61 protein-coding genes (1 of these 61 running past the window's edge) are annotated in these 57,671 nt (G+C 44.6%); all 61 read right to left on the bottom strand.

The window, feature by feature from the left end:
• A protein-coding gene (locus L2D08_RS14020) for a ribonuclease J (protein WP_242234475.1) crosses the window boundary here: on the bottom strand, window positions 1–731 show its 5' portion. Its footprint begins 937 nt before the window's first position; only the first 731 of its 1,668 coding nucleotides appear in the window; its start codon is at window positions 729–731; its stop codon lies off the left edge, out of view.
• Window positions 732–874: 143 nt separating this feature from the next.
• A complete protein-coding gene (gene dapA / locus L2D08_RS14015) occupies window positions 875–1,741 on the bottom strand; it encodes a 4-hydroxy-tetrahydrodipicolinate synthase (protein ID WP_242234474.1) in 867 nt (288 codons plus the stop codon).
• A 42-nt stretch (window positions 1,742–1,783) separates the two neighbouring features.
• Window positions 1,784–2,992 (bottom strand): aspartate kinase, encoded by a 1,209-nt coding sequence (gene dapG, locus L2D08_RS14010; RefSeq protein WP_242234473.1) that lies wholly within the window; start codon window positions 2,990–2,992, stop codon window positions 1,784–1,786.
• 40 nt (window positions 2,993–3,032) lie between these two features.
• Window positions 3,033–4,085, bottom strand: a complete 1,053-nt coding sequence (asd, locus tag L2D08_RS14005) for an aspartate-semialdehyde dehydrogenase (protein ID WP_242234472.1) — start codon at window positions 4,083–4,085, stop codon at window positions 3,033–3,035.
• 173 nt (window positions 4,086–4,258) lie between these two features.
• Window positions 4,259–4,864 carry a dipicolinate synthase subunit B gene (locus tag L2D08_RS14000; protein WP_242234471.1) on the bottom strand — a complete coding sequence of 202 codons (606 nt, stop codon included), beginning with the start codon at window positions 4,862–4,864 and terminating at the stop codon, window positions 4,259–4,261.
• A gap of 3 nt (window positions 4,865–4,867) precedes the next feature.
• Window positions 4,868–5,740: a dipicolinate synthase subunit DpsA gene (dpsA, locus tag L2D08_RS13995; protein WP_242234470.1), complete on the bottom strand. Its 873-nt coding sequence runs from the start codon at window positions 5,738–5,740 to the stop codon at window positions 4,868–4,870.
• Window positions 5,741–5,847: 107 nt separating this feature from the next.
• Entirely contained in the window at window positions 5,848–7,089 is a 1,242-nt protein-coding gene (locus L2D08_RS13990) for a M16 family metallopeptidase (RefSeq protein ID WP_242234533.1), read from the bottom strand.
• 132 nt (window positions 7,090–7,221) lie between these two features.
• The gene (gene pnp, locus L2D08_RS13985) at window positions 7,222–9,348 is read right to left on the bottom strand and encodes a polyribonucleotide nucleotidyltransferase (protein WP_242234469.1); all 2,127 of its coding nucleotides are present in this window, start codon (window positions 9,346–9,348) and stop codon (window positions 7,222–7,224) included.
• Between the two features lie 77 nt (window positions 9,349–9,425).
• Window positions 9,426–9,695, bottom strand: a complete 270-nt coding sequence (rpsO, locus tag L2D08_RS13980) for a 30S ribosomal protein S15 (RefSeq protein WP_242234468.1) — start codon at window positions 9,693–9,695, stop codon at window positions 9,426–9,428.
• Between the two features lie 109 nt (window positions 9,696–9,804).
• A complete protein-coding gene (ribF, locus tag L2D08_RS13975; RefSeq protein WP_242234467.1) occupies window positions 9,805–10,767 on the bottom strand; it encodes a bifunctional riboflavin kinase/FAD synthetase in 963 nt (320 codons plus the stop codon).
• Between the two features lie 22 nt (window positions 10,768–10,789).
• Entirely contained in the window at window positions 10,790–11,683 is an 894-nt protein-coding gene (gene truB / locus L2D08_RS13970) for a tRNA pseudouridine(55) synthase TruB (protein WP_242234466.1), read from the bottom strand.
• Window positions 11,684–11,768: 85 nt separating this feature from the next.
• Entirely contained in the window at window positions 11,769–12,119 is a 351-nt protein-coding gene (rbfA, locus tag L2D08_RS13965) for a 30S ribosome-binding factor RbfA (protein ID WP_046175015.1), read from the bottom strand.
• 24 nt (window positions 12,120–12,143) lie between these two features.
• Window positions 12,144–14,123 (bottom strand): translation initiation factor IF-2, encoded by a 1,980-nt coding sequence (infB, locus tag L2D08_RS13960; RefSeq protein ID WP_304653934.1) that lies wholly within the window; start codon window positions 14,121–14,123, stop codon window positions 12,144–12,146.
• Between the two features lie 37 nt (window positions 14,124–14,160).
• Window positions 14,161–14,469, bottom strand: coding sequence for a YlxQ family RNA-binding protein (locus L2D08_RS13955; RefSeq protein WP_242234465.1), 309 nt, complete (start codon window positions 14,467–14,469; stop codon window positions 14,161–14,163).
• 1 nt (window position 14,470) lies between these two features.
• Complete coding sequence (gene rnpM, locus L2D08_RS13950; protein WP_242234464.1) at window positions 14,471–14,746, bottom strand: RNase P modulator RnpM; 276 nt, start codon at window positions 14,744–14,746, stop codon at window positions 14,471–14,473.
• 14 nt (window positions 14,747–14,760) lie between these two features.
• Window positions 14,761–15,897, bottom strand: coding sequence for a transcription termination factor NusA (gene nusA, locus L2D08_RS13945; protein ID WP_242234463.1), 1,137 nt, complete (start codon window positions 15,895–15,897; stop codon window positions 14,761–14,763).
• Between the two features lie 42 nt (window positions 15,898–15,939).
• Window positions 15,940–16,413, bottom strand: a complete 474-nt coding sequence (gene rimP, locus L2D08_RS13940; RefSeq protein WP_242234462.1) for a ribosome maturation factor RimP — start codon at window positions 16,411–16,413, stop codon at window positions 15,940–15,942.
• Between the two features lie 148 nt (window positions 16,414–16,561).
• A complete protein-coding gene (locus L2D08_RS13935; protein WP_242234461.1) occupies window positions 16,562–20,872 on the bottom strand; it encodes a PolC-type DNA polymerase III in 4,311 nt (1,436 codons plus the stop codon).
• Window positions 20,873–20,931: 59 nt separating this feature from the next.
• Window positions 20,932–22,638 (bottom strand): proline--tRNA ligase, encoded by a 1,707-nt coding sequence (locus L2D08_RS13930; protein ID WP_242234460.1) that lies wholly within the window; start codon window positions 22,636–22,638, stop codon window positions 20,932–20,934.
• 28 nt (window positions 22,639–22,666) lie between these two features.
• Window positions 22,667–23,926 (bottom strand): RIP metalloprotease RseP, encoded by a 1,260-nt coding sequence (rseP, locus tag L2D08_RS13925; RefSeq protein ID WP_242234459.1) that lies wholly within the window; start codon window positions 23,924–23,926, stop codon window positions 22,667–22,669.
• A 20-nt stretch (window positions 23,927–23,946) separates the two neighbouring features.
• On the bottom strand, window positions 23,947–25,092 hold the full coding sequence (locus L2D08_RS13920; RefSeq protein WP_242234458.1) for a 1-deoxy-D-xylulose-5-phosphate reductoisomerase: 1,146 nt from the start codon (window positions 25,090–25,092) through the stop codon (window positions 23,947–23,949).
• Window positions 25,093–25,105: 13 nt separating this feature from the next.
• Window positions 25,106–25,897 (bottom strand): phosphatidate cytidylyltransferase, encoded by a 792-nt coding sequence (locus tag L2D08_RS13915; RefSeq protein WP_242234457.1) that lies wholly within the window; start codon window positions 25,895–25,897, stop codon window positions 25,106–25,108.
• A gap of 24 nt (window positions 25,898–25,921) precedes the next feature.
• Window positions 25,922–26,683, bottom strand: a complete 762-nt coding sequence (locus L2D08_RS13910; protein ID WP_242234456.1) for an undecaprenyl pyrophosphate synthase — start codon at window positions 26,681–26,683, stop codon at window positions 25,922–25,924.
• A gap of 117 nt (window positions 26,684–26,800) precedes the next feature.
• A complete protein-coding gene (gene frr, locus L2D08_RS13905) occupies window positions 26,801–27,343 on the bottom strand; it encodes a ribosome recycling factor (RefSeq protein WP_255821970.1) in 543 nt (180 codons plus the stop codon).
• 17 nt (window positions 27,344–27,360) lie between these two features.
• Window positions 27,361–28,083 (bottom strand): UMP kinase, encoded by a 723-nt coding sequence (pyrH, locus tag L2D08_RS13900; RefSeq protein ID WP_242234454.1) that lies wholly within the window; start codon window positions 28,081–28,083, stop codon window positions 27,361–27,363.
• 91 nt (window positions 28,084–28,174) lie between these two features.
• Window positions 28,175–29,056, bottom strand: a complete 882-nt coding sequence (tsf, locus tag L2D08_RS13895) for a translation elongation factor Ts (protein WP_242234453.1) — start codon at window positions 29,054–29,056, stop codon at window positions 28,175–28,177.
• A 104-nt stretch (window positions 29,057–29,160) separates the two neighbouring features.
• Complete coding sequence (rpsB, locus tag L2D08_RS13890; RefSeq protein WP_242234452.1) at window positions 29,161–29,913, bottom strand: 30S ribosomal protein S2; 753 nt, start codon at window positions 29,911–29,913, stop codon at window positions 29,161–29,163.
• Between the two features lie 145 nt (window positions 29,914–30,058).
• Window positions 30,059–30,535: a DUF6115 domain-containing protein gene (locus tag L2D08_RS13885; protein WP_242234451.1), complete on the bottom strand. Its 477-nt coding sequence runs from the start codon at window positions 30,533–30,535 to the stop codon at window positions 30,059–30,061.
• Between the two features lie 9 nt (window positions 30,536–30,544).
• Window positions 30,545–30,823 (bottom strand): hypothetical protein, encoded by a 279-nt coding sequence (locus L2D08_RS13880; RefSeq protein WP_242234450.1) that lies wholly within the window; start codon window positions 30,821–30,823, stop codon window positions 30,545–30,547.
• 40 nt (window positions 30,824–30,863) lie between these two features.
• Entirely contained in the window at window positions 30,864–31,625 is a 762-nt protein-coding gene (locus L2D08_RS13875) for a FliA/WhiG family RNA polymerase sigma factor (protein WP_242234449.1), read from the bottom strand.
• 127 nt (window positions 31,626–31,752) lie between these two features.
• On the bottom strand, window positions 31,753–32,253 hold the full coding sequence (locus tag L2D08_RS13870; RefSeq protein WP_242234448.1) for a chemotaxis protein CheD: 501 nt from the start codon (window positions 32,251–32,253) through the stop codon (window positions 31,753–31,755).
• On the bottom strand, window positions 32,243–32,884 hold the full coding sequence (locus L2D08_RS13865; RefSeq protein ID WP_242234447.1) for a chemotaxis protein CheC: 642 nt from the start codon (window positions 32,882–32,884) through the stop codon (window positions 32,243–32,245). Before L2D08_RS13865 ends, L2D08_RS13870 begins: the two co-directional genes overlap by 11 nt.
• Window positions 32,885–32,894: 10 nt before the next feature.
• Window positions 32,895–33,332, bottom strand: coding sequence for a chemotaxis protein CheW (locus L2D08_RS13860; RefSeq protein ID WP_242234446.1), 438 nt, complete (start codon window positions 33,330–33,332; stop codon window positions 32,895–32,897).
• Window positions 33,333–33,345: 13 nt separating this feature from the next.
• Entirely contained in the window at window positions 33,346–35,385 is a 2,040-nt protein-coding gene (locus L2D08_RS13855) for a chemotaxis protein CheA (protein ID WP_242234445.1), read from the bottom strand.
• 6 nt (window positions 35,386–35,391) lie between these two features.
• Window positions 35,392–36,483, bottom strand: coding sequence for a protein-glutamate methylesterase/protein-glutamine glutaminase (locus tag L2D08_RS13850; RefSeq protein ID WP_242234444.1), 1,092 nt, complete (start codon window positions 36,481–36,483; stop codon window positions 35,392–35,394).
• Window positions 36,480–37,370: a MinD/ParA family protein gene (locus L2D08_RS13845; RefSeq protein WP_304653933.1), complete on the bottom strand. Its 891-nt coding sequence runs from the start codon at window positions 37,368–37,370 to the stop codon at window positions 36,480–36,482. The genes L2D08_RS13850 and L2D08_RS13845 overlap by 4 nt, the downstream gene beginning before the upstream one ends.
• Entirely contained in the window at window positions 37,367–38,482 is a 1,116-nt protein-coding gene (flhF, locus tag L2D08_RS13840; protein ID WP_242234443.1) for a flagellar biosynthesis GTPase FlhF, read from the bottom strand. The genes L2D08_RS13845 and flhF overlap by 4 nt, the downstream gene beginning before the upstream one ends.
• Entirely contained in the window at window positions 38,479–40,515 is a 2,037-nt protein-coding gene (flhA, locus tag L2D08_RS13835) for a flagellar biosynthesis protein FlhA (RefSeq protein WP_242234442.1), read from the bottom strand. Before flhA ends, flhF begins: the two co-directional genes overlap by 4 nt.
• A 22-nt stretch (window positions 40,516–40,537) precedes the next feature.
• On the bottom strand, window positions 40,538–41,614 hold the full coding sequence (gene flhB / locus L2D08_RS13830) for a flagellar biosynthesis protein FlhB (RefSeq protein WP_242234441.1): 1,077 nt from the start codon (window positions 41,612–41,614) through the stop codon (window positions 40,538–40,540).
• A 1-nt stretch (window position 41,615) separates the two neighbouring features.
• The gene (gene fliR, locus L2D08_RS13825) at window positions 41,616–42,392 is read right to left on the bottom strand and encodes a flagellar biosynthetic protein FliR (protein WP_242234440.1); all 777 of its coding nucleotides are present in this window, start codon (window positions 42,390–42,392) and stop codon (window positions 41,616–41,618) included.
• Between the two features lie 6 nt (window positions 42,393–42,398).
• Window positions 42,399–42,668 carry a flagellar biosynthesis protein FliQ gene (gene fliQ, locus L2D08_RS13820; protein ID WP_242234439.1) on the bottom strand — a complete coding sequence of 90 codons (270 nt, stop codon included), beginning with the start codon at window positions 42,666–42,668 and terminating at the stop codon, window positions 42,399–42,401.
• A 12-nt stretch (window positions 42,669–42,680) separates the two neighbouring features.
• Window positions 42,681–43,346: a flagellar type III secretion system pore protein FliP gene (gene fliP / locus L2D08_RS13815; RefSeq protein WP_242234438.1), complete on the bottom strand. Its 666-nt coding sequence runs from the start codon at window positions 43,344–43,346 to the stop codon at window positions 42,681–42,683.
• Window positions 43,339–44,010 carry a flagellar biosynthetic protein FliO gene (locus L2D08_RS13810; protein ID WP_242234437.1) on the bottom strand — a complete coding sequence of 224 codons (672 nt, stop codon included), beginning with the start codon at window positions 44,008–44,010 and terminating at the stop codon, window positions 43,339–43,341. Before L2D08_RS13810 ends, fliP begins: the two co-directional genes overlap by 8 nt.
• A gap of 13 nt (window positions 44,011–44,023) precedes the next feature.
• A complete protein-coding gene (locus tag L2D08_RS13805; protein ID WP_242234436.1) occupies window positions 44,024–44,389 on the bottom strand; it encodes a response regulator in 366 nt (121 codons plus the stop codon).
• A gap of 23 nt (window positions 44,390–44,412) precedes the next feature.
• Window positions 44,413–45,588 (bottom strand): flagellar motor switch phosphatase FliY, encoded by a 1,176-nt coding sequence (gene fliY, locus L2D08_RS13800; RefSeq protein WP_242234531.1) that lies wholly within the window; start codon window positions 45,586–45,588, stop codon window positions 44,413–44,415.
• Window positions 45,575–46,579, bottom strand: coding sequence for a flagellar motor switch protein FliM (fliM, locus tag L2D08_RS13795; RefSeq protein ID WP_242234435.1), 1,005 nt, complete (start codon window positions 46,577–46,579; stop codon window positions 45,575–45,577). Before fliM ends, fliY begins: the two co-directional genes overlap by 14 nt.
• A 31-nt stretch (window positions 46,580–46,610) precedes the next feature.
• A complete protein-coding gene (gene fliL / locus L2D08_RS13790) occupies window positions 46,611–47,060 on the bottom strand; it encodes a flagellar basal body-associated protein FliL (RefSeq protein WP_242234434.1) in 450 nt (149 codons plus the stop codon).
• Window positions 47,050–47,271: a flagellar FlbD family protein gene (locus L2D08_RS13785; protein ID WP_242234433.1), complete on the bottom strand. Its 222-nt coding sequence runs from the start codon at window positions 47,269–47,271 to the stop codon at window positions 47,050–47,052. The genes fliL and L2D08_RS13785 overlap by 11 nt, the downstream gene beginning before the upstream one ends.
• Window positions 47,272–47,338: 67 nt before the next feature.
• The gene (gene flgG, locus L2D08_RS13780; RefSeq protein ID WP_242234432.1) at window positions 47,339–48,133 is read right to left on the bottom strand and encodes a flagellar basal body rod protein FlgG; all 795 of its coding nucleotides are present in this window, start codon (window positions 48,131–48,133) and stop codon (window positions 47,339–47,341) included.
• A gap of 75 nt (window positions 48,134–48,208) precedes the next feature.
• Entirely contained in the window at window positions 48,209–48,598 is a 390-nt protein-coding gene (locus L2D08_RS13775; protein WP_242234431.1) for a TIGR02530 family flagellar biosynthesis protein, read from the bottom strand.
• Between the two features lie 13 nt (window positions 48,599–48,611).
• A complete protein-coding gene (flgD, locus tag L2D08_RS13770) occupies window positions 48,612–49,277 on the bottom strand; it encodes a flagellar hook assembly protein FlgD (RefSeq protein ID WP_242234430.1) in 666 nt (221 codons plus the stop codon).
• Between the two features lie 3 nt (window positions 49,278–49,280).
• A complete protein-coding gene (locus L2D08_RS13765; RefSeq protein ID WP_242234429.1) occupies window positions 49,281–50,624 on the bottom strand; it encodes a flagellar hook-length control protein FliK in 1,344 nt (447 codons plus the stop codon).
• Between the two features lie 54 nt (window positions 50,625–50,678).
• Window positions 50,679–51,296, bottom strand: coding sequence for a MotE family protein (locus tag L2D08_RS13760; protein ID WP_242234428.1), 618 nt, complete (start codon window positions 51,294–51,296; stop codon window positions 50,679–50,681).
• 7 nt (window positions 51,297–51,303) lie between these two features.
• Window positions 51,304–51,750 (bottom strand): flagellar export protein FliJ, encoded by a 447-nt coding sequence (fliJ, locus tag L2D08_RS13755; RefSeq protein WP_242234427.1) that lies wholly within the window; start codon window positions 51,748–51,750, stop codon window positions 51,304–51,306.
• A gap of 3 nt (window positions 51,751–51,753) precedes the next feature.
• On the bottom strand, window positions 51,754–53,070 hold the full coding sequence (fliI, locus tag L2D08_RS13750; RefSeq protein ID WP_242234426.1) for a flagellar protein export ATPase FliI: 1,317 nt from the start codon (window positions 53,068–53,070) through the stop codon (window positions 51,754–51,756).
• A 3-nt stretch (window positions 53,071–53,073) separates the two neighbouring features.
• Window positions 53,074–53,832: a flagellar assembly protein FliH gene (gene fliH / locus L2D08_RS13745; RefSeq protein ID WP_242234425.1), complete on the bottom strand. Its 759-nt coding sequence runs from the start codon at window positions 53,830–53,832 to the stop codon at window positions 53,074–53,076.
• Window positions 53,825–54,838: a flagellar motor switch protein FliG gene (gene fliG / locus L2D08_RS13740; protein WP_242234424.1), complete on the bottom strand. Its 1,014-nt coding sequence runs from the start codon at window positions 54,836–54,838 to the stop codon at window positions 53,825–53,827. The genes fliH and fliG overlap by 8 nt, the downstream gene beginning before the upstream one ends.
• 9 nt (window positions 54,839–54,847) lie before the next feature.
• Complete coding sequence (fliF, locus tag L2D08_RS13735; RefSeq protein WP_242234423.1) at window positions 54,848–56,416, bottom strand: flagellar basal-body MS-ring/collar protein FliF; 1,569 nt, start codon at window positions 56,414–56,416, stop codon at window positions 54,848–54,850.
• Window positions 56,417–56,452: 36 nt separating this feature from the next.
• Window positions 56,453–56,758, bottom strand: a complete 306-nt coding sequence (fliE, locus tag L2D08_RS13730) for a flagellar hook-basal body complex protein FliE (RefSeq protein WP_242234422.1) — start codon at window positions 56,756–56,758, stop codon at window positions 56,453–56,455.
• Between the two features lie 21 nt (window positions 56,759–56,779).
• Window positions 56,780–57,232, bottom strand: a complete 453-nt coding sequence (flgC, locus tag L2D08_RS13725) for a flagellar basal body rod protein FlgC (RefSeq protein WP_242234530.1) — start codon at window positions 57,230–57,232, stop codon at window positions 56,780–56,782.
• Window positions 57,229–57,627, bottom strand: coding sequence for a flagellar basal body rod protein FlgB (gene flgB, locus L2D08_RS13720; RefSeq protein WP_309241356.1), 399 nt, complete (start codon window positions 57,625–57,627; stop codon window positions 57,229–57,231). The genes flgC and flgB overlap by 4 nt, the downstream gene beginning before the upstream one ends.
• Window positions 57,628–57,671: the final 44 nt, after the last annotated feature.

Genomic DNA, 57,671 nt, shown 5'->3' with positions numbered 1-57,671 from the left:
TCAAATACCTGCTGCATACGAATTAAGTTAGACGCAAAAAGTGAAACGATAATCCGGCCTTCAGCTGAATGAAACGCATCTGAAAGCTGAGAGGCAATGACTGCCTCAGAAGTTGTATGACCCGGACGTTCAGCTTCTGTAGAGTCAGAAAGCAAAGCGAAAACACCATTTTTGCCAAGCGCCGCCATTTTGCCGATATCCGGTGCGTAGTGGCCCTTTGCACTTTGGTCAAATTTAAATTCACCTGTGTGTACGATGGCGCCTTCAGATGTGTGGATGGCGACACCGACAGAATCCGGAATACTGTGTGTTGTCCGGAAAAAAGTCACATCCGCATGATCAAAACGCAATTTCGATTCGGAATGAACCGTGTAAAATTTAACGTCTTCTTTTACATTCTCTTCACGCAGGCGCATCTTGGCAAGCGCCAGAGTTAATTTGGTTCCATATACAGGTGCCTGTACTTTTTTTAGTACATAGCCGAGCGAGCCGATCGCATCTTCATGACCGTGCGTCAGGAAAATACCTTTCACTCGCTCCTTGTTTTCTTCCAGGTATGTAATGTCCGGAATGACAATATCGATTCCAAGCATTTCATTCTCAGGAAACATAAGGCCGGTGTCGATCACAAAAATATCCTGATCCACTTCTACGACTGTCATATTTTTCCCGACTTCCCCGACTCCGCCCAGCGGGATAATCTTAATTAATTCATTTGTTCTCTTGCTCACATTATTTCCTCCTAAACATTTAAAAGACCCGATCCAAACATTACGTCTATTATAAGCGATGAAGAAAATGAAAGCCAATACTATCTGCCGGGAAATAAGAAAAGCCGGTTTTTGCAGAAGTTCTGCAAAAACCGGCTTTATTTTTAAAGTAGTGTCGACAGGGTTGTTCGCTCCTCTTCTGTTAAAGGAAGAAGCGGCAGACGAACACCGCCCACATCGAGACCTTTCATTTGAAGAGCCGTTTTGACCGGCACTGGATTTGGGGCCGCAAACAATCCGCGGAAAAGCGGAAGAAGGTTTTGATGAATGGAAGCTGCTGTTTGAACATCTCCACTTAAATAAGCATTCACCATTTGCTTCATTTCTTTTCCAGCCACGTGAGATGCGACAGAAATGATCCCTGTGCCTCCTACCGAAAGAACCGGCAGTGTCAGCCCGTCATCACCGCTGTATACAAGAAAATCGTCTCCAGTGTTTGCAACGATTTCTGTGATGATATCCAGGCTGCCGCTCGCTTCTTTTGTTGACATGATGTTTGATACTTCATTGGCAAGACGGATCGTTGTTTTTGGCTCAATTAAAACAGAAGAACGGCCCGGAATGTTATAGATCATAACGGGAAGATGAGTAGATTCCGCTACTGTTTTAAAGTGCTGGAACAACCCTTCCTGGTTCGGTTTATTATAATAAGGAGCCACGAGCATAATGGCGTCAACGCCTTCTGCCTCCGCTTTTTTCGTTAATTCAATGGACGCTTTTGTATTGTTGCTTCCCGTACCGGCAACGACCGGAATACGGCCATTGACCACTTTAACGGTATGACGGAAAAGCGCCACTTTTTCCTCAGTTGTAAGTGTTGGTGATTCACCGGTTGTTCCCGCTACGACAAGCGAATCGGTTCCGGTTCCGATTAAATGTTCAATCAGCTGTGTGGTTTTTTCGAAATCAATGTTCCCTTTTGAGTCAAACGGCGTCACCATTGCCGTCGACAACCGGCCGAAAGAAATCATGTGCAATCGCCTCCTAATTCCGGCTTCCTCAATCAATTCAGCCTATTCATTTATTTGTTCAAGTAAAAATGCATCATGCAGCGCATTAACAGCAGCCGGCATCTGGTCTTCTTTCACTAACACCCAGATCGTCGTATGACTGTCCGCGGACTGCATAATAGAGATACCTTTTGAAGCAAGCGCTGAAACAATTTTCGATGTAACCCCGGGCACGCCTGTCATGCCAGCGCCAACAACTGACACTTTCGCACAATCAGGGTCGAGAAGAGGGTTATATCCGTTTTCTTCCAAACGCTGCTTTGCTTTTGGCGCATCCGCGTCTACAACCGTGTACGTGACACGATCCTCAGAGATGTTGATAAAATCAACACTGATGCCTTCTGATGCCATCAATGCAAAAATCTCCGCCTGCTCTGTCGTTTGTATCCGAATGCGCGTGATGCCTGTTACGTGGGCAACCCCCGTCACAAGCCGGTCACGTGTATCAGAGCCGCGGTTTTCATCCGGAGAAGAAGTAACAAGGGTACCCGTTTCCTCCGAATACGTAGACCGTATACGAAGCGGCACCTTCGCCTGCATGGCAATTTCCACAGCACGCGGATGAATGACTTTCGCACCTTGATAAGCCATATTGCATACTTCTGTATAAGTTACAACAGACAATGGCCGAGCATTTTTGGCAATTCTCGGATCAGCTGTCATAATTCCGTTTACATCTGTAAAAATGTCGATAAAATCGGCCTGCAAGGCTGCACCGAGCGCTGCTGCAGACGTATCGCTGCCGCCGCGTCCAAGAGTTGTAATTTCACCTGTGCTTGTCGCACCTTGAAATCCTGCTACGACAACGACGTCGCATGCTTCAAATTCTTTCAGCAGCCTTGACGGCTCGATTTTGACAATTTTCGCATCCGTATGGTTATGATCCGTTAAAAAGCCGGCTTGAGCGCCCGTGAGCGCAACAGACGACAGCCCGTTTTCTTTCAGCATCGCTGAAAAAACAAGACTGGAAATAAGTTCTCCGGTTGACATGAGCAGGTCTGTTTCCCGCTTTGTCAACACCCCTGTCCCGCTTCCTGCAAGCGAAAGAAGCGTATCCGTCGCATACGGATCGCCTTTTCGCCCCATCGCAGAAACTACGACAACTACCTTATATCCTTCACGGACCGCGCGCTGTACATGACTAAGAGCGCTCAGCCGCGACTGTTCATCACGGACAGATGTCCCGCCAAACTTTTGAATGATGATGTTCACATTTTACACCTGGCTTTCTCAATTAGGAGTGGCAGCCGGCTTATTTTTCTGTTACAAGGCCCATTTCAATTAACGTCTCAGCAATCTGAACAGAATTCCAAGCTGCTCCCTTTAACAGATTATCAGAAACAACCCACATATGGAAACCGTTATCTGTATCAAGATCTTTACGAATCCGCCCAACAAAAGTATCATTTTTGCCTACGCAATCTGCCGGCATTGGGTAAAGCTGTTCAGAAGGATTATCCTGCAGCACAACACCTGGAGCGTCTTTTAGCAAAGCCTGGATATCCGCTGCGCTCAAGCCGCCTTTTTCTGTTTCAAAATAAAGAGATTCTGAGTGGCCCGTTGCAATTGGCAGGCGGACACACGTTGCGGCAACCGGCAGGTCTTCCATATGCATAATTTTCTTTGTTTCATTAATCATTTTCATTTCTTCATATGTGAAGCCGTTATCTTGGAATTTATCAATTTGCGGAATAGCGTTGAATGCAATTTGATAATGTTTTTTGTCGCTGCCGACTGGTAAGATCTTCGGCTCAAACGATTCATTGTTTACGATCGCTTTTGTCTGGCTGTAAAGCTCTTCCACTGCTTTTGTTCCCGCACCAGAAACAGCCTGGTACGTAGAAACGATTACTTTTTTCAAGCCTGCTGCCTGGCGAATCGGCTCAAGAGCTACAAGCATTTGAATCGTTGAGCAGTTCGGGTTGGCAATGATGCCATTATGATTACGCAAATCTTCTTTGTTGACTTCCGGCACGACAAGCGGCACATCCGGATGCATACGGAAAGCACTTGTATTATCGATCACGATCGCACCGCGTTTTGCCGCTTCTGGAGCCAATGCTTCTGATACGCTGCCTCCGGCGGAAAACAGGGCGATATCGATTCCTTCAAAGCTCTCTGGCTTTGCTTCTTGAACTGTTACTTCTTCGCCTCTAAAAGAAACGGTTTTTCCCGCTGAACGGGCGGATGAAAGAAGCGTCAATGTCTTAATCGGGAAATTGCGCTCTTCCAATGTTTTTAGCATTTGCTGTCCGACCGCTCCCGTCGCTCCAACGACGGCTACGTGAAAACCTGTGTTACTCATTCAAATCTTCCCCTTCCAGTAATAAAAGTTCATCTTTTTGTATAAAGATACATTGTCGAATTATCAGGAATGTTGAAAAAAGTATCTTGATACCGATAATAGCACTATTTTAACACATTAAAGGACGTTGGAAAGAAGAAAATCAATGGGAAATAAAAAAAGCGGTGATTTCTTTAAACGGTTGAAGACGGATATTCTTTCAGCAGCGGCTGAATTTGTTTATGGGAAAGGGCTTGTGAAACCGTTGCGGGAATCAAATCCATAAACGCCACTAAAGAATTTGGTTTTTTAATAGGATCGTCCTGGCCAAAAGGAACAAAATAAATATTTTTCATATTTAGGAGCTTCACAATATTTTGGCTGTTTAACCCAAGCGCATCGTTTGTTGAGACAGCGAGCACCACGGGGCTTCCATTTCGCAGTGTAGCCTTGGCAGCCATTAAGACGGGAGAGTCTGTAGCAGCGTTGGCAAATTTACTGATGGAGTTTCCGGTCATAGGAGCGATTACCATGCAATCCACTGGATTTTTTGGTCCCAGCGGTTCAGCATCTTGAATGGTTGTAATCGCTTTTTGGCCTGCTACCTCCTCTACTTTCTTCAGCCACTCTCCTGCCGAACCGAACCGGCTTGCTTCTTTTTGCACTGTATTCGTTGCCACCGGCACTACCTCGGCTCCCAGTTCTTTTAACTTTGCCACGACCGGCACTATTTCTTCAAATGTACAATGTGATCCTGTGATCCCGAACCCAATCCGACGCCCTTTTAACGATAGGTCCACTTCTTACAATCCCCTTTCTTCTTTCCATTCTTTTACAGCATCCCATAAAACATGAGCCAGTATTTCCCCAGCTGTTTTCGGTGCTACTTTGCCTGGCAGGCCTAGAGCATGAATGGCTTCTATTCCTGCTTTTTGGGCAGCTTCAAAATCCGTTCCCCCCGGTTCAGAGGCGAGATCAATCACTAAAGAGCCCGGGTTCATTTGCTCTAATATTTCTTTTGTTAAAACCATATCCGGCACTGTATTGATCACAATGTCGGCTCGTTTAATTTCTTCTTTTATGCTTTCCATATAAAAAGGATACAGACTCATTTCTTTTGCTCTAGCAAATTTCCCTGTTTCCCGGACTGCTGCCGTTACATGAGCACCGGCCTGATGGAACAGCCTTGCCGTTGTAATACCGACGCGGCCAAGCCCGATCACCATCACATTGGCCCCGTGAATGGTATGGTCCGTTTTTTGCATGGCGATCATCAGGGTTCCTTCGGCTGTCGGAATAGAGTTAAGCACCGCTGCGTCTTCCCGGTCGAAAATATACAGAATGTCACGGTCTACTATGCTTTTTAAAGCTGGTGTTTCAATGCCGCTTACGATAATGCAATTGGGTGACAGAGACTCGGCAATTTCTTTTGTCATGAAAAGCGGTTTTGATGAAAACGGGGCATCCACTACCCCTCCTTTTTTCACGCCCGAAACCGGCAATATAAACAAGTCCATTAGCTGATAGGACACGTCTTCCGGTTTCAGAACCTTTGCGCCCGAGAGTTCCTTCTTTGCCTGATCAAATCCAGCCATGTACACATGGATGCCGCGTTCCATTAACAGGCGGCCCATCTCAATCTGTCTGGCATCTCCGCCATAAATCAATGCTTTCACCTAAATCTCCTCCAATTGCGGCGTATTCTTTTTATTGTATGAACCGCCATTTTTCCCTGTGCGTTCTGTTTTGTTCCAAAAAAAAAGAATCCACTCTTTGAGCGGATTCAAATTTGGGCTGTTTTCGGCCATTTGCCATCCGGGCTGATCAGCGCAGCTGAGAATGGTTTATTAAACAATTCTGCTGCAAGTGCGTCCACCCGGTCTTTTGTTACGTTATCAATTAGTGAGACGACTTCATCAAGCGTACGGTGGCGCTTAAGAAGCAGCTCGTTTTTTCCATTACGGCTCATGCGGCTGTTTGTGCTCTCCAGGCTAAGCATTAAGCTGCCTTTAAGCTGTTCCTTACTGTTTTGAAGCTCTTTTGATGTAATCCCTTCCTTTTTAACAAGGTCGATGGACTTCATAATGGTCGCATATAATTCTTCCAGCTGTTCGGCTCCTGTTCCACCATAAAAGGTGATCAGACCCGTATCTTTATAAGAAGAATGGTATGAGTACACGGAATACGCAAGACCCCGTTCTTCACGAACTTCCTGGAAAAGGCGGCTAGACATGCTTCCACCGATAATATTATTGAGTACGATTAAATTGTAAATGTCTTTGTCTCCGATTGGGACACCTTCATATCCAAAGCATAAATGCGCTTGCTCTGTTTCTTTAGAGCGTGCTTTTTTCTCATGGTAAAAGTGGGAAACAGCCTCCATGGCCGGCGCTTTGCCGCCTTCGTACTCTCCAAAAAGAGCTTCTGCTTTTTTCACGAGCTCTTCTGTAATATTACCTGCGATCGAAATGACTACCCGATCCGGTGTATACATGTTGTACATGTATTCTTTGAGCGTGTCACGTGTGAAAGTAGCCAATGTTTCTTCTGTCCCCAAAATCGGTAGGCCAAGCGGATGGTCACCGTAAGCGGCGCTGCTAAGCAAATCATGAACAATGTCGTCCGGCGCGTCTTCATACATTTTAATTTCCTCTAAAATAACATTGCGCTCTTTTTCAAGCTCTTCTGTATCAAATTTAGAATGGAAAAACATATCTGCCAGCACATTTAAAGCGTGCTCTGCATGATTATCAAGCACCTTTGCATAGTAGCACGTGTATTCTTTTGACGTAAAAGCATTTACTTGACCGCCGATGCTGTCAAAGCTCTCTGCTATTTCTTTTGCACTTAATGTATCTGTTCCTTTAAAGAACATATGTTCAAGAAAATGGGACACACCGTTTAGTTCTGGTGACTCGTCACGGGATCCTGTTGCAATCCATATGCCAATTGCAGCGGACCGAACCGTGGTCATTTCTTCTGTTACGATGGTCACGCCATTCTTGCATGTAAATCGTTTTATCAACGTAATCATATCCCCCTAGTTTCTGTTCATCTTGTTGACCACATCACAATATCAATGAATAACATTATCATACTTCGCTTCCAAAAGCTATAAAAAAAGCAGAGACTTCATACGAAGTCCCTGCTTTTAAGGTTACTGCTGCTGTTTAGCTGCTTCTTCTTTTTCACGCTGTTCTTTTAAAACAGCTTTTCTAGACACATTTACGCGTCCTTGATTATCAATGGCAATTACTTTTACAAGGATTTCATCGCCTATTTTCAATACATCTTCTACCTTGCCAACCCGCTCTTCAGCAAGCTCGGAAATGTGCACAAGACCGTCTTTGCCTTTGAACAGCTCAACAAAAGCGCCGAATTTTTCAATTCGCTTTACTTTCCCCATGTAAAGCTCGCCGACTTGTACTTCACGTACAATGTCTTCGATAATTTTCTTCGCCCGTTCATTGTCTTCCTGGTTTACCGATGAAATAAAGACGGTTCCGTCTTGTTCAATATCGATTTTTACACCAGTTTCTTCAATAATTTTATTGATTTGTTTGCCGCTCGGCCCAATAACATCACGGATTTTATCCGGATTGATGGTCATGGTCATAATTTTCGGCGCGTAAGCCGACAATTCTTTGCGCGGCGTATCGATTACAGACAGCATATGCTCTAAAATATGCATTCTGCCTTCTTTTGCCTGCTGAAGCGCTTCTTCTAAAATCTCACGGCTTAATCCGTCAATTTTAATATCCATTTGAAGAGCAGTCACGCCTTTTGCTGTACCTGCTACTTTAAAGTCCATATCACCAAGGTGGTCTTCCATGCCTTGAATATCAGACAACACTGTATAATGCTCACCAGACTTAACAAGACCCATTGCAATACCAGCTACAGGCGCTTTAATTGGTACACCTGCATCCATCATTGCCATTGTGCTTGCACAAATACTCGCTTGAGATGAAGACCCGTTCGATTCAAGCACCTCCGATACAAGGCGAATCGTATACGGGAAATCTTTTTCATCAGGGATAATCGGATAAAGAGCACGCTCTCCAAGAGCACCATGCCCAATTTCCCGGCGGCCCGGTGCACGAAGCGGACGTGTTTCCCCTACGCTGAACGAAGGAAAATTGTAATGGTGCATAAACCGTTTTGATTCTTCCGTTCCAAGGCCGTCCAAAATTTGCACATCACCTAAAGCACCAAGCGTAGCTACACTCAGTACCTGTGTTTGTCCACGGGTAAACATAGCGGATCCGTGTGTACGTGGAAGTAATGTGGTTTCGGAAGAAAGCGGACGAATTTCGTCGATCTTCCGGCCGTCCGGACGAATTTTTTCAACGGTAATCAAACGTCGCACTTCTTCTTTAACGAGTTTTTCAAGAATAGCGGAGGCTTCAGCCAGCACTTGTTCTTCTTCGCCTTCCGAAAGAAGCGCTTCTTTCACAGCATTTTTCACTTCTGTGATCGCTTCCTCGCGCGCATGCTTTTCAGGCGTTTGAATTGCCTGCTTCATATCCGCTTCGCACATTGCACGAATTTTGGCTTCCAGCACTTTGTCGTTTTCATAAAGAACAACTTCACGCTTTTCTTTTCCGCATGCAGCGACAATTTCTTCCTGGAAAGCGATTAAGCGCTTGATTTCTTCGTGGCCAAACATAATCGCTTCAAGCATCACTTCTTCCGGTACTTCGTCTGCTCCCGCTTCAACCATGTTGATTGCTTCTTTAGTGCCAGCGACCGACAAATCAATATCACTTTTTTCCTGTTGCTCTACTGTCGGGTTGATCACGAAAGAACCGTCTACACGGCCGACGTTTACCCCGGCAATTGGACCTTCGAATGGAATGTCTGATACTGACAGCGCCAGTGAGGAACCGAACATCGCAGCCATTTCAGGTGAGCAGTCCTGGTCTACACTCATGACCATGCTGATCACTTGAACTTCGTTACGGAATCCATCGGCAAAAAGCGGACGAATTGGACGGTCAATTAACCGGCTTGCCAGTGTCGCTTTTTCACTCGGACGGCCTTCTCTTTTAATAAATCCGCCTGGAATTTTACCTGCGGCATAAAGACGCTCTTCGTAGTTTACTGTTAACGGAAAGAAATCCACTGCTTTCGCTTCTTTAGAAGCTGTTGCAGTACTAAGTACGACCGTATCGCCGTAGCGAATTAGCGCTGAACCATTGGCCTGCTTCGCGATTTGTCCTATTTCAACCGTTAATTCGCGTCCTGCCCAGTCGATGGAAAATGTTCTTTTTCCCTGCTCCATTTGGTTGCACCTCTCTTTATTTAAAAAAACGTTTTTTTCCTAACAAAAAAGCGGGAAAAATCCCGCTTTATCGTGAATTATCGGCGCAAACCGAGCTTTTGGATCAACTCGCGGTAACGTGCTACATCCTTGTTACGAAGGTATGAAAGCAGGTTACGACGGCGGCCGACCATTTTTAGAAGACCGCGACGTGAATGGTGGTCTTTTTTATGTGTACGTAAGTGATCATTCAACGTGTTGATTTGTTCAGTTAATACAGCGATTTGAACTTCTGGAGACCCAGTGTCGCTTTCGTGTGTTCTGTACTCCTGAATTAGTTCGTTTTTGCGTTCTTGTGTTAATGCCATTTGTAATTCCTCCTTTAAATTGATTCATCCCCGTCAGCCGAGCATGCGTTGGAGATTCGCGATGCCAAGCAGCGGTTCAAAATGTCAAGCACTTCTTATTATAAGAAATTTATGCTTCTTCGTCAAGACGTTTGCTGTCGAAGAAAAGCACAGCTGCTTTTTTATCCCGTTCAATTTGTGCAGCCAGCTCTTCAATACCACTAAACTTCTGCTCCCCGCGCAGCCGAATAAACCAGTCCACTTCCACTTCTTCTCCGTAAATATCCCCCGTATACTGAAAAATATGCACTTCGATTGATAAAACCGGCTTGTCCGGACTTTTAAATGTCGGACGGAACCCAACATTGCACACCCCTTCACGCCACTCATTTTTCACACGGATTTTCACGGCGTATACACCGGTGCGTGGCAGAAAATAATCATCATCGGGTTCGATATTCGCGGTGGGAAAACCCATTTTCCGGCCGCGTTTATCACCGTGAATAACCGTCCCATGCATCCGGTAAGGGCGGCCGAGTAAATCGGACGCATCGCGTACAAGTCCTTCCGAAAGCAGCGCTCTTATTTTGGTCGAACTTACTTTTTCCTCCCCAAATTCAAGCTTATCAACAGATGTAAAAGCAAATGCCCCGCGCGAATGAAACAGTAAGGTTTCCATCGTTCCTTTTCCAAGGCGGCCGTATGTATAATCAAAACCGGCCGTCACGTGCTGAACATTTAAACCAATGATATACTGGTCTACAAACTGCTGTGGTTCGAGGGCTGCAAAATCAGACGTAAATCGGACCACGAACAAATAGTCAATACCGAGATCAGCGATCAAACGCTTTTTTTCCTCAAGAGGAGTAATATAGCGGATATGCTGATGCTTTCTGCCAAGAACAACAGACGGATGAGGATCAAACGTCATCACGGCACTTTTCCAGCCGTGCATATCCGCCGTTTTTTTAGCAGCAGAGATCACCTGTTGATGCCCTTTATGTACCCCGTCAAAAAAACCAAGCGCAAGCGCTATCGGTTCGAGTTCTTCTTTTTTATGGCTGTGCGGGTGCCGCAGCATAATAACATCCATACATTTCACACCTGTCTCTCTGTCATTGTGGCATCACTTTAACCGGCTTGATCAGCCCTGTTTTTTCCGGATGAATCTGGTAGATGGCCAATAGTTCCCCGTTTAAATAAACAGCTGCTTCGGACTCCCCAGCCGGCCACTGGGCAGGCTTCGACAAAACAGCCCCATTCTTTACCTTTACTGCTACTGTATCATTTACGATCCACTTCGGCAAATGAGAAACCGCTGTTTCAACCGGCTTTAGGACGTCCTCTGGAGCCCGTTCCGCCAGCACAGACAGCGTGACGCAGTCGTCTTCACCAAAGCCCCCTGAATGGGTGCGTACTAAGCGTGACATATGCGCCGGGTAGCCGAGCTTTTCGCCAATCATTACAGCCAAAGTTCGAATATAGGTCCCTTTCCCGCAAGAAACGCGAATGGAAAAGCGGACTTTTTCATTTTCCTGTTCGATCGGGCTGATTCGCTCAATGCTGTAAATAGAGACGATCCGTGACGGGCGCTCTACCTTTTGTCCGGCCCGTGCATATTCATATAAGCGCCTGCCGTTCACTTTTACAGCCGAGTACATAGGTGGTGTTTGCTCAATTTCACCAGTGAGGTTTTGGAGCACACTTTCAAGCTCGGCATCCGTAATAGACCGGTCAACCGCCTTTGACTCCACCACTGCTCCAGACGCATCCTCTGTTTCTGTTGAAAAGCCAATGGTTACTTCTGCCTCATAGGTTTTTCCACTGTCGGTAATATATTCAGCGAGTCTCGTTGCTGTCCCGATACAAAGAGGAAGCACGCCTTCTACATCGGGATCGAGTGTACCCGTGTGGCCTACTTTTTTCGTACGAAGAATTTTACGGGCTTTAAATACACAGTCATGTGATGTCATTCCTTTTTCTTTCCATAGCGGCAAAATGCCATTCATACTCCAAGCCTCCTTTTGCTGTCAAAAAAAAGCGCCTGATCAAGCAGCCGACATTCCTGCTGCTTCTCAAGGCGCTCTTTTTGTATTACGACGGGTCTGAGTCTCTTAATTCCCGCAGCAGCGTATCGATTTTGTTTCCGTACGCAACTGATTCATCAAACTCAAACATAAGCTCCGGGGTTTTGCGAAGGCGGATTCGAGTTCCAAGTTCAGAACGGATAAATCCTTTTGCTTTCGCTAATGCCTTCAGTGTGCCCTCCCGCTCTTCTTCACCGCCAAGCACCGTAATATAAACGGTTGCCTGCTGCAGATCTCCGGTAACCTCTACATCCGTTACGGTTAGAAATCCGATACGGGGATCTTTAACTTTCCGGCTTAAAATTTCCGTCAGTTCTTTTTTCATTTGTTCCGCCACACGATTAGAACGCATTGACATACTTCTCACTCCTTGGGACGAAGGTTACTTACGTTCGATTTCCTGTTCGATAAACGCTTCAATAACATCGCCTTCTTTGACATCATTAAAGCCACGAATAGTAATCCCGCACTCATAGCCCTGCGCGACTTCTTTTGCATCATCTTTGAAGCGTTTCAGCGCATCGACTTCTCCTTCGAAAATAACGATGCCGTCGCGAATCAAGCGGACGCCTGAATCACGTGTGATTTTCCCTTCTGTTACATAGCTTCCCGCAATCGTACCGATTTTAGACACTTTGAATGTCTGGCGTACTTCCGCTTGTCCGATAATTTTTTCTTCAAATTCCGGATCAAGCATTCCTTTCATCGCAGCCTCGATTTCTTCGATGACTTTGTAGATAATACGATGCAGACGTACTTCTACTTCTTCCGCTTCCGCCGTGCGTTTTGCATTCACATCCGGACGCACATTGAATCCAATAACGATAGCATTTGAAGCAGAAGCCAAAATAATATCTGATTCTGTAATCGCACCGGCACCGGTATGGATGATTTTTACGTTTACGCCTTCTACTTCAATTTTTTGAAGAGCAGCCGCTACCGCTTCAACCGATCCTTGTACATCAGCTTTTAAAACGATGTTTAAATCTTTCATTTCCCCTTGTTTCATATGTTCAAACAGGTTATCAAGGCTGACTTTTGTTTTCTCGCTCCGTTGTGCCAAAAGAGCATCCTGCGCACGGGATTCCCCGATTTGACGTGCTGTTTTCTCGTCTTCGAATACGACGAATCGATCACCTGCAAGCGGCACTTCATTCAATCCGGTAATTTCAACCGGGGTAGATGGGCCAGCTGTTTTAACACGGCGGCCAATGTCGTTTACCATGGCACGGACACGGCCAAATGTGTTTCCAACAACAATCGGGTCACCGACATTTAACGTGCCGTTTTGAACAAGCAATGTTGCTACAGAACCGCGGCCTTTATCCAGCTCGGCTTCAATAACTGTACCCATTGCTTTTCGTTTTGGATCTGCTTTTAATTCTTCCACTTCCGCAACAAGAAGAATCATCTCTAGCAATGTATCAATACCTTCTCCGTGTTTTGCTGAAAGAGGAACAAAGATGGTATCGCCACCCCATGCTTCAGGAACAAGTCCATGCTCTGTTAATTCCTGCATCACACGATCCGGATTTGCAGCCGGCTTATCAATTTTGTTTACAGCGACGATAATTGGCACTTCTGCTGCTTTTGCGTGGTTGATGGCTTCAACGGTCTGCGGCATAACACCGTCATCTGCTGCCACTACAAGAATGGTAATATCGGTTACCTTCGCACCACGTGCACGCATTGTTGTAAACGCAGCGTGTCCTGGTGTGTCTAGGAATGTAATCTTTTTGCCGTTTGCTTCAGCTTGATAGGCACCGATATGCTGCGTAATACCACCAGCTTCGCCTTCTGTTACTTTTGTGTTACGGATAGAATCCAAAAGTGTCGTTTTTCCATGGTCAACGTGACCCATAATCGTTACAACAGCCGGACGTTCAACCGCAGTTTCTTCAGAATCTTCTTCTTCAAAATATGTTTCAAGATCCGCTTTATCGATTAAAATTTCTTCTTCTACTTCTACGTTAAACTCGCCTGCCACAAGTTCAATGGCATCCTTATCAAGCTCCTGGTTGATCGTTGCCATTACGCCGAGCATAAACAACTTTTTAATGACATCAGATGGTTCAACGTTCATTTTCTTGGCAAGCTCGCCTACTGTTAAAGAACCGGAGAAAACAATTTTTTCCGGAATTTCTTTCTTTTTCACTGGAATTGGCTGTTTCGGGGCTCCTTTTCGCTGTCCACCGGAACGGCCTTTCCCGCGCGGCCCGCCGTTAATACCCCGGGAACCCGGTTTTGAACCGCCCTGCTTTTGCTGGCCTGGTCTAGAACCTGTTGGCTTCGGCTTTGCCGGCCCACGGTTTCCCGCCGATTTGTTCGTAGTTGATTGTTGATTATTCGGTTTATTATTCAAATTCAAACAGCCTCCTTGTCATGACAGATCGCTTCTGTCACTCCTCCTCGATAAGCGTTTTAAGCTTTTTAGCAAAACCGGTGTCCGTTACCGCCACAACGACACGCGCTTCTTTGCCAATGGCCTGTCCGAGTACTTCGCGATTTTCTACGCGGCGCACCGGCACTTTGTAAAAAGCTGCTTTATCCGTTATTTTCTTTTCTGTGTTGCGGGATGCATCTTTCGATAAAAGAACCAGTTTTGCATTCCCGCGCTGTATTTCTTTTACGGTCAGTTCTTCACCGGTAATCAGCTTGCCGGCCCGGTTGGCAAGACCGAGAAACGAAGCCCATGGATGTACGGCCATCTCAGTCGTTGCCTTTCGCTACAAGCTCAAATAATTCCTCATAAATAGATGGCGGCACTTCCGCACTCAGCTGCCGTGCCAGCACATTTTTCTTTTGAGCTGCTTCCACTGCTTCTTTTGTCCGGGAAACATAAGTGCCCCGTCCCGATTTTTTGCCGGTTGGGTCAACGGAAACTTCGCCTTCCTTCGACCGGACAATGCGAATCATTTCTTTTTTTGGTTTCATTTCTCCTGTTGCCGCACACTTTCTAAGCGGCACTTTTTTAGGCATTGGCATTGCAGTACGCCTCCTTATTCGATTTCTTCAGAAAAGAAATCTTCAAGGTTGTTGTTCGACGGCTCCGTATCGTCTTCATCCTGCTCGGCTGTTTTTCCGCTTGGGTAAATGCCTGCTGCCCGAGCGTCGGTTTCACTTTTGATATCAATTTTCCAGCCGGTTAGTTTCGCTGCAAGACGGGCATTTTGACCGCGCTTGCCGATTGCCAGTGATAATTGATAATCCGGTACGATAACGGTTGTTGCTTTGTTTTCCTCATCCACCATAACCTCAACGACTTTAGCCGGGCTGAGCGCATTAGCCACAAAGACAACTGGATCTTCTGACCACTGAACGATATCGATCTTTTCGCCTTTCAGCTCGTTTACGATTGCCTGAACGCGATTGCCTTTCGGACCGACACATGCGCCAATCGGATCCACTTCCGGGTTTTCTGCATGAACAGAAATTTTGGAACGGTCGCCTGCTTCGCGTGATACCGAGCGAATTTCAACAGTGCCGTCAAAAATTTCCGGCACTTCAATTTCAAACAAGCGCTTCAGAAGTCCCGGATGTGTGCGTGATACATAAATTTGCGGGCCTTTTGTTGTCCGCTCCACTTTTGTAATAAACACTTTGATTCGATCATGCGGCTTGTATGTTTCATTCGCCATTTGCTCTGCCTGTGGCAAAAGCGCCTCGATTTTGCCAAGGCTTACATAAATAAATCGGGCATCCTGGCGCTGTACAATGCCGGTCATAATATCTTCTTCACGGTCGATAAATTCTGAATAAATAATTCCGCGTTCTGCTTCACGAACACGCTGCGTTACAACTTGCTTTGCTGCTTGAGCTGCAATCCGGCCAAAATCTTTTGGTGTTACTTCCATTTCGACCACATCGCCAATTTCATACGAAGGATTGATTTGTACTGCATCAGCCAGCGCAATTTCCAAACGGAAGTCGAATACTTCCTCTACTACCTCTTTCCGGGCAAACACACGCATTGAGCCGGCTTCTAAATTCAGCTCCACCCGAACGTTTTGTGCCTGGTTAAAATTGCGCTTATACGCTGAGACCAGTGCTGCTTCAATTGCTTCAATTAACAAACCGCGCTCAATGCCTTTTTCTTTCTCAAGATAAAGCAACGCATCATATAATTCTGAACTCATTGGCCAAAAAGCCTCCTTACATCCATATCTTATTAAATTTTTTTAAAATGTGACAGCCAGACGCGCTTTTGCCACTTTGGAAAGTGGAACCGTTATTTGCTTTTTACGGGTTTTAACCATATATTCTACAGTCAGCTCGCCATCTGCAAACGAAAGAAGTGTTCCTTCAAATGTTTTTTCCCCATCAATTGGCTCATAAAGCTTAATGTTCACATGCCGGCCGACAGCCCGTTCGAAATCCTGCTCTTTTTTAAGCGGGCGCTCTGCCCCTGGTGATGAGACTTCAAGGAAATAATTGTGTGGAATCGGATCCGGGTCGAGTGCATCAAGCTTTTCGCTCAGCCGTTCGCTGACTGCTGCGCACTCTTCAATGTCCACGCCGTTTTCTTTGTCAATGTAGAGGCGCAAAAACCAGTTTTTCCCCTCTTTTACATACTCTGTTTCAACGAGTTCGAGGTTTAATTCTTCAATGATTGGTACGGCGATTTGTTCAACCGTTTCGATGATTTTGCTCATTTTTTATCCTCCCGCATGAAAAAATTTGTTTCGGAACATCCCCGCAACAAACACGAAAGAGTGGGGGCGGCCCACTCTTTCGAAGAGAGTTATCATGCAATTTCCATCTGTAAGGATACCATAAATGCACCCTTTTTGCAAACGCGCCTCAAAACAGTGACAGCTGGTTTTGGTCGGGCAGCGCATCGAGACATCCCATTTTCTCCAAGTATTCCATAATGGTTTTCGAAACCTTACCGCGCTGCTGTAAATCCTCTTTGGATAAAAACTCACCGTGTTCCCGGGACGCCACAATATTTTTAGCCGCATTTGTCCCAAGACCCGGCAGCGCATTAAACGGCGGAATAAGTGAATTGCCATCAATGACAAACTCATCTGCGCTTGAACGATACAAATCCACTTTTTTGAAAGTAAAACCGCGCTCTACCATCTCAAGTGCCAGCTCAAGAACCGTCATCAAATTTTTCTCTTTCGGTGATGCATCCAGCCCTTTTGCGTTAATTTCCTGAAGCAGTGCTTTAATCGCGGAGGAGCCCTTTGACATCACATCGATATCAAAATCTTCCGCACGTACCGTAAAATAAGCAGCATAGTAAAGAAGCGGCAAATGCACTTTAAAGTATGCGATCCGCACGGCCATTAAAACGTAAGCGGCGGCGTGCGCTTTCGGAAACATATATTTGATTTTTTTACATGAATCAATATACCATTCCGGCACTTCATTTTTGCGCATTTCTTCTTCCATTTCTTCTGTCAGCCCTTTTCCTTTACGGACAGATTCCATGATTTTAAAAGCAAAAGCCGGTTCAAGCCCTTGGTAAATCAAATAGACCATAATGTCATCCCGGCAGCCGATTACGTCAGACAGCTGGCAGATGCCTTTTTGAATCAGCTCCTGCGCATTGCCAAGCCATACATCTGTTCCGTGAGACAAACCGGAAATTTGAACGAGCTCTGAGAATGTAGTTGGCTTTGTTTCTTCAAGCATCTGGCGGACGAACCGCGTACCAAATTCCGGAATACCAAGTGTACCGGTTTTACACATAATTTGTTCTTCCGTTACACCAAGGGATTCAGTGCCGCTGAAAATCTTCATTACTTCAGGATCATCGGTCGGAATCGTTTTTGGATCTATGCCTGATAAATCCTGAAGCATCCGGATTACCGTTGGATCATCGTGGCCGAGAATATCGAGCTTAAGCAGGTTATCGTGGATAGAATGGAAATCAAAATGGGTCGTTTTCCACTCCGATTTATCAGAGTCTGCCGGATATTGAATCGGTGAAAAATCGTATATATCCATGTAATCCGGCACAACGATAATACCGCCTGGATGCTGTCCGGTTGTCCGCTTAACGCCCGTACATCCAGATACAAGACGGTCTACTTCAGCACTCCGGTATTGCTTCGTATATTCTTCAGCATACTTTTTCACATAGCCGTAGGCGGTTTTTTCCGCTACCGTACCAATGGTGCCGGCCCTGAATACATAATCCTCACCAAACAGCTCTTTCGTGTAATTATGCGCACGGGGCTGATACTCACCCGAGAAGTTCAAATCGATATCCGGTACTTTGTCCCCCTTAAATCCAAGGAATGTTTCAAACGGAATATCATGTCCGTCCTTTTTGTAGGGAATGCCGCAGTTTGGACAATCTTTATCCGGCAGGTCAAACCCAGAGCCGACCGATCCGTCATCAAAGAACTCGGATTTTTTGCACGATGAACATACATAGTGCGGAGGCAGAGGATTTACTTCTGTTATTTCGGTCATCGTGGCAACAAATGACGAACCGACCGATCCGCGTGAGCCAACGAGGTAACCGTCATCAAGCGACTTTTTCACCAGCTTATGCGAAATCAGGTAAATAACCGCGAATCCATGGCCGATGATACTTTTTAATTCTTTTTCAAGCCTCGCTTCTACAATTTCCGGCAGGTGATCCCCATAAATCTTCCGTGCCATACCATAACTCATTTCCCGCATTTCTTCGTCAGCGCCTTCGATTTTCGGCGTATACAGATCATCTTTAATCGGTTTGACTTCTTCGATCATATCAGCGATCTTATTCGTGTTGGCCACAACGATCTCATGCGCTTTTTCTTTCCCCAAAAATGAAAAAGCGTCAAGCATATCATCCGTTGTCCGGAAGTGGACGTCCGGCAGCGTCTGGCGATTTAATGGATTGGCTCCGCCCATAGATGAAATTAAAATGTGGCGGTACACTTTGTCTTCTTCATTTAAATAATGAACATTGCCGGTTGCGGCAACTAATTTGTTTTGTTCTTCTCCAATGGTGACGATATTTCGAATAATATCTTCAAGACCTGCTTCATCACGCACAAGCTCCATTTCAATCAGCGGCGCATTCACGGCTTTCGGCTGCACTTCTAAATAATCATAAAACTCAGCAGCCTGTCGTGCTTCGTCCATCCCTTTTTGCATCATCGCTTCAAATACTTCCCCTTTGTTGCAGCCGGAGCCAATCAGCAAGCCGCCGCGGTGCTTTTGCAAAACAGAACGCGGGATGCGCGGCACACGGTAAAAGTAATTGATATGCGAGAGGGACACAAGCTTAAATAAGTTTTTCAGCCCTTCTGCATTTTGGGCAAGAATCGTACAGTGGTAAGGGCGTGCACGTTTATAGGCCCCGCCTTCTCCCATAAAGTTATTGAACTCGTTATGTTTCTTAATTCCTTTTTCATCTGCATCTTTTAACAATTTAAGCAGGATGTATCCCGTCGCTTCCGCATCATAAATCGCACGGTGATGCTGGGTTAATTCCACATCAAATTTTTTCGCCAGTGTGTTCAACCGGTGATTTTTCATATCCGGGTACAGTAAACGTGCCAGTTCCAGTGTGTCAATCACTGGATTTGAGGTCCGGCCGATACCATACTTTTTGTAGCCTGTTTGAATAAAGCCCATATCAAACGAAGCATTATGCGCAACCAAGATAGCATCCCCGGTCCACTCTTTGAAATCACGGAGCACTTCATCTATCTCGGGAGCGTCTTGTACCATGTCATCGGTAATCCCGGTCAGTTCAATGGTCGTTGCAGACAGCGGATGATGCGGGTTGGCAAATCGTTCAAACCGGTCGATAATTTCACCGTCTGTTATTTTGACTGCTGCCAGTTCAATAATCGTATCGTATACTGCTGAAAGACCCGTCGTTTCAACGTCAAAAACCACGTACGTGTCTGTAGCAAGCTCCCGGTCGGCATCTTCGTATGCGATCGGCACACCGTCATTAACGAGATTGGCTTCCATCCCATATAAAATTTTTACGCCATGTTTTTTTCCGGCACTATAGGCTTCCGGGAACGACTGAGCCACTGCGTGATCGGTAATAGCGATAGCCGGATGCCCCCATTTTTTTGCCTGCCCGACTAATGTGCTGATAGAGGTTATGGCATCCATCTGGCTCATCGGTGAATGAAGATGAAGTTCCACCCGTTTTTCTTCTGCAGTATCTTCCCGCGTCGGGGAACGAATTTCATTTACGTCATTGGCGATCATCACGAGGTCACGGACAAAGGTGTCATTTTGAACAGACCCCCGCACACGTACCCACATGCCTTTTTTAATACGGTTAAACATCGCAGCGTCTTCTTTGTCACGTGAAAACATTTTGACCATTAAGGAGTCCGTGTAGTCGGTAATCTTAAAAGTGAGCAGCGTACGGCCGCTGCGCAGCTCTTTCGTTTCTGCGTCAAAGATATACCCTTCTGAAGCAATCCGGCGCTCTTCATCAACAATTTCTTCAAGCTTTTTAAAGTCTGCATCCGGCTTGATCATATAACCAATCGTTACAGGGCCGGATTCTTCCGGAACCTCATCCTGCTCTTTTGCACGGTTTTGCATATCGATGACTGCCTGACGCGCCCGTTCCGCATCTTCTTTGCGCTTTTCTTCTAAAAACTTTTCATATTCTTCGTTTCGTTCGTTTTGGGAAACCTGTATGTCAAATGTCAGCGGCGGAAATCCAAGACTTTCATACACTTCGGACAAACGGCGTCCATATTTGTTTTTCAGCGCCATGCCTTCCATTTCATTTTGGGTGCGGATCACAAGCTTGGTCCCCGATACTTCCGGTTTTTGCCCGTTTAATGCCGCTAAAAGCGGAGGCGCCATGCCTTCAAGCTGGCGGACGCAATACGGCCAATACTCGATAATATACTCAGGTGTACATGTACGATCCTGCACTTCCATTGAGAAAGTAACCGAGGCAAATGTGGCAAATGTAGCAGACAGCGCATCGGCAAACCGCATGAGAACATTACACGGAATCAGCGCTGGGGCCGCAAATACAAAATGCCACTTTTTTTCCTGTTTTAATACGGTTAATTTTTTGATTTCGGTTCCTTCAAAGTGGCGGACCACTGCATCTTCTGTTAGCCGAAGCTGGTCCAGCAGGATTAAAAAGCGGCTCCGTCCACTTGATGCTTCCTTCATTTTTATTTCCCCCTTACACAGAAAAGGATGAGCGGCACGAGCCGGTCATCCTTTTTCTTTTAAAGTCCAGCCTGCAAGCTGCGTACCGCTTGCACGATTTCTTCAACAGACGTTTCTACTACTTCGCCTGTCCGGCGTACTTTTATTTCAACAATGCCTTCAGCAGATTTTTTCCCTGCTGTTACACGAACAGGCACACCAATTAAATCACTATCGGTAAACTTAACCCCTGCACGTTCAGCACGATCATCGAGCAGCACATCCATACCTGCATTCCGAAGAGCCGTATATATTTCGTTTGCTGCATCTGTCTGCGCCGAGTCTTTCACATTGACAGGAATTACATGAACATCAAATGGCGTAAGATTTAGCGGCCATACAAAGCCGTTTTCATCATTGTACTGTTCCGCTATTGCCGCAAGAACACGGGAAACGCCGATACCGTAGCAGCCCATAATCATCGGCTGTGTCCGGCCGTTTTCATCCAGATACACAGCGTTCATTGCTTCACTATAACGCGTGCCCAGCTTGAAGATATGGCCAACTTCGATTCCTTTTGCAAACTGAATCGTTCCTTCTCCATCTGGAGACGGATCACCTTCTAAAATAAAGCGAAGATCTGCAAATTCTGTTACACGGAAATCACGATCTGCATTGGCATTCACATAATGAAAGCCATTTTCGTTCGCCCCGCACACAATGTTTACCATCGATTGAACGGCGTTATCAGCCAGTATTTTCACATCAGCCGGAAGGCCAACCGGGCCAAGCGAACCGAACGAAGCACCAAATAATTTTACAGCCTCTTTTTCATCCGCCATTTCGACCGTTTTGGCATTTAAGACATTTTTCAATTTAATATCGTTGATTTCATGATCTCCGCGTGCAAGAACAACGACCATTTCATCGTCGACGTTAAAAAGAAGTGTTTTAATGCACTGCTCAGCCGAAACATCCAAAAACGTACTGACTGTCTCAATCGTTTTTGAATCAGGTGTTTCTACTTTCTCAAGCGGTTTTTGCTCCTCATCACTTTTTTCATATACGACTGTAACGGGCGCCATCTCTACATTTGCTGCATAATCAGATGTGTCTGAATACGCAATTGTATCTTCACCGATATCAGACAACACCATAAACTCATGTGTGTCTTTTCCGCCCATTGCGCCTGAGTCGGCAATAACAGCCCGGAAATTCAATCCGCAGCGGCGGAAGATATTCGAATATGCTTCAAATAAACGATCATATACTTCGTCCAGGCTCTCTTGTGAAGCATGGAAGGAGTATGCATCTTTCATAATAAATTCGCGGCCGCGAAGCAGGCCAAACCGTGGTCGTTTTTCATCACGGAACTTTGTTTGAATTTGGTACAAAGTCAGCGGGAGGCGCTTGTATGATTTTATTTCATCCCGGATAAGAGATGTAATCACTTCCTCATGGGTTGCGCCGAGTGCGAAGTCGCGTGAATGACGATCTTTTAAACGCATGAGTTCCGGACCATAAGTCTGCCAGCGTCCTGACTCCTCCCAAAGCTCTGCCTGCTGCAGGGCCGGCATTAGAAGTTCAACTGCCCCTGCGGCATCCATTTCTTCACGGACAATCGCTTCTACTTTGCGGAGCATTTTTTGGCCAAGCGGCAGATAGCTGTAAACCCCGCTTGCATTTTGCCGGATAAAACCGGCGCGAAGAAGCAGCTGATGGCTTTTTACGTCCGCATCAGCCGGTACTTCCCGCATCGTTGGAATTAACGTTTTGCTTTGTTTCATTCAATCGCACCTCGACTAAAATAATAATTTACTGTAAAAAGAATCTTTCAATATCATTCCATGTAACTACAATCATCAAAAGCATAAGCAGCGCAAAGCCGACAAAATGCACCATACCCTCCATGCGGCGGTCTACCGGCTTTCCACGTATCGCTTCATACAAGAAAAATAGCAGGCGTCCGCCGTCTAAAGCTGGAAGCGGCAGGAGATTCATAATCCCGAGATTGATGCTCAGTACACCCGCCCATTTTGCCAGGTTTAAAATGCCGGACTGAGCGACTGTATCGGTGGAAACATAAATGCCAACAGGCCCTGACAGCATATCAAGCGAAAACTGCCCCGTTACAATCGTGCCAAGCATATTGATGATCATCTTCGTCCAAACGTACACTTCTTTCGCCCCGTACGTGAACGAGCCAAGTACAGAGTGCTCAAAAGGACTATACACGCCGATACGGCCGAATGTTTCGCCTTCTGCCGTTTCTTTATCCGGCGTAACAGGTATCGTTAATTGTTCCCCATTACGATCGATGGAAAAAGTTAACTCTTTTCCTGGGTTGTCCTGAATAACCGTAACGATTTCTTTCCACGATCCCATGTTTTCTCCATTAATGGAGATTACACGGTCTCCTTCTTTCAGGCCGGCTTCAACTGCTGCCCCATTGTTAATCACTTCACCAAGCTTTGGCTCGTCCGTTGGAATTCCCTGAATCATGGCCAGTACTACGAAAATAATGAACGCGAGAATGAAGTTAAACAAAGGACCCGCAAAAATAGCCATAGCACGCTGTGGAAGCGTTTTTGAATTAAACTGGCGGTCATATGGCGCAATTTGTGTGCTTAACTGGTCTTCGGTCATTAAAGCTTCACGGTGTACCGGATAAGTGCGAAGTTCTTCTTCGCCTTCTTCATATCCACTGATCGTTAAGCCATGCTCAAGATCCGCTTTTTCAACTTCAATCGTGCGGGCATCTTTAAAGCGATCCCGGCCATTTACAATTAAATTAACCGCCTGGCCTTTTTCATTAAAAAGAACGCCAATTCTCTGGCCGGCTTTCAGTTCTGTCGTTTCTGGGTCTTCACCCGCCATGCGTACATAGCCTCCGAGCGGAAGCAGGCGGATCGTATAAACGGTTTCTCCTTTTTTATGCGCAAATATTTTTGGACCGAATCCGATCGCAAATTCACGGCATAGAATACCGGCCCGCTTAGCAAAAAGAAAGTGGCCTAATTCATGGAAAAAAACAAGCGATCCAAAGATAACGATAAACGCTATAACGGTATTCAAACGTTTCTAACCACCTTTTTTTATGATAAAAGTGAGCGTACTGCCGCCCTGGCTTCAGCATCTGCCTCCAGCACTGCCCCAAGTTCTGGTGATTGAACAGGTGTATGTTCCTCCATTGTCCGCTCCACCATTTCATCAATTTGCAAAAATGATATTTTCCGATCGAGAAAAGCAGCTACCGCTTCTTCATTTGCCGCATTCATCACGGCAGGCATCGTTCCGCCTGTGCGTCCCGCTGTGTAAGCGAGATAAAGCATACGGTATCGGTCAAAATCCATCTCTTGAAAATGAAGACGGCCAATCTCGGCTAAATTCAGCCGATCCGTATCAGGAAGAGGCAGCCGGTCCGGCCAAGTGAGTGCATACTGGATCGGCACGCGCATATCGGGTGAACCAAGCTGTGCCATCACCGACCGGTCATGAAACTCGACCATCGAGTGGATAATGCTTTCACGGTGCAAAATAACATCAATTTGTTCATAAGGCAGGCCAAACAGCCAGTGCGCTTCAATTACTTCAAGCCCCTTATTCATCATTGTAGCAGAATCGACTGTTATTTTCGCGCCCATAGACCAGTTTGGGTGATTTAATGTTTCTTCTACGGTTACTTTTTCGAGCTCTTCCCTTTTTCTATCACGGAAGCTTCCGCCTGAAGCTGTTAAAATGAGCCGGCTGATATTTTTTTCCTGTTCACCCTGCAGGCTTTGAAAAATGGCTGAATGCTCACTGTCAACTGGAAGTAAATGAACGCCCGCCTGCTTTGCGGCCTCTGTTACAATATGTCCAGCTGTAACAAGCGTTTCTTTATTGGCAATGGCGATGTTTTTTTTCGCCTTTATCGCTTTAAGCGTCGGCTCAAGGCCGACACTGCCAATCACCGCGTTTACAAGTGTGTCTGCTTCCGGAATCACTGCCGCTGCTTCAAGCCCTTCCTTTCCATACAGTACGCGTACGGATGGAAACTTCGCCTGCAGGCGTTCCGCTGTATTTTTTTCAATAACAGAGACGAGCGCTGGCTCAAATTCTCGAATAATGTTCTCGGCAGCTTCCTCGTTTTTCCCTGCGGAAAAAGCCGCCAGCCGGAAAGAATCTGGATGCTTTCGTATAATATCAAGAGTCTGCACACCAATGGACCCGGTTGCCCCTAATAAACTTATTGTTTTCACTACATTCATCTCCCTACAATAGTTGAAGCATGTGCAATAGCGGAAACACGAACAGCCAGCTGTCTGTGCGGTCTAAAATCCCACCATGGCCTGGCAGCAGATTACCTGAATCTTTTACATCGTAATGCCGCTTCAGGGCGGATTCTGCCAAATCGCCCACCTGGCCTGCTACAGACAGAATCGCTGCCGATACGAGTACCCACAGAGCCGGTGCCTGGAAATCAAGAAACAGTAGAAAAACTGCCGCAACGACTACGGCAGAGCCAATTCCCCCGTAAAAGCCGGCCACTGTTTTATTCGGGCTGATATCCGGCCAAAGCTTGCGTTTTCCAAATGAGCGGCCAATAAAATATGCGCCCGAGTCAGATGCCCACGTAATAAACAGGGCAAAAAAGACATACAAAACGCCGCCGGCTTCTCTCGTTTCGATAAAATAATAGAAACCAAAGCCGATATAAAGTGTCAGCAATATACAATAAGCAGCATCCTCAAACGTAAATTGGTTTTTCGTCATGACCGTTACAACAAGAAACAGCAAAACGAATAAGCCAAGATATTCAAACTTCTCCATGCCAAGGAATTGCCAGTCCGCCCTGCCGCTCTGCGGAATCAGCATAATAAAGACGAGCAAAATCGACAACAGGCCCGGTACGGAGAAAATCGAAATCTGTTTCATTTTTAATGCTTCTATTACAGCCGCCGCACTCATTACATAAACAAGAATAAGAAAGGGCAGCCCCCCAACCAGTACGATTGGCAAAAATGCTGCTGCCGCTATTATTCCTGTTATCATTCGTTGTTTCATGATTGTTAATCCCCCATCATTCCATTACGACAACCCGCCAAACCGCCTTGATCTCCTTTGATATGAAGCTACTGCCTCAAGTAGATGTTTTTCTGAAAAATCAGGCCATAAAACGTCCGTAAAGAAAAATTCCGTATAAGCCAGCTGCCATAACATAAAGTTGCTTAGTCGATGCTCTCCGCTTGTTCGAATGAGGAGGTCGGGCTCTGGCAAATGGCTGGTCATTAAATAGCGGGAAACTGTAGCATCTGTTATATCCTGCTCCGATAATGTTCCCGACTGAACATCTGTTATCATAGAACGCATAGCTTGAACAAGCTCTGTTCGACTGCCATAATTCAATGCAAAATTAAGAATAAGTCCATTGTTTTCGGCTGTTTGGTTTATTGCATTTTGCACAGCATTTCTTGTGTGTGCAGGAAGCTGCTCGATATCACCTATCATTTCTACACGTACGTTTTCTTCCATTAGTTCAGGCAAAAATGTAGAGAGAAACTCCTGTGGAAGCTTCATTAAAAAATCAACTTCAAGCTTAGGCCGCTTCCAGTTTTCTGTCGAGAACGCATAAAGCGTCAGCACTTTAACACCAAGCTTATTTGCAGCCCTTGTGATTTCCCGAACCGTTTTCATTCCCTCATTATGACCGGCAATACGGGGCAGGGCTCTTTTTTTTGCCCAGCGGCCGTTCCCATCCATAATAATGGCAATATGCGCAGGAATCCCTTCTTCGGAAATCACAGGCTCTCCTGCGTTTTTTGATTGCCAAAACCACTGTTTATGTGCCATACAAAATCCCCCATATCGCTTCTTCCAACCTATTTTACCATAGATGCTGTTTTCGTAGTAATTGGAGCGATAAAATCCAAAAAAAGAAACCCTCCTGCCAGCAAGAGGGTTTTTTCTTTACACTTCCATGATCTCTTGTTCTTTTTCCTTGGCAATTTCATCCACTTTGCGGATATAATTGTCCGTTTGTTTTTGAACATCTTCCGTGTAGCCGCGAAGGTCATCCTCAGTCAGATCACCATTTTTTTCGCCCTTTTTCAAATCATCATTCGTGTCACGACGAATATTGCGAATCGCTACTTTTGCCTCTTCCGCTTCTTTTTTAACCAGTTTGGCCAATTCTTTGCGGCGCTCTTCTGTTAGGGCAGGAAAATTCAATCGAATCACAGAACCATCATTCGATGGTGTCAAACCAAGGTCTGACTTTAAAATTGCTTTTTCAATATCGCCCATAGATGATTTATCATAGGGTGTAATGACTAACAGGCGGGCTTCTGGAATGTTAATAGAAGCAAGCTGGTTAATCGGTGTTGGCGCGCCATAATAATCAATTGTAATACGGTCAAGCACGTTCGCGCTTGCGCGTCCAGCACGAATGGAAGCAAGCTCGCGATTAAATGCAGAGATCGCTTTATCCATTCTTTCTTTTGATTGATTCATTACTTCTTGAGACACGTTTATTTCCCCCTCACGATTGTTCCGATATTATCACCAAGTACAACGCGTTTGATGTTTCCTTTTTCCGTAACCGAGAAAACAACAAGCGGAATATCATTGTCCATGCATAGGGAAGAAGCAGTGGAATCCATAACAGCAAGTCCTTCCTTAATCACATCCAGGTAAGACAACTCTGAGTATTTAACCGCATCTTTGTCTACTTTTGGATCGGCGCTATACACACCATCCACGTTGTTTTTCGCCATTAAAATGACTTCCGCTTCAATTTCAGCAGCACGTAGTGCAGCAGTTGTATCGGTTGAGAAGTAAGGATTTCCAGTACCCGCAGCAAAAATAACAACACGACCTTTTTCCAAATGACGAATCGCACGACGTCGAATGTACGGCTCAGCAATCTGGCGCATTTCAATGGATGTCTGTACGCGTGTTTCAATTCCGAGCTGTTCCAGGCTGTCCTGCAGCGCCATTGAATTCATCACGGTTGCAAGCATCCCCATATAATCCGCTGTTGCGCGATCCATACCCATTTCGCTGCCGATCTTTCCACGCCAAATGTTGCCGCCGCCTACCACAACTGCCACTTCTACGTTCAGTTCGCTTACTTCTTTTACCTGTTCTGCAACAGACTGAATAACGGCAGGGTTAATACCAAATCCTGCTTCACCTGCTAATGCTTCACCACTTAATTTTAATACAACACGTTTATACTTTGGCTGGCTCATGTAGACCTCCATCTGTAATGTACATGAAATCCCTCACCAAGAGCGGCAAGGGATTCCATTTATTCCTTTCCGACCGGCGGATGCGGAATCATTATTTTTTAACTTGGCTCATAACTTCTTCTGCAAAGTTATCTTGACGCTTTTCTAAGCCTTCGCCCACTTCGTAACGAACGAACTCAGTTAAAGTTGCTCCTTTAGATTCAAGGAACTGGCGTACTTTTTGATCTGGATCTTTAACAAAGCTTTGATCCAAAATGCAGATTTCTTCAAAGAATTTGCCAAGACGGCCTTCAACCATTTTTGCAACAATGTTTTCTGGTTTACCTTCGTTAAGCGCTTGTTCTGTTAATACTTTACGCTCACGATCTACTTCTTCTTCAGAAACTTGATCGCGTGAAACATATTTTGGATTTAATGCAGCTGCATGCATCGCTACATCTTTGGCTGCTGAAGCATCTGTAGTGCCTTCAACAATAGCTAATACGCCGATACGGCCGCCCATGTGCAGGTACTCACCAAATGCAGCGTTTTCGCCTTTTGTACGAATTTCAAAACGGCGAAGTGTAATTTTTTCACCGATTTTCGAAATGGCTTCGCTGATATACGTGTCAACTGTTTTACCGTTTTCCATTGTTTGTGCAAGAGCTTCTTCAACAGAAGCTGGCTTGTTCGCTAATAGGTGAGCTGCGATTTCTTTTACAAGCACTTGGAAGTTTTCGTTTTTCGCAACGAAATCTGTTTCTGCATTTACTTCCAAGAGAATAGCTGTGTCGCCTTCACTTGTAATAAATGTTGTACCTTCCGCTGCAATACGGTCTGATTTTTTCGCTGCTTTTGCAATTCCTTTTTCACGAAGGAAATCGATTGCTTGATCTAAATCACCGTTTGTTTCAACAAGTGCTTTTTTGCAGTCCATCATTCCTGCGCCTGTTTTTTCACGAAGTTCTTTTACCATTTGTGCAGTAATAGCCATTTTGGTTCCTCCTTTAAATATGTAGAACCGCTATGCGGTTTTATTGTTTCATTCTTTAAAAAAAGGTGATAAGGGTATCCCTCTTATCACCTTTATCTGTTTCATTACTCAGCTGCTGCTTCTGCTGTTTCCACTTCTTGCACTTCTTCTTGAACTTCTTCTTCAGCGATTTCTTCGCCTTGTTTCGCTTCAAGAACAGCGTCAGCCATTTTACCTGTTAGAAGTTTAACTGCACGAATCGCGTCATCGTTCGCTGGGATTACATAATCAATTTCATCCGGATCGCAGTTTGTATCAACAATACCTACGATAGGAATGTTCAATTTACGTGCTTCCGCAACAGCGATACGCTCTTTGCGTGGATCGATAATGAATAGGGCATCAGGAAGACCTTTCATATCACGAATACCGCCAAGGAATTTAACAAGACGCTCATGCTCTTTTTTAAGCTGAACAACTTCTTTCTTTGGAAGTACTTCGAATGTACCGTCTTCTTGCATTTTTTCAATGTTTTTCAAACGTTGTACACGCTTTTGGATTGTTGAGAAGTTAGTAAGTGTACCACCCAACCAGCGTTGGTTTACATAGTACATACCTGAACGTTCTGCTTCTTCTTTTACAGAATCTTGTGCTTGTTTTTTTGTACCAACAAACAAGATTTTACCGCCGTCACCGGCAACTTCTCTTACAAATTTGTACGCTTCTTCCACTTTACGAACGGTTTTTTGAAGATCAATGATGTAGATCCCGTTACGCTCTTGGAAAATGTACTTTTTCATTTTTGGGTTCCAACGGCGAGTTTGGTGACCGAAGTGAACGCCTGCTTCAAGCAATTGCTTCATAGAAATTACTGACATGTTTTGTTTCCTCCTGTTTGGTTTGATTTCCTCCGTCTTTCTCACACTCACACAGCTTCCGTCTGGGACGGCACCGGCTGATGAATCAAAAGACGTGTGTATTAACACCGTTAGTTACTATAACACATTCGATATGGGGCTGCAACTACTTTCCTTCAGTTTTGTTAAATTTAAGTGCAAGCTGCACTTCCGTTATCCCAATATGAAGCGTTTTTGCGATTTCTTCCTCTGTCATTCCCTGCTCTTTCATATCCGCTATTTTTTTCGACTGCGGCACTTCCTTTTCTGTATTCCTTTCTACTTGGACTGTTTTCATCCCCGTATAGGCTTTTGCCGCAGCTTTTCGAGGCGTGAGCGGAGGCAGTGGCTTTTCTCCGGGCTCCGGGTCTTTAGCATTTGGTTTTTTTGCCGGAGGAATACTTCCCAATTTCGAAATAAGCTGCTCATTTTCTTCTTTTATTTCTATAAGGAAGGCCGTCATCATTTCTTCCATATCCTTTGCGGCCTGCTTTGCTTTTTTCTCCGAGTCGCTGATTTTGTTCTGCCGCTGGAAAAGGATAATCAGGGCAAATAAGCTCATCGCATGAACTAAAAAAGAAATGGTGATTAAAAATATTGTCATACGTCCCTCTTATCCGCTAATGTTGATCTGCTTCTCTTTATAAGGATGGGCACATCCATCTTCTGCGGATTTCTTTTTTCTTTTTCTGTTTGTTTTGTGCGGCTCTTCGCCAACCTGCCCTCCTGTTTTGTTGCTTTGATGATCCCCAGCTGCCACCGTCCCTTTCCACTTCATTTCTTTGACGGCTTTATGCTGTATATGCTGCTGGGCAGCAAAAAAAGGGCTGCTGATGGTTTTGAGCCGGCTTTGCTTCTTCAAATGTACCTGGAAGCGCCACCTGCATTTCAATTGATTTAAAATCCTTTCACAGCCCCCGCTGCATCCATTTTTAATGCTTTAAGAGCTGCTGCTTCAATTTAAAAAGAGCTTTTGAGTGGATTTGTGAGATACGTGAAGTGGATAAGTTTAATACCTCGCCAATTTCCGTAAGCGTCAATTCTTCTTTATAAAACAGATCAATCACCAGCTGCTCCTTATCTGTTAACTTTTTGATTTGCGCGGACAGCTCCTGAATCTGCTCCTGCTTGACCATTTCCTCCTCAGGTGTTTTGGTCCGCGGGTCTTTCAGCACAAACCCTCCTGCCTCCGGCTGATCAGGATCCTGCGCCTGTTCATCCATTGACAGCACGTGAGAAAAAAAATGTTCCGCCATTGTATCTTGAATGTCGGCCACAGACATGCCAAGTTCGCCGGCTACCTCTTCAGGTGTAGCAGCACGTAAATATTTCTGTTCAAGCATCGAAGAAGCTGCTTCAATTTTTTTGGATTTTTCTCTCGTTGCCCGTGGCAGCCAGTCCTCTTTTCTGAGACCGTCTAAAATGGCGCCACGGATCCGAAAAGAAGCATAGGTGTCAAACTTTAAATCTCGTGATGGTTCAAACTTCAGCAGAGCATCGTAAAGCCCCGTCATTCCATAGCTAGCTATTTCTTCCCTGCTTACTGTTTTTGGGAGAGCTGCTCCAATACGCCGACAATGAAATGTGACAAGCGGCATATAACGAGCTACCAGTGCATCTCCAGCATCGGGGTGCTGGTCCTGCTTCCATCTTTCCCATAGTTTTTGCTCATCTTCAGGCATTTTTTGTGCCATTGAACCTCTCCTTCCGGCGTACGACTACAACACGCTGCAAGTCTTTCTTTTATTCTAATGAAAAGTATTTCTTTTGCCAACAATATACACTAAAAAGCAGCGGACATCAGTCCGCTGCTCGCTCGAATTAAATCTTTTGTTCTCCCTTATTAACCGTCCGAATATGCAAAAGGAACGTCATTGGATCGAATTCAATCGTTCTGCCACTGCTGCCGCCGGTATCTTCTGAAAGAATAGGAATATGGGCTTGTTGCAGCTGTTCTTTTACAGCAGCTACATTCCGGGGGCCAATTTTCATTAAATCAGAACCTGATTTAAATTGAAACATCTGGGCGCCTCCCGCTATTTTTGCCTTCAGGCGGCCTGGACGAACCCCCTGTTTTGCAAGCTCCGCAATCAGCGCTTGAATGCCCGTATCGGCAAATTTGGCTTTATTTTTAATATCAGCTTTTGCAAGATTGGAATCCGGGAGCATCACATGAACCATTCCCGCTATGTGGGATACTTCGTCGTAAAGAACAACCCCGACACAGGAGCCGAGCCCGGAAGTTCGAATCATATTCGGCGGCTTGACAATATTCATGTCGGCGATACCGACTTTAATGATTTCACTTATTTTATTTATCATAGCCTGCACCAAGCGCTTCGAACAAAATAGGAAAAGAATCCGGTGACAGAAGAAGAAAGAAATGGCCTTTGACCGTTTCAACGTCTCCCTCATCCGTTTCCGTTAAAATCGTATCAATGACGATGGTATAATCGCTGTATTGAGAGATCTCAAGCAGCCCATAGCTAATGATTGCGCCAAACATATCCACCGCCAGTTCTGGTACGGAAGGCTGCAGCTTGAGCTGTGTAAAATCTCCCAAAGCAGACAAGTATGAACCAGATAAAATATTGCCCATTTCCTGCATGGCGGAAAAGCCCATCGTATGTGTATTATGATCGCGGAATGTAAAAGATTCGTCACCCATTAATTTTTGAATAAAACGATTGGCTTCTTCAACAGCCAGCATAAAAAACATATTGCCGCCTGCTTCCCCTTCAATTCGCAGGCCGACACTGACTACTTCCTTTTCAGAGCCGCCGGTTAGCTCCATCATTTCTGCAAAAGGAACAATCCGGACGTTCGGGACCTTCATATCAATTTTCCGGTTTAACAAAGTGGAAAGGGATGTCGCCGCATGACCTGCTCCTATATTGCCTGCTTCTTTTAAAATATCAAGGTGAATGGGTTGAATTCTATCAATATAATTCATAGCAGCAGCCTTAGTTGAAAATCTTTTGCAGGCTCAGCATAATAAGCAGCCTTTTTTCAAGTTTTGCTACACCTGTTATATACTCATCTCCAAGTGAGCCTACCACTTCGGGCTGAGGCTCAATGGCATCTACCGGAATATCAAGTACGTCGTTGGCGCCGTCTACAACCAGTCCCACCTCAATATCACCGAAAGAAGCAATAATAATACGGGTTGACTCATCATATTGTTTATCCGACAAACCGAAACGGCTGCGGAGGTCAATAATCGGCGTTACAACCCCTCTTAAATTAATAACCCCTTTCACAAAAGGAACTGTTCCCGGGACACGTGTAATATGCATTAACTTCTCAATAGAATAAACCTGGTGAACAGGAAGTGCATATTCTTTATCTACCAGCTGAAAAGCTATCACTTTTACTGTTTCAGATGCAAGGATTTCACTCATTTGATGCACCTCCTTATTTAATCAGCGCATTGCAATCTACAATCAGCGCTACTTGTCCGTCTCCGAGTATAGTCGCGCCGGAGATCGCAAAAACATTTGATAAATAGTTTCCGAGTGATTTAAGCACTACTTCCTGCTGTCCGATAAATGAATCTACCACTAATCCAGCCATCTTTTCGCCTTTGCGGACGAGGATAACAGAGTAAAAATGGTCGTCATCTTCTTCATGTGGCACAGAGAAAATATCCTCTAAAAACAAAAGAGGTACTACCTTTCCACGAAAATCAATGACCTGCTGGTTATGCGCATTCATAATATCTTCTTTTTTGACAATCGCCGTTTCAATAATAGAAGACAAAGGAATGGCATATTTTTCTTTTTCCACTTCGACGAGCATAACAGAAATAATCGATAGTGTCAGCGGCAGCTGAATGGAGAAGATGGATCCTGCTCCTTCTTGAGAATCGATGGTAATGGAGCCGCCCAGCGATTCAATGGTTGTTTTCACAACATCCAACCCTACGCCGCGTCCCGATAAATCAGAAATCACTTCAGCTGTTGAGAAACCAGATGCCATAATGAGCTCAAAAATCTGGCGGTCTGTCATTCCTAGAGCCTGCTCTTCTGTTACGATTCCTTTATCAAGCGCTTTTTGAAGAACGCGGTCTTTATTAATCCCGGCTCCGTCATCTTCAATTTCAATAAATACATGGTTGCCGCTATGGTACGCTTTTAGTTTAATCGTTCCTTCAGCCGGCTTGCCTTTTGAAAGACGGACTTCCGGCATCTCGATTCCGTGATCTCCCGCATTCCGAATTAAATGAACGAGCGGATCGCCAATTTCATCGATCACCGTACGGTCAAGTTCTGTTTCCGCACCGATAATTTCCAAGTTGATTTGTTTTCCTAAATCCCGTGATAATTGACGGACCAGCTTTGGAAAACGGTTGAACACTGTTTCTACCGGAACCATGCGCATGTTTAAGATAATATTTTGCAAGTCGCCTGAAATGCGTGACATGCGTTCTACGGTTTCATTCAGCTCGGTATGATTTAACTCTGCCGAAATAGATTCAAGCCGTCCCCGGTCAATCACAAGCTCTTCAAACAAGTTCATTAAAATATCAAGGCGCTCAATGTTTACCCGAATGGTTTTATTAGAGGCAGCCTGCTTCGACGATTTGGCTTCGCCTTTTTCTGTCTCTGCCGGCTGTTTCTTAGCTGTTTCCTGTGCAGCACTGTCCCGTTTTGGCTGAGGCGCTGCAGGCAGAGGGGAAGCAGGCTTCATTTCCGGCTCGGTTACAGAAGTAATTTCTGTTACCTGCACCCGCTCTACTTCAGACACTTTCTTTATTTTTTCTTTAATATCGCCTGCCGGTTCTTTTGTAATAAGCGTGACCGTAAAGGTTTCATCAAATTTCTCTTCTTCCAGCTGCTCAGAGGAAGGAGAGCTTTTGATCACTTCTCCGCATTTCTCAAGCACCTCAAACACCATAAATACACGCGCGGCTTTTAACACGCAGTCCGGTCGAAGTGAGACGGCGATTTCTAAACAGGTGAATCCCTGCTCTTTTGATTGATTAATCACTGTCCATTCAAACTCGTCATACGAAAGGGCAGCTGCTGGCTGGTAGGCCGTGGGAGCCGCGGGAGCTTCAACCGCTGCTGCTGCTTCTCCCTGTTCAATAATCAGAAGTTTTTCTACGATAGCTGAAACGTCCCTTTTGCCGTCTCCTCCTGCTGCAATATCTTCTACCATTGCTTCAAGGTCATCTACAGAAGAAAAAACCGTATCCATTATTTGCAAGGATACAGATATTTGATGGTTACGAATTGCGTCAAGGACATTCTCCAATTTGTGGGTTAAATTGGCCAAATCTTCGTATCCCATCGTTGCAGACATCCCTTTTAACGTATGGGCGGAGCGGAAAATTTCATTTACAATCGCGATATTTTCCGGATCTTTCTCTAATTCAAGCAAATGCTCGCTCATTGCTTGAAGATGTTCTTTGCTTTCATCAATAAAAATTTCTAAATACTGATTTGTATCCATACGTGTTCACCTCTTATTGTATACGTGCTTAACAATGGCTGAAGCAATCTCGTCGACCGGCACTACATCATCAACAAGGTGTGTTGCAATGGCTGCTTTTGGCATCCCATATACCACACATGTCTCTTTCGCTTCCGCAATAGCCTTTACAGTTCCAGTTTCTTTTAATGTAATAAGCCCTTCCGCTCCATCCGACCCCATTCCAGTCATAATGACTGCTGTTTTTTCAAGGTCATGTATAGCGGCGGCAGAACGGAATGTCGCATTGGCTGCAGGACGGTGTCCGCCTTCTGGAGGCAATTCATCTAATGCAATAACGGTGGATGTCCCTGTTTTTTTCAAACGCAGATGCTTTCCACCCGGTGCGATATACACTATGCCATTTTGCAGAATTTCACCATCTTCGCCTTCTTTCACCCGAATTTCGGACAGTGAATCAAGCCTGTCTGACAAAGACTTTGTAAAACCAGGCGGCATGTGCTGAACAATCACGACCGGAGCCGGAAGCGAGGCTGGAAGTTTAGTCACTACATGCTGCAAGGCGCGCGGCCCTCCAGTAGAAGTCGCAATCAGAACCAGTTTATTCATTTTTTTGCTGCGAATTTGGGGACGCACAGCGTTTGTCTCTGTATATTCGCTCTCAGCCGGAGGAGAAATAACAGCAGTTTTTTTTAATATAGCGGGCTTCATGCTGATATTTGCTTTTGATGCACCCAGTACTTTTCCAATCAAGATATCTTTAATTTTGTGAAGATCAAGCGAGATCGTTCCTGATGGTTTTGCAATAAAATCAACTGCGCCAAGCTCAATCGCTTTCAGTGTTGTTTCCGTTCCTTCTTTCGTTAAGCTAGACAACATCACCACTGGACACGGCTGCTTTTCCATAATAGCTTTTAAAGCCTCCAGCCCATCCATTTCCGGCATTTCAACATCAAGAGTGATCACATCTGGTTTAAGCTCCAATGCTTTTTTTACACCATCTCGTCCATTTCGGCCAAAGGCTATCACTTCAAGCTGAGGATGTTCGGATAAAAACTCGGAAATCAACTTTCTCATAAAAGCGGAGTCATCCACTACGAGAACCTTTTTTGTGTTCATTCGTGCCCTCCTCTTTCTGTAAAGAAGCGGCGCAGCTTACTTATAAAACGGGATCCTTCCTTGAAGGTTTCCTTAGGCTCCTCTGCGTATTGATGCACAATTTGCTTAAAAGAAAATGAGATTTTTGCTTTTGGAAAGGAGAGAAGAAATGGCTGTCCCATTTTCACTGCTTTTCTCACTGCGGAATCCTCCGGAATGGCTCCAAGAAAAACGGGCTTTACATTTAAAAACCGATGCATCGTACTGCCCAAACGCCCAGCAGTTTCCTGGCCTTCTTTTCTTGATTCCACGCGGTTACAAATTAAATAAAAGATTTTTTGCGGATCGCGCATGTGAATAAATTTCATCATAGAGTACGCATCCGTCATAGCAGTTGGTTCAGGCGTCGTAACTGTCAATACTTCATCAACCGCTTGAAGAATATTTAAGCTTTCTTTTGTAGCTCCTGCCCCCATATCGAAAAGGATAAAGTCAAATTCTTCCACCAGTGACCGAAGTCCTGAAATCCATTTTTCTTGATAAGCTTCTTTCCATTCGAATAGGGACGAAAATGCAGAACCCCCGTGAATGTAGGAAAGCCCCTCAGGTCCAGCTTGGATAAGCTGAGTAAGCGGAAAGTCCCTTTCAAAAAAATCAACAATCGATAATGAGGGGTTCCCATTAATTAAATGATAAATATTACCCATACCAATGTCCATATCAAATAGCAAAACTTTTTTATTTATTTTTGCAAGCCCGACCGCTAAATTAACAGAAATGTTTGTTTTTCCAACACCGCCCTTGCCGCTTACAATAGCCAGCGTTCGAGCTGCTTTTTGATTATAAGGCCTTGACTGGACTGATTTTCGCATCATTTTTTGACGAAGCAGTTCCGCTTGGTCTTTCATGCTTTCCAGTCCTCAAAAATGTAGTTTACTAATTGTTCCGTCGAAAATTCGATCAAGTCATCTGGTACATTTTGACCATTAGAAACGAAAGCAGTATGCCGTTTATACGTATGCATTAAATTAAGGAGAGCCCCTTTTGTTTTTGTTTCATCAACCTTTGTGAAAATAAACCCGTCTATTTGTAAAGATGAGAAATTTTGAATAATTGCATGTAAATCTTCTTCTTTTGCTGTTGCACTTAATACGAGGAAATAAGCTGATTCTTCGGGACGCTGCATGATCAACGGCCGAAGATCCGCCACATACTGGCCATCGAGATAGTTGCGTCCTGCTGTATCAATAAAAACAGCGTCAGCCGAGCTCAATTCCTGCATACACTGGTTCATGTCTTCCCTTGAATAAGCTACTTTCATTGGTGCATTCAAAAGCCCGGAATACGTTTTCAGCTGCTCGATGGCCGCAATCCGGTATGTATCTGTTGTAATAAAAGCTACTTTTCGATTAAAATCAAGCACCTGCTTTGAAGCAAGCTTTGCAATGGTTGTGGTTTTGCCCACTCCCGTCGGACCGAGTAAATAAGAAAACTTTACTCCCGCTTTGTTGGATGAGCTGGAATCCGGCAGACAGCTCTTTAAATAAAGAAGTGTCCACTCCCTTATTTGCCGGGCTGTGGCTGCTTCTTTTTCGGTATGCCATTTTTCAAACAAATAGGAAGCCGTTTGGTCAATCCATTCTTTCGCTATTCCATGCCGGCTTAACTGATCAATGGCCGGCTGCAGCATATCCGGATACAAAGCGGAAGAAGCCGTTGATCTTTGAAGGTCCTGAATCATTTTTTTCATATCGTTCATTTCATTTTTTAACTCTTCGGGAATTATGGAAGCTGGCTTTTCCTGCAAAGCCGGCCGCTTCACTTCCGGCTGTGCAGGCACAGCAGCGGCTGCAGGATCGACTGCTGCCACCACCTCAATGTTTTTTTTCTTAAATAAGCCGAAAATCCCACCCGAGTAAACCGTTCTTGACTGCAAAATAACGGCCTGGGCTCCCAATTCTGCTCTGACTTTTTTCATCACTTCCGGCATAGAAGGCGCAAGATATTTTTTTACTTTCATTCGATGGTCACCACCCCTGTACTTTGCACTTCCACACTTGGTTCAAGCTCATTATAAGACAGCACCGGTATTTGCGGAAAATAACGCTCTAAAAGCTGCCGTACATACATCCGAATAGCAGGAGAACAAAGAATAACAGGCGATTGCTGCATAAAAGATGCTTGTTCAACCTGCTGGGCCGTCGCTTCTAAAATACGCTGCGAATCATTTGGATCGATAGATAGATAGTTTCCATGTTCGGTTTGCTGCACACCATCTGCAATCAGCTTTTCAATTCTCCCTGACAGCGTGATAACGTTCAATGACCCGCTCTCATCTGCAAACTGCATGGTAATTTGGCGGGCAAGCGCCTGCCTTACATACTCTGTCAGCAAATCGGTATCTGAAGTCATTTTTCCGTAGTCAGCCAGGGTTTCAAAGATGATCGGCAGGTTACGGATAGATAAGTTTTCTTTTAACAGCTTTGACAGCACTTTTTGCACTTCTCCAACAGAAAGTGGATTTGGTGTTACTTCATCTACTAAAATCGGATATGTTTCTTTTAAATGGTCGATTAACTGCTGTGTTTCCTGGCGCCCTAAAAGTTCGTTTGCATATTTTTTAATCGTTTCCGTTAAATGGGTCGACACAACACTTGGCGGATCAACAACAGTATAGCCGAAAATTTCTGCCTGCTCCTTTGCATCTTCTGTAATCCATTTTGCCGGCAGGCCGAATGATGGCTCAATCGTGTCAATGCCTTCTACTAAATCATCTTCTTCACCAGGGCTCATTGCCAGATAATGATCCAGCAGCAGTTCCCCGCCTGCCACTTCACTGCCCTTGATTTTCATACGGTATTCATTTGGCTGAAGCTGAATATTATCCCGGATGCGGACAACCGGAATAACCAGGCCGAGCTCAAGTGCCAGCTGGCGCCTGATCATTACGATACGATCAAGCAAATCTCCGCCTTGATTTGTATCGGCGAGCGGAATTAAGCCATACCCAAATTCAAATTCAATCGGGTCTACGGTCAGAAGGTTCACCACAGATTCTGGACTTTTCAACTCTTCCATTTCTGTTTCTTCCTCAGACGGCACTGGATCCTCCAGATCTGGTTTCGGTACCCGGTTCATCATATAGCCGCCGTATGCAAGACCGGCTGCAATAGGAATGGTTAACAGATCCGTAATAGGCGTAGCAATGCCTAACAGAAAAATCGTTCCTGCTGCGATATACAGCATAGAAGGATAACGTAAAAGCTGTGCGGTAATTTCTTCTCCTAAATTTCCGTTAGAAGCTGCACGGGTTACAACAATACCTGTTGCGGTTGTAATAAGCAGTGCCGGCACTTGTGAAACGATTCCGTCCCCAACCGTTAAAAGAGAGTAACGGGCAGCCGATTCAGCAAAAGATAGATCCTGCTGCATCACACCGATGACCATGCCGACAATTAAGTTAATGATAACCATGATAATACCGGCAATTGCATCTCCTTTAACAAACTTTGTTGCCCCATCCATCGCACCGTAAAAATCGGCTTCACGGCTGACTTTTTCCCGGCGCTCGCGTGCCTGGGCTTCAGAAATCATCCCAGCATTCAAATCTGCATCAATACTCATCTGTTTTCCCGGCATGGCATCGAGTGTAAACCGTGCTGCCACTTCCGATACACGCTCGGCTCCTTTTGTAATGACAACAAACTGGATGATAACCAGAATAACGAAAATAACCATCCCTACTACAACATTACCGCCAACCACGAATGTCCCGAATGTCTCGACAACGCCCCCAGCTTCGCCGTGACTCAATATGGAACGCGTTGTCGACACATTCAGGCCAAGCCGGAATAACGTCAACAATAAAAGGAGCGACGGAAACACAGAAAACTCCAGCGCTTCTTTCATGTTCATGGAGATGAGCAAAACGAGAAGCGCAAGAGAGATATTCATGATAATGAGCACACTTAACAGCCATGTTGGCAATGGAACGATCAGCATGGCAACGATTAAGATCACGCTTAGTAAAACCGAGAGGTCTCTTGCTTTCATTTTTTTCTCTCCCAACGAAAAATTACAATTTATTTTTTATTCGATATACATATGCTAGAATTTCAGCAATGGCTTTAAAGAATTCTTCCGGAACTGAATCGCCTATTTCCGTTTGATCATGAAGAGCCCGTGCAAGCGGCCGGTTTTCAACCATCATGACCTCATTTTCTTTAGCCACAAGTTTAATTTTTTGCGCTAGATAATCTGTGCCTTTGGCCACTACATACGGAGCATCTCTTTTGGATTCATCATACTTTAGCGCAATGGCGTAGTGAGTCGGGTTAGTGATCACGACGTCTGCATTCGGCACTTCCTGCATCATTCGGCGCATAGCCATTTCTCTTTGTGTCTGGCGGATTTTTGATTTAATGAGCGGGTCACCTTCTGAGTTTTTATGCTCATCTTTAATATCCTGCTTGGACATACGCAGACTTTTTTCGAAATCATACTTTTGGTAAAAGTAATCCAAAACCCCTAGAACGAGTAATGCGGCGGCGGCGGCTAAACCCATTTGTACGGTAATGGAACCGACAAACGGAAGCGTATCTTGAATAGGCTTTAGGGCCAGCTTCAATACTTCATCCATGTTTGACCATAAAATAACAAAAGCAGCCGTACCGACAAAACCAATTTTCAAGATTGATTTTAATAACTCTACAATCGCCCGCATTGAAAAAATCCGTTTAAATCCTTTGATCGGATCAAGCTTGTCAAGCTTTGGTTTAATAGGCTCACCTGTAACCAGCCATCCTACCTGGGCGTAATTGGCGACGACTCCCGCCGCCACTGCCGCTGCCATAAATGGACCGACAATTATTAGACCTTGTTCCATCATTTCAAATACAATCGTTTTTAAGTTCGCTTCCGTGACTTCCATCATCATGTAAGTTTGAAGCGAATGTTCAAACATATGAAAAATGTTTCTGCCCATTGAAGCAGCAAACAGCGATAAAAAACCGAACAGAACGAGCAGGCTGACCGCTGTGTTCAAGTCCTGACTTTTTGTAACCTGGCCTTTTTTACGGGAATCCTGCTTTTTTTTCGGCGTGGCTTTTTCTGTTTTTTCACCTGCAAAAAACTGTAAATCTAATTTAAGCACGTTATCCGCCTCCAAAAATCGTCATTAAATCCCGCATAGTGAGAAGCATCATTTGAAACAAATGACGAACAAGCGTGAAAATCACACCCATTACAATAAACATAACCGCAAAGGCCACCCCAATTTTCAATGGAAAGCCCACTACGAAGATGTTTAGCTGCGGCACGGTTCGTGCTACCACACCAAGCATCACATCCGTTAAAAATAAAACGGCTACTACAGGCATTGACATTTGAAAAGCGATCATAAATACACTGCTGAACGTTCTCGCCATATAATGAGCCGTTTCCTGATTGCCAAATGGAAAAGTAAGCTCGTTGATCGGGATGAGCTGGTAGCTGTAGAAAATGCCATCTAAAATAAGGTGATGCCCATTTAAGGCAAGCAGCATCAATAACGAAAACATGTATAAATATTGGCCCATCAGCGGGCTTTGAACCCCCGTCTGCGGGTCAATAACATTTGCAATTGCAAAACCCATTTGAAAATCAATAAAGCCGCCGGCAATTTGAATAGCCGATAAAACGATAAATCCGGCCATGCCAATTAAAAGACCCACCATGGCTTCTTTTAAAATAAGCAAAATATATTCCCCATTGATTTCAATGGGTGCGGCATCGATCGTGTAATACATCGTCCAGGCAAGCACTAACGAAAAAGCAGCCCGGTGCTGTGCGGGAATGGTCCGATATGAAAACAACGGCATGGTCACAAAAAAAGCCGATACACGGACAAGGACAAGCAAAAAAAGAGATGGATCTGGCATTAATTCTGTCATACTTATTTAACCAACAAATCTCGTTAAATTAGTAAAAATATCCGATGTATAGGTGATCATTCGCTCCAGCATCCATGGGCCAAAAAAAATCAGGCCAATTAAAACACCCGCAATTTTTGGCACGAACGCAAGCGTCTGCTCCTGAATTTGCGTTGTTGCCTGAAAAATACTTACAATCAAACCGATCCCAAGTGCCAGAAGCAAAAGCGGCGCGCACACAATTAAAGTTGTATATACCCCTTTTTCAGCCAGGGAAAGAACCATTTCTGTATTCATGTTGTCACCTTCCTAAAAGCTTTGAAGCAAGGATTCTATTACGAGATACCACCCATCAATTAAAACAAACAGCAGGATTTTAAAAGGAAGGGAAATCATAACGGGCGGCAGCATCATCATTCCCATAGACATAAGGACACTTGCCACAATCATGTCGATTACAAGAAACGGAATAAAAATCATAAAACCAATTTGAAAAGCCGTTTTGATTTCGCTTAGTGCAAAAGCCGGCACAAGCGTTGTCAGCGGAATGTCGTCAATCGATTTTGGCTGCTCTGCCTGAGTGTAATCCAAAAACAACTGTAAATCTTTTTGGCGGGTCTGCTCGCTCATAAACTCTTTAAATGGGCCGCTCGCCAGCGAGTATGCTTCATCAAGATTGATTTCTTCATTGAAAAGCGGTGTTAATGCTTCTTCATTCACTTCCTGTAAAACCGGAGACATAATAAAAAAGGTTAAAAAAAGAGAAAGTCCAAGTAAAACCTGCGTTGGCGGCATTTGCTGCGTGCCGAGAGCTGTCCGGACAAACGATAACACAATAACAATTCGTGTAAAACAAGTCATGAGAATTAAGATACTCGGCGCCAGGGATAAAACGGTTAACATTAACAGCAATTTAACAGATGTTGATACATTTTCCGGGTCGCTTGAATTAAATATTTCCATAAATTCATTCATCTTGTTTCCGCTCCCTGTCTGCCAATTCCCGCATAGCCTGCTCCCGTTTTTTCCTGAGCTCATGCATTTTTTGTTCAAATTCCTGCTTGAATGAAGCAGGTTCTTTCTCTTCGCTTTGTCTGCCCAGCCGTTCTTTCAGTTTGCTCACAAGTTCAGCAGGCTGAATCATTTTGTCTGATTGGTCTTCATAGCGGCTGACTAAGTCACCCCGCTCAGCCGGATCGTCAATTTCTTTTAAGAGGGATACATCGTCTCCTACTCCTAAAACCAGGACGCGATCTCCTACTTTTACAACTTGAATGGACCGGCTGCCTCCAAGCGGCGTGCCGCCTAAATGCCGAACAATATGCGTTTCCTGATAGGAACGGCTTTTTTTGTTCACAAACCGAAGCAGAAAATAAAGAAGCGCCACCACAAAAGCAAGTGCCGCAATCACCCGAATAATTTCCCAAAAACTGATCCCAACTGAAGTGGTAACATTTTCATCGGCATTATCCTGGCTGTTGTTCGCGGCCGGCTGTTCCTGCTGGCACGAATCTGGATTGTTTATGCAATCTTGTACACTACTTTTATCGGAAAGTGCTGCTCCGGCAACGATCTCATTGCCGGAAAACAACACAAACGCTAATAAAAGCGCAAAAGTCGCTTTTATAAATAAGTTCATGAACCATCACACCTTAAGAAGAAAGCACTTTAGAAATAGCCTCGATCACCCGATCAGCCTGAAACGGTTTGACAATAAAATCCTTGGCTCCTGCTTGTATCGCATCAATAACCATTGCCTGCTGCCCCATAGCTGAGCACATGATAATCTTCGCGCTGGCATCTGCTGCTTTAATTTCTTTCAAGGCAGCAATCCCGTCTTTTTCCGGCATTGTGATATCCATTGTTACAAGATCCGGTTTCAATTCAGCATATTTTTCAACAGCCTGCGCACCATTTTCAGCTTCGCCTACTACCTCATACCCATTCTTCGATAAAATGTCCTTGATCATCATGCGCATAAATGCGGCGTCATCCACCACTAAAATTCGATTACTCATCAGAAAAACCCCCTGTATTCCATTTAATTTAAATTTTTTAATCGGTCAGCCGGACTTGCAATATTTGTAATCCGGACGCCGAAGTTTTCTTCTATTACAACCACTTCGCCTCTGGCGATCAAACGGTTGTTAACAAGTACATCAACTGGCTCTCCAGCCAATTTATCCAGTTCAATAATAGAGCCTGATGTTAATTCTAAAATATCTTTCACGTTCCGGTTTGTACGGCCAAGTTCGACCGTTACCTGAAGCGGGATATCAAACAGCATGTTTAAGTTGCGCGCTTCCTGGTCTCCAAGCTGAGGTGACTGAAACGAAGAAAAAACGGCCGTTTCAACTTTTGCCTCAGAAGCTTGTCTGCCTGTATTTTGTCCCATATAAACCGGTTCCTGAGATGCTCTCGCCGGCATGGACGGAGGCTCCGCAGGCGGCGGTGGCGCCTGGGCAGCAGCCGGTTTCGTTACCGGGGCCTGCTGAATCGGCGGCGGAGCTGCTTCCTGCGGCGCTGGATTCAGCAGCTCCGTGACAAGCTGCTTCCCGAATTGAAGCGGGATCAGCTGCATAATATTTGAATCAATCAGGTCCCCCACCGTTAAGCGGAACGATATTTTGACGAGCAGCTCCTGCTCTGGAATCGTCTCCTCCCCCTCTCCCTCATGTAAATTTAAAAGAGAAATCGACGGCGGGGAAATATCCACCCTTTTATTGAAAATGGTTGACATGGAAGTAGCGGCTGAACCCATCATTTGGTTCATCGCTTCCTGCACGGCACTTAGCTGCAGCTCTCCTAAATCAGGCGCTACGCCTACTCCACTTCCACCAAGCATTAAATCGGCAATAATAGCCGCATCATTTTGATGAATCACAAGCAGATTTGCCCCGGCAAATCCTTCGGTGTATTGAACCTCAATCGCCGCATACGGATGTGGAAACTCATCTTTTAACCGGCTTTTTTCTACAACTGATACGGTAGGTGTTGTAATCTCTACTTTTTGGTTTAGCAGGCTTGAAAGAGCCGTTGCCGAGCTGCCGAATGAGATGTTGCCGATTTCACCAAGCGTATCCTGTTCGAATGCGTCTAAATATTCTTCCACATTTTTAGTGGCTTCAAGCGCTGCGCTTTCTTCTGTATCATCGCTGTCTCCGCCTCTTAACAATGCATCAATCTCTTCTTGTGAGAGCATATCATCGCTCATCATCATCTTCCCCTCCTTTCACATAATCAAGCACCTGAACAGCCAGTTTTCGGTTTACACGCCCGGGCTGTGCTGAAAATTTCGGTACATTCCCTACTTTTATCGTAAGTGCGTCGCCAACTACTGTATTTAAGCTGATTACATCTCCTTCTGTCATCGTTAAGAACTCTTCAATCGTGATAGCCGTTTGGCCAAGCTCTGCGATAACCGGCAGGGAAGCTTTTTTGATCCGACTGTCCAAATTTTGCGCTTCCTGTGGGCTGCGTTCCTTTTTGTCAGGATTTTGCATCCAGTAGTGTACAGAAAGCTTTGGAATAATAGGTTCCAAGACAACATGCGGAATACAGATGTTGATCATGCCTGTTGTTTCTCCAATCGTTGTATTTAACGAGATCACTACGACGGTTTCGTTTGGGGAAACCATTTGCAGAAATTGCGGATTCACTTCAAAATCAGTAGCGATTGGATCGATTTCTACAACATTAGACCATGCTTCTCGGTAATTTTCAAAAGCATGATCAAACATATTCGACATGATCCGAGTTTCAATTTCTGTTAAATTTTCTACTTTATTGACACTTACACCCCGTCCGCCGAGAAGACGGTCCAGCATCGCATAAGCGACATTAGGATTTACTTCCATGAGGATCCGTCCCTCAAGCGGCGGAACTTCAAATACATTTAAAATCGTCCGGTTTGGAATCGAGCTGATAAACTCTCCGTAAGGAATTTGATCAGCAGATACCACTTCAAGCTGCACGTATGTACGAAGCTGTGCCGCAAAGAAGGTCGTCAAAATCCGGGCAAAGTTATCATGCATTCTTGTTAAACTTCGAATCTGGTCCTTTGAAAACCGCAAGGCACGTTTAAAATCATATACCTTTACTTTCTTTTCTGCTTCTTCTTTCTTTAACTCATCCGCATTCATTTCCCCCGTTGACAAAGCGGACAAGAGGGCATCAATTTCATTTTGAGACAAGATTTCTCCTGACAATTATCTCACCTCCGATCAAGTGCAGGTATCGCTACTGAATGATATAGGAAGTAATGTATACTTTCTCTACTTTTCCTTCCTGCATAATACTATTTAAATTTGTTTTTAGCGTTTCCGTTAGTTTCTGTTTTCCGGCTTCGCCTTTTAAGTCATCCGCTGTCATTTCCGATAACTCTTGAATAATGATATCTTTCGCCTGGAAGTCCCGCTTTGTCATTTCTTCCATCGCTTCCTTGCTGTCCATTTGAATTTTAAATGAAATACGGATAAAGTCCTCTGAAGCAAGGTTTGTTGTCATTTCAGGAATATCTACAGACGATTCAAGCACTTCATCAATAGATGGCTCTTTTTGAGCTTCTTCTCCGCCTGAAGCGCGCAAAATAATAATTACGGCGATCGTACCGGCCAGCAGGATAACAGCCAGCAGTACAATCATAATAGTTAGTAATTTATTTTTCGGCGCTTTTTGTTCATTCTCCATCCTGTTCCTCCTCCGCTTTCACTTTTCCAAGAAGCGAAATGCGTGCATAAAACGATTCAATATCCGTCCTTACCCGTTCATGCGGTTCGAGAACAACATACTTTTTCCCGTTGGTTAGTGTAATTGTGGTGTCCGGAAAGCTTTCCACTGTTTCTATGTAAATAGCATTTAACGAGAACGGTTTGCCGTTCAGCCTTGTCACAGTAATCATTTATAACCAGGGCTGAGCTGAAGAGCTCCGCCCTGTCCCTCCCCTGCAAAGAGTAAAAACAAAAGGTTTAACGCTTCAAACTCATTAGTTCCTGCAAAATTTCATCCGATGTTGTAATGATTCGCGTATTGGCCTGAAAACCACGCTGCGCAACAATCATTTCACTGAATTCCTCAGAAAGATCAACATTAGACATTTCGAGAGTCCCCGGCACAATCGTTCCTCTTCCTTCTTCACCTGGAACCCCAACGTTATCATCCGGTGCCCCCGAGTTATTTGTCTCCTTGTATAAATTCTCCCCTGTTTTCTCTAATCCGTCCGGGTTCGCAAATTTCACAAGAGAGATAGTGTCAGCCGTTTGCAAATCACCGGCAGCGTCTATATAACTAACAACTCCATCTGCACCAATACTAATGCTTTGAGCATCTACAGGAATATTAATTTGGCCACCTTCACCTTGTAAATACAATCCATCAGAATTTACAATATTACCCTCTTGATCCAGAGAGAAATTTCCTGCTCTTGTATAAAAAGTAGTTTCACCATCATTTACTTGAAAAAAGCCGTCTCCTGAAATTGCCAGATCTAGTGTTCTTCCTGTTGTCTGCAATGAACCTTGAGTATGAACCGTATCAATTGCTGCCAGTTGTGAACCCAGTCCTACCTGGCGAGGATTTGTACCTCCCCTGTTTTCTGTGGTTGCACTGGCACCGGCAATGGATTGAGAAACCATATCTTTAAACATGACGCGCCCTTTTTTAAATCCGTGTGTGTTTACGTTTGCGATATTGTTTCCGATGACATCAAGTTTCACTTGAAAGTTTTTCATCCCATTAATTCCAGAATACATTGAACGTAACATAGTTCTTTTCTCCTTTCGAATTCGTCCGCGTCAATCGGTCAGCAGACGGTTGGCCTCCTGTTCGGTCCAGCCAGTTTAAAGTGTGTCCATAAGAATAGCACCGTTGATATTGGTAAAAAGATGTGCAGCTGCTTCTTCACGGTTCATCGCCGTAATAATAGTATGGTTTTGTGCGCTTGCCACAAGCGCGGCATTTTTCAGTACAACGAGTGAATCGATTACCCCTTTTGACTTGGCCTCCGAAAGTTTCTCACCAATCAAGTTCCATTCTTTTTCATTCAAATGGATCCCCCGCTCTGTTAACCGCTGTGCGGCATGCTTGGAAATGATCAGCTCTTTTGTTGTTGCGGTGACCGTTTTAAATGTTTCATTAAACGTTGACACAGTATTTTGTGCTGACTGCTTTTTAGCTGGCGGAATGATGGGCTGACGTATTCCATGAACCATTGGATTGACTGCTTTCATTCTCATCAACCGCCTATTCGATTTTTATTAAGGCAGAAGCTGCGATTTTTTCACCGTTTGCAAGCTGCAGCCAAATCTGCCCGTCTTTCATCGAAACGGATTGAACAGCCGCGCTTTGTCCATCATCTTCTGCGCCCCATGTGACCGTACGGCCAATTAAATAGCTCGCTTCCACTAATGGATTTGAACTGACTGCGCTGCCTGGTTCTGTCGTGCCTGCCGAACTTGTGCCGCCGGTTAATTCAGAAATATTCGCTGGTTCGAGTACCGTTCCATCTGTTAACGTAAACTGGACGCTTTCGCCAGCAAATTTAATAGAAGCAATGGTTCCATTTCCTGTTTCGACAATCGGCTGTCCATCTGCATCTGTTTGATCGCTCATTTTATGCCATACAACATCTTTGCCAACAAAGGATTGATAATTAATCATTTGTGAAGCCGTTTGCGCCTGCACCATTTTTTCAATCGTTGTGGTCATATTGACCATTTGCTCAAGAGATGTAAACTGGGCCATCTGCGCAATAAAGTCTTTGTCTTCTACCGGATTCATCGGATCTTGATTTTGAAGCTGAGTCATTAAAAGCTTTAAAAATTCATCTTTGCCGAGCGCACTGTTGCCTGTTTGTTTCGTTTGAGCCGGGTTATTGGCCAAATAAAGTGAAGGATCAATTTTCGACATTTATTACACCTCCAATGTAACGTTTTGCAATGCTTCCTCAAAAGTAGAAAGCATTTCAGTCTCATTCTGCTCTGCTGATTCCTGTTCCGGCTGTTTTTGCTCCTGCTGGCGCTGCTGCTGGGCACCTCGGTCAAACAGCTGCTGTTTCGTTTCCGGACTTATAATATCCAATTTATCGATTGTCACGTTTTGCTGGCTGAATGCATGCTTTAGCTGGTGGGCATTTTGTTCAAGCAGTTCTTTCACTGTTTGAGTCGATGATAAAATTTTAGCCGTCATCACCCCGTTTTGCTGAAGCAGTTCAATACGGAGAGAGCCTAGCTGTTCCGGATAAAGCTTGATCAGCATTTTTGTTCCATTTGGCATTTTCAGCATGCTAGAGCTGCCCAAAATTTGTTCGAACTTTTCGATAAACTGCTCCATGTTCATCGGCCGCGGCGCTGTTTTCACGCTCATCACAAACTGTTCTGTTTTAGAGAGCGGATGAAACAACGGGTTAACAGCTTCTGCAGCCTGTGCAGCGGTCTTTGCAGAAGCAGCTTTGCTTTCAGTCGATTCTCCTGGCCCTTGGATACTTTTGTAGTTTATAAATGCTGCCTGCAAACTCGCTTGATTTACAGGAGTAGTATTGGCTTGAAGACCGGCAGCACTCTGCAGCCCCGTTTGTTTTGTTTGTAGAAGGACGTTATTAAGCTGCTGTTTTACCAGTACTTCTGCATTTTTCAATGCAGTTTGTAATGCTTGAAAACGAGGCTCCGGCTTTTGTATATGCTGGGCAAAATAGTTTATGAGCTGTGCTGCCCTTATGGCTGTTACGACGAATCGCTTATCGGCTTCTTTTAATAAAGGCGGCACTTGTTCACTAAGCCGGCTTATTAAAGCTGTTAACTGTTCAATTGGCAGCGCTTCGTCTGTTTCCGGTTTTCCGGTATCCTCTAATGGATTATCTAAATCCGCTTCTTCTGCACTTCCATTTACTGTGTGAATTAGCTTCTGGAGAAAATGCTGCAGTGTTTCCGCATCCGTTTGCAGTAGAACCGCCAGTTCTTGGAGCGTGGGCATTTCTCCTTTTTCAACAAGCTCTTCGGCTAGTGTTAAAAGCTCCGCTTTTTTTCCAACTAATTCTTCTGCCGGCTCAGAGCCGTCAGCACTCTTGAACAAAGAAGCCAACAGAGCAGATAAGTCATTTGAATCAGTACTTGTGGATGGGGCTGGGTTTTGGACAGCCTGTTGAACAGAGCCAAGCAGCAGGCTGCCAAATACTCCTGTACTGCCCGATCCGGCTGGATTTGCCGAAGCTCCGTTAGATAGCGGGAAAGAATTGGTTCCTAAAGTAATCTGCATCATTTGTCACTCCCCCTTTTTTCCTCCCGCAATATCTTACATTTTACTCCATATTCTTTATTCATTCGATAATATTTTTGTATATTCAGCGGCTTTTTTTGCGTCTAGGTTTTCAAGAACCGCTGCTTGTTTTTCAACACTTAATTTTTGCAAAATCGCGACTGCTTCATTGTTTGTTAAGTTCGTAATAATACCGGCAATGCTTTCTTCATCCATTGATTCATACGTTTTGGCAACATTGTTCGCCGCACTTTTTTCTTCCGTTTCGGCTGTTTCTTTTTGCTGGTTCTGAAGCTGCTTAAGCTGGGCATTCAGCCGGTCCTGCTCTGTTAACAATTCTTCGATTTCCGCTTTGGAGCTTTCAAGATCATCCGACAGCTGATCAACCTGTGCTTGTTTGTTTTTAATTTCCGCCTGCAGCTCTACTACTTTTTCGCTGTCTGTTTTGCCGTCTTGTTCGGTTGCTCCAGTCCATTCTGATACATAGGGAATATTTGCTGCTACTTCCTTTGTTTTTTCAAATACGTTTACGCCGGCAATCGTCATGACAACCAGACCAACAGTCAGCGCAAACAATAAGGGAATAACAACGATAAACAGCAGCCATTGAAAAAGATTGTAACTGTTTTTTTCCTCCATATCAGCCGGAACTTTTTTTTTCTTTTTTCCTGCCATGTGTTCATCACCTGATCTTTCGGTTCATAAACTGAATGGATGAAAGCTCGTCCATTTGCTTTGCTTCTTCTGAAGCTGCCCATTTGCGATAATGCGTTAATTCATTCGCTCGGATTTTGCTGTATTTTTTTACTTCTATATTTTTTTCCTTTAGCTGCTGTTCACACCATTGCATTCGGCCGCGTGCTGTTACAACAACTCGCTGCTGCTGATCAATTAATTTTTCCAAATTCGAGATGAATTGCTGATAGTGCTGAATATCGAGCACAGAAAAACCAGATTTCATTTTTTGTTCCTGCACAGCGATTAAATCTTCTTTTCTCTTCAACAGCTCATACAGTTTGTTTGCTTCCGTTTCAAATTGGCTCTGTGCTTCTCTAAATACGTCCTCAGACTCCTCTTTTTCACGTTCACGAAGCTGCATAATTTTCTCGAATTTATAATTAAATGACATGCATTAACTGTCCCTTCCTTGGGCTAGATGAACTAAACCGGCTTCTGTTTCATCCAGTCCGGCCTGCTCGTCCGTCCGCTGTTTTAAAAACGAGAGAATCGGCTGATAGTTTTGAATGGCTCTATCAATCTCAGCGGATGACCCTCTTTTATATGCACCGATGTTAATCAAATCTTCAGAGTTTAAATACGTATTTAACGAATCCCTTACTGCTACTGCCGCATCATAATGGCTTCGGCTGACAATATGGGGCATAAGACGGCTGACACTTTTTAATACGTTTATAGCTGGATACTGCCCCTTGTTCGCGAGCTCACGGTCTAACACAATGTGTCCATCCAATATTCCCCGCACGGCATCTGCAATCGGTTCATTCATGTCATCGCCATCTACGAGCACTGTATAAAAAGCGGTAATCGTTCCATGTTCGTTTGTTCCTGTGCGTTCTAGCAGCTTTGGCATAATTGCAAAAACGGATGGCGTGTATCCTTTGGTGGCAGGAGGCTCTCCAACAGCCAGCCCGATTTCACGCTGTGCCATGGCAACCCGCGTGACTGAATCCATCATAAGCATGACATTCAACCCTTTATCCCGAAAGTACTCGGCAATGGCTGTAGCGGTAAATGCTCCTTTAATACGCATCAGTGCCGGCTGGTCTGAAGTGGCGGCTACTACAATCGACTTTTTCATACCTTCGGGGCCAAGGTCCCGTTCAATAAATTCACGCACTTCACGACCGCGCTCCCCAATCAAAGCAATGACGTTTAAATCTGCTTTTGTATTGCGGGCAATCATGCCAAGCAGTGTGCTTTTCCCCACACCGCTTCCTGCAAAAATACCGACCCGCTGGCCTTTCCCGACTGTCAGCATCCCATCAATAGCCCGCACACCGACTTCAAGCTTTTCCCGTATTGGCGGTCTTGTCATCGGGTTTGGCGGATCTGCTTCTGTTTCAATCGGCGTCAACGTCCGCGGCAGCACGGAATCGTCAAAAGGTTCTCCAAGCGGATCAATAATTTTGCCGATCAAAGCCGGTCCTGATTTTACTTGAAGAGGGTGACCGAGTGATTCTACAAGGCTGCCCGGTGAAATTTCGTTTATATTCCGGTATGGCATTAAGATCATCATTTCATCCCGGAACCCGGTTACCTCGGCCATAATGGTTCGTTTATTGTCTTTCGAGTGGATCAAACAAATATCACCAATAGAGCTTTCCGGACCCTGTGATTCAATCATTAAGCCAACAACCCTTTTTACCCGTCCATATCTTTTAAACGAATCAAGAGTCGGGATCATATATTTTAAATCCTGTGCTTTCATCTCTTATTCACTCTCCAGCAATTGAAGCAGCGTTTTACGCAGCTGGTGCAGCTGTGTATCAACGCCGGCATCAATTCGGCCATTCGATGTTTCAATAAAGCAGGCGTTTTCCTCCGCTTCTTCATTCGGAAAAATATAGCAGTTGATTTCATTTGGGAATAGAGCTTCTATTTCATCTTTTTGTGAAATGACCAATTCGTATTTTCCTGGATGAACATGAATTTGAATTTCCTTTTGGTTTTTTGTTTCTTTTAATGCTGAACGAATGATACTCATAAAAGCATCTTCGTTTTGGCCAAGCTCCGTACGCAGAATTTTTTCTGCGCAGATAACAGCAAGCTCTATGATGGTACGTTCTGACCGCTCAACATTTTTTTCATATTCAATTTTCGAAGATGCCACGATAGAATATGCTTCTTCAATCAGCTCTTTCATCTCATTGTATCCGGCTGCTCTTCCTTGTTCTGCTCCTTGCTGAAACGCCTGGTCATAGGCTTCTTTTTGCAGGCGTTCTTTTTCCTGCATCCAGTTTTGCTGCCAGGCGGCAGATTCTTGTTCGATCCGCTGCCGCTTCGTTTCAGCCTCTTCTAAGATTCTTTGTGCCTGGCGTTTTGCTTCTTCCAACACTTGTGACCGTTCATAAGAAAAATCCGGTGCAACTGCTTCTTTTTGTTCACTGTGTGTGTAAATAGGCTTTATGCCAATGATTCGTGTACCCGCTTCTTGTTCTACCGGCCACTCATACCGTTGAAAATTAGACAATAATATCATCTCCTCCGCCACGGGCAATGATAATTTCTCCCGTTTCCTCTAGACGGCGAATCGTCGCAACAATTCGTGACTGCGCTTCTTCCACATCACGAAGCCGGACAGGACCCATATATTCCATTTCTTCTTTGAACGTTTCCACCATTCGCTGAGACATATTGCGGAAAACCACTTCACGCACTTCCTCGCTTGAAACTTTAAGGGAAAGCAGTAAGTCTTCATTTTCACAGTCGCGAATAACACGCTGAATAGAGCGGTTATCCAGTGTAACAATATCTTCGAACACAAACATGCGCTTTTTAATTTCTTCTGCCAATTCAGGATCCTGTATTTCAAGTGCATCCAAAATGGTTTTTTCGGTTGAGCGGTCTACACCATTCAGCACTTCAACGACCGCTTCCACTCCGCCTGTCTGTGTATAATCCTGCGTTACCGTTGAGCTCAATTTCCGTTCTAAAATCGCTTCAACTTCATTGATAATTTCTGGAGACGTGCTGTCCATAATGGCAATTCTTTTTGCGATATCCGCTTGAACTTCCTGCGGCAGCTCCGATAAAATCTGCCCTGCCTGCTGCGGATCCAAATAAGAAAGAATCAAAGCAATCGTCTGCGGGTGTTCATTTTGAATAAAGTTTAATATTTGTCCCGGGTCTGCCCGGCGAGCAAAATCAAACGGCCGAACCTGCAGGGACGATGTTAAACGGTTAATGATATTTTGCGCCTGGTCAGCACCAAGCGCTTTTTCAAGAACCGTTTTGGCATAACCGATCCCGCCTTGGGAAATATAATCCTGCGCCAATGCAATATTATGAAATTCTTCAAACACTTCTTCTTTAATCTCGGTATCTACTTTTTTTACACCTGAAATTTCCAGTGTCAGCCGTTCAATTTCTTCTTCTGATAAATGTTTGTAAACAGAAGCCGAGTAATCCGGCCCAAGAGAAATAAGCAGGATTGCGGCTTTTTGTTTTCCGGTCAGTTTCTTCTCACGTATCGCCATATTGCCCTCCTATTCCTCAGACAGCCAAGTACGAAGCAGTTTTGCAAACTCTTCTGGTTTTTCCTTCGCCATTTTTTCCAGCTGTTTCCGTCTTGTGCTGCTCTCTGTTTCAGTCAACGGTTCTTCAATCTCTTCTTCGAATTCTTCCTCGAATTCTTCTTCTTCCTCACGGCGTCTTCTTAGCATCATAAAGACGAGCACACCAATAATGACAAGAAGAATAGCCCCTATGAGATATACCCACCATGGAATAGAGGATGTTTCTTCTTCCTCAAATGTAACTTTCCCATTTAATTCCTGAACTGAAACCGTAATTTTATCTTCAAGTGCCTGGTCTGTTAAATCAGTATTGTAGCTTTCATCAATAGACGTTCTGACAATGTTACCGAGCAGCTGCTGGATTTCTTCCACGCTTTGGTCAGGCATAGAGTCTGGATCATCCGGCGTTGGCGGCTCCACCATAACCTGGATACCTAAGTCGCGGATCTTATAAGGACTTTCTTTGATTTCCCGGCGAATCCGGTTTACTTCGTTATTGACCGTTTCCTCTGTCCGCTCGTAATCGCCTGTACCTGTTGCTCCTTCAAGGTAAGAAGTGGCTGTATCCCCTTCTTCTTCTGCCTGCGGAACGCCTCCTGCGCCTGCTGCATCCCCTGAATAGGTTTCGGTAATTCTTTGAGCACTGATTTGAATGCCTTCCATATTTTCTTCGTCAACCGGTTCTACCAGGTTTTCTTCTCGATTTTCCTGGGTAAAGTCAATATCGGCTGTAACCGTTGCAACCACTTTGTCCGCGCCCATCAGTGTGCCAAGCATACTTTGTACCTGGCGCTGCACGTCGCGTTCCACTTGTTTTTTCACAGCCAGCTGCTGCTCGAATGAATCGCCCGAACCGCTTCCTGCACTCGCAAGGTCGTAGTATTCAAAATTTTGATTCATAATGGCAATATTTTCGACAGGAAGGTTCGGGACACTTTTGGATACTAAGTGATAAAGGGACTTAATTTGTTTTTCATCAAATTGATAGCCTGGTTCCGTATTCAGCACAACCGAAGCAGATGCTTTTTCTGCTTCATCGGTAACGAAAATTTGCTGCTGCGGCAGGTTAATCATAACCTTCGCATCTTTTACTCCATCAATCTCAGAAATAAGATTGCTAAGCTCGGTCTGCATCGCATCAAGCTTAAGAACATTAAATTCATTGTCCGTCATTCCGAACCCGGCATTTTCGCTGAAAAAGCTGTAATCAATCGTACCGGACTGCGGAAGGCCTTCAGCGGCTAGATCCACTTTGAGCGTATCGACGGATTCTTCCGGCACAAGGATACCTGTTCCTCCTTCAGTCACTTCGTACGGAATACCCCGGCCGTCGAGATTTTCTTTTACAGCACCGATCTCTGAAGGAGCAAGCTCGCTGTAAAGAGGAACCATTGTCGTTCTGCTAGTCAAAAAAACAATGAGTGACAACGCAATAACAAAAAGAGCAAAGGATGATACTCCAATCACTTTTTGTTTTTTTGACCGGCTGTTCCAATATTCTTTTATTCTTGCAAGCTGTTGTTTTATATTTTCGTTCATTACAATCCCCCGGTCACTTCATTCGGTCATGATCTATTACATCTGCATCCGCATCATTTCCTGATAAGCTTCTACAGCTTTATTACGGACTTCTAATGTTAACTGCATGGTGATGCCTGATTTTTGAGCGGCTGACATCACTTGATGGATATCGACATTTTCACCATTGATCATTTTTGCCGTCAGCGAACTTGACTCCGCTTCTGTTTTCATCACAGTATTCAACGAATCTTTTAAAAAGTCTGCAAATTTTTGCTGGGACTCGTAGGGTGTAGCTGCTTTTTTTAAAGCAGCTGTTTCGATCGCAGGTGTAGAAACCGCATTTAACGCTTCAATCGCCATTTAAATCATCTCCTTGTTTCCTTATTTCCCAATTTCAAGCGCTTTAGTCATCATAGCCTTTGAAGCATTGAAAACCGTTACGTTCGCCTCATATGAGCGGGTTGTACTCATTAAATCAACCATTTCCCGTAAAGGGTCTACATTTGGCATACTTACATAGCCTTCTTCATTCGCATCAGGATGTTCTGGGTCATAAACCATTTTATTAGGTGTTTCTGTATCTTCCATGATTTTAGTCACTTTTACACCGTTTCCCGTTTCCTGGCGGTTCGACGCCATCTGCAAAAAGCTTGAAAACGAATTTCCTTTTGGCTGCAGCACAACGGATTTACGCTGATAAGGCTGCCATTCCCCATCCACAAGCTTTGCCCGGGTCGATTCAGAATTTGCCATGTTAGAAGAAATAACATCCATACGCAGACGCTGTGCAGTCAGGGCAGATGCCGTAATGTTCATTCCGTTAAACATATTTATCTGCCTCCTTTTATGATATTCGTCAGAGAAGAATACTTTGAACTAAGCCGGTCTGTCAGTGCATTATAATAAATTTGATTTTCTGCCATTTTGGACATTTCGGCATCTAAATCTACACTATTTCCATTTTCGTTATAGGACATATTTCGCGCAGTCATAATGACATGGTTTGGTGATTGAGCGGAAAAATCAAAATGACGGTCATCTGTTCTGTTGTTTTTAAAATCATTTTGATTATTTTCCAATATTTTCTTGAAGTTTACCTCTTTAGCCTTATAGTTTGGTGTATCGACATTGGCAATATTATCAGCAATCGTTCTTTGCTTTAAAGCCGCGTAATCCAAACCTCGTTCTAAAGAAGTGATTGAATTTGAAAATAGGTTCAATTTAACCACTCCATTACCTTGAATTCTTTAGTTATTTTGTTAATAAATTATAC

This window comes from Domibacillus sp. PGB-M46, from assembly GCF_022668875.1.
Lineage (GTDB): Bacteria > Bacillota > Bacilli > Bacillales > Domibacillaceae > Domibacillus.
Note: the sequence above shows the minus strand (reverse complement) of the source record. Positions and strands in the feature narration are given on the sequence as shown.

Excerpts from the sequence above, each read along its gene's own strand:
- dapA (WP_242234474.1), bottom strand. The coding sequence starts at position 1,741 with ATGATTTCTTTCGGCCGGTTGTCGACGGCAATGGTGACGCCGTTTGAC.
- asd (WP_242234472.1), bottom strand. The coding sequence starts at position 4,085 with ATGAGTAACACAGGTTTTCACGTAGCCGTCGTTGGAGCGACGGGAGCG.
- pnp (WP_242234469.1), bottom strand. The coding sequence starts at position 9,348 with ATGGAGCAGGGAAAAAGAACATTTTCCATCGACTGGGCAGGACGCGAA.
- rpsO (WP_242234468.1), bottom strand. The coding sequence starts at position 9,695 with ATGGCATTAACACAAGAACGCAAAAACGAACTAATTCAGGAGTACAGA.
- ribF (WP_242234467.1), bottom strand. The coding sequence starts at position 10,767 with ATGGATGTTATTATGCTGCGGCACCCGCACAGCCATAAAAAAGAAGAA.
- truB (WP_242234466.1), bottom strand. The coding sequence starts at position 11,683 with ATGAATGGCATTTTGCCGCTATGGAAAGAAAAAGGAATGACATCACAT.
- rbfA (WP_046175015.1), bottom strand. The coding sequence starts at position 12,119 with ATGTCAATGCGTTCTAATCGTGTGGCGGAACAAATGAAAAAAGAACTG.
- L2D08_RS13955 (WP_242234465.1), bottom strand. The coding sequence starts at position 14,469 with ATGGCCGTACATCCATGGGCTTCGTTTCTCGGTCTTGCCAACCGGGCC.
- rnpM (WP_242234464.1), bottom strand. The coding sequence starts at position 14,746 with ATGCCAATGCCTAAAAAAGTGCCGCTTAGAAAGTGTGCGGCAACAGGA.
- nusA (WP_242234463.1), bottom strand. The coding sequence starts at position 15,897 with ATGAGTTCAGAATTATATGATGCGTTGCTTTATCTTGAGAAAGAAAAA.
- rimP (WP_242234462.1), bottom strand. The coding sequence starts at position 16,413 with ATGAGCAAAATCATCGAAACGGTTGAACAAATCGCCGTACCAATCATT.
- L2D08_RS13935 (WP_242234461.1), bottom strand. The coding sequence starts at position 20,872 with ATGAAGGAAGCATCAAGTGGACGGAGCCGCTTTTTAATCCTGCTGGAC.
- L2D08_RS13930 (WP_242234460.1), bottom strand. The coding sequence starts at position 22,638 with ATGAAACAAAGCAAAACGTTAATTCCAACGATGCGGGAAGTACCGGCT.
- L2D08_RS13915 (WP_242234457.1), bottom strand. The coding sequence starts at position 25,897 with ATGAAACAACGAATGATAACAGGAATAATAGCGGCAGCAGCATTTTTG.
- L2D08_RS13910 (WP_242234456.1), bottom strand. The coding sequence starts at position 26,683 with ATGGCACATAAACAGTGGTTTTGGCAATCAAAAAACGCAGGAGAGCCT.
- frr (WP_255821970.1), bottom strand. The coding sequence starts at position 27,343 with ATGAATCAATCAAAAGAAAGAATGGATAAAGCGATCTCTGCATTTAAT.
- pyrH (WP_242234454.1), bottom strand. The coding sequence starts at position 28,083 with ATGAGCCAGCCAAAGTATAAACGTGTTGTATTAAAATTAAGTGGTGAA.
- tsf (WP_242234453.1), bottom strand. The coding sequence starts at position 29,056 with ATGGCTATTACTGCACAAATGGTAAAAGAACTTCGTGAAAAAACAGGC.
- rpsB (WP_242234452.1), bottom strand. The coding sequence starts at position 29,913 with ATGTCAGTAATTTCTATGAAGCAATTGCTTGAAGCAGGCGTTCACTTC.
- L2D08_RS13885 (WP_242234451.1), bottom strand. The coding sequence starts at position 30,535 with ATGACAATATTTTTAATCACCATTTCTTTTTTAGTTCATGCGATGAGC.
- L2D08_RS13875 (WP_242234449.1), bottom strand. The coding sequence starts at position 31,625 with ATGGCACAAAAAATGCCTGAAGATGAGCAAAAACTATGGGAAAGATGG.
- L2D08_RS13870 (WP_242234448.1), bottom strand. The coding sequence starts at position 32,253 with ATGATAAATAAAATAAGTGAAATCATTAAAGTCGGTATCGCCGACATG.
- L2D08_RS13865 (WP_242234447.1), bottom strand. The coding sequence starts at position 32,884 with ATGAATTATATTGATAGAATTCAACCCATTCACCTTGATATTTTAAAA.
- L2D08_RS13860 (WP_242234446.1), bottom strand. The coding sequence starts at position 33,332 with ATGAGTGAAATCCTTGCATCTGAAACAGTAAAAGTGATAGCTTTTCAG.
- L2D08_RS13855 (WP_242234445.1), bottom strand. The coding sequence starts at position 35,385 with ATGGATACAAATCAGTATTTAGAAATTTTTATTGATGAAAGCAAAGAA.
- L2D08_RS13850 (WP_242234444.1), bottom strand. The coding sequence starts at position 36,483 with ATGAACACAAAAAAGGTTCTCGTAGTGGATGACTCCGCTTTTATGAGA.
- L2D08_RS13845 (WP_304653933.1), bottom strand. The coding sequence starts at position 37,370 with ATGAAAGACCAAGCGGAACTGCTTCGTCAAAAAATGATGCGAAAATCA.
- flhF (WP_242234443.1), bottom strand. The coding sequence starts at position 38,482 with ATGAAAGTAAAAAAATATCTTGCGCCTTCTATGCCGGAAGTGATGAAA.
- flhA (WP_242234442.1), bottom strand. The coding sequence starts at position 40,515 with ATGAAAGCAAGAGACCTCTCGGTTTTACTAAGCGTGATCTTAATCGTT.
- fliR (WP_242234440.1), bottom strand. The coding sequence starts at position 42,392 with ATGACAGAATTAATGCCAGATCCATCTCTTTTTTTGCTTGTCCTTGTC.
- fliQ (WP_242234439.1), bottom strand. The coding sequence starts at position 42,668 with ATGAATACAGAAATGGTTCTTTCCCTGGCTGAAAAAGGGGTATATACA.
- fliP (WP_242234438.1), bottom strand. The coding sequence starts at position 43,346 with ATGAATGAATTTATGGAAATATTTAATTCAAGCGACCCGGAAAATGTA.
- L2D08_RS13810 (WP_242234437.1), bottom strand. The coding sequence starts at position 44,010 with ATGAACTTATTTATAAAAGCGACTTTTGCGCTTTTATTAGCGTTTGTG.
- L2D08_RS13805 (WP_242234436.1), bottom strand. The coding sequence starts at position 44,389 with ATGAGTAATCGAATTTTAGTGGTGGATGACGCCGCATTTATGCGCATG.
- fliY (WP_242234531.1), bottom strand. The coding sequence starts at position 45,588 with ATGATGAGCGATGATATGCTCTCACAAGAAGAGATTGATGCATTGTTA.
- fliL (WP_242234434.1), bottom strand. The coding sequence starts at position 47,060 with ATGGAGAATGAACAAAAAGCGCCGAAAAATAAATTACTAACTATTATG.
- L2D08_RS13785 (WP_242234433.1), bottom strand. The coding sequence starts at position 47,271 with ATGATTACTGTGACAAGGCTGAACGGCAAACCGTTCTCGTTAAATGCT.
- flgG (WP_242234432.1), bottom strand. The coding sequence starts at position 48,133 with ATGTTACGTTCAATGTATTCTGGAATTAATGGGATGAAAAACTTTCAA.
- L2D08_RS13775 (WP_242234431.1), bottom strand. The coding sequence starts at position 48,598 with ATGAAAGCAGTCAATCCAATGGTTCATGGAATACGTCAGCCCATCATT.
- flgD (WP_242234430.1), bottom strand. The coding sequence starts at position 49,277 with ATGTCGAAAATTGATCCTTCACTTTATTTGGCCAATAACCCGGCTCAA.
- L2D08_RS13765 (WP_242234429.1), bottom strand. The coding sequence starts at position 50,624 with ATGATGCAGATTACTTTAGGAACCAATTCTTTCCCGCTATCTAACGGA.
- L2D08_RS13760 (WP_242234428.1), bottom strand. The coding sequence starts at position 51,296 with ATGGCAGGAAAAAAGAAAAAAAAAGTTCCGGCTGATATGGAGGAAAAA.
- fliJ (WP_242234427.1), bottom strand. The coding sequence starts at position 51,750 with ATGTCATTTAATTATAAATTCGAGAAAATTATGCAGCTTCGTGAACGT.
- fliI (WP_242234426.1), bottom strand. The coding sequence starts at position 53,070 with ATGAAAGCACAGGATTTAAAATATATGATCCCGACTCTTGATTCGTTT.
- fliG (WP_242234424.1), bottom strand. The coding sequence starts at position 54,838 with ATGGCGATACGTGAGAAGAAACTGACCGGAAAACAAAAAGCCGCAATC.
- fliF (WP_242234423.1), bottom strand. The coding sequence starts at position 56,416 with ATGAACGAAAATATAAAACAACAGCTTGCAAGAATAAAAGAATATTGG.
- fliE (WP_242234422.1), bottom strand. The coding sequence starts at position 56,758 with ATGGCGATTGAAGCGTTAAATGCGGTTTCTACACCTGCGATCGAAACA.